Origin of the sequence: Psychrobacter sp. HII-4, from assembly GCF_904846595.1 — a bacterium.
Classification (GTDB): Bacteria; Pseudomonadota; Gammaproteobacteria; order Pseudomonadales; family Moraxellaceae; genus Psychrobacter; species Psychrobacter celer.
The window spans coordinates 173,015-230,685 of sequence record NZ_CAJHBJ010000002.1 but is presented as its reverse complement, the minus strand read 5'-3'; the positions used below and the strand labels follow the sequence as shown (position 1 = coordinate 230,685).

Sequence of the window (57,671 nt, the reverse complement as noted above, 5' to 3'; positions counted from 1 at the left end):
GTTAGGTTTTTAACAAATCTGTACTTTCTGGGAGGGGGATGCGTAACGTAAAGGGTAGTCAAGTGTTATGCAGTTGGGTAAACTAACAAGCTTATGAGGCGCGTATGAGCTATATAGCCGATGCACTCTAAAAAGCGCATAGCGCTACTGGGATGCTATTTTTAAACGTAGGTTGCGCAGCCTCTAGGAACGCAGCACGCAAGTAAAATTTATACCAGTAGCGCGTTTAAATTTATACAACAGTTTTATGTTCAACACGCCCAATATAGAGTAGAGCATCACTATTTTATAAAGTACCAGCGCGTACAAAATACAAATGAATAAAGTATAAGCTGTTACCTAATCATTCATCGTTATCAGCGGCATCGCTGCCAGCTCGTTAATACTACGTTGAGACCCATCTAAAAGTGTGAGTAAATTGCCCATGTGGAATAATAACCTACAGACCCTTCTAGTCGGTACAATAATGGCGACGGCTCTGTCATTGAGCGGCTGTGATAGCAACAAAAACGATCCTGAAACCTCAGATGCGGCCACCGATAGCAGTGCGCAGGCCGTCACTGAACCGCAAGTCCAAGACAATGCGGCCTCAGACTCAGACCTCGACGGCGCGGTGGCTGAGCAGGGCACGCCTGTCAAATACGATGTCTCGGCATGGAGTAATGAAAAGGTAGAGCCTCTAAAAGTCACCGAGCTGGACGGCATCAAAACCACATTTGGCAAGGTGCTCAGTACAGACGAAAACAGTCTCGACTATGCCAGCAATCCAGCATCCAAATATCGTTTTATGAAGACCGACGCGCCGTATCTAGATATTATCGACTCCGAAAAATATCTCGAGCTTGGCTGGTACTATGCCAATCCCACCGACTCAGATACAGAAAAAGAGCACAGTCAAAACCATGCCAAAAAAGCCTACAAGCTGGCACGGCAACTGATGGGCGACGATGGTGGTAAAGTCATCGCCGATATGCTGGCGGGTCAAGTCGTCAAAAACAAAGTCATCGGTGGTCAAAAAGTCGAGCTGGCCAAGTGTGAGTTTTATAGCTGTATGCTGATCATCAATAAATCAGCCGCCCAAACAGATGACGGCTAAGCGATTCGATGCTGCCATCTGATATAGCACTACCGCCTGCTAACGCCGCCTCCCTACCGAGCAATGCTTGGCACTGCCTACAATTGGCCGGCCAGCCCCTAGAGGCGCTAGACTTAGATGCTGCAAAACAACGATCAGCGGCATCTGCAGTCGCCTTAGACAATCGCGGATTGGCATACGCTGATGGTTTTTTTACCACCATGGGCGTCGTCGACGGGCAGATACTGTGGCAGCAACATCATCGACAGCGACTGCTTAGCCATGCAAAAGCGCTGCAGCTGGATATAGACTGCCCAGCACTCATGAGCCGCCTGTCCGTCTATGGCAAGCAGCTGCAACAAGGCATGCTAAAGCTGATCGTCACGCGTAGTACGCAGGCGGTACGCGGCTATGGCTATGCGTCTGATGCAGCTGGTCGCGCCTGCGATGTCTGGCTAAAAGTGGCCGCTATGCCTGTCAAGACAGCAGAGCAAATCACGCTACCTGATGGACGCATGATGCCTAGGCAGCGTAATTGCGCCGCCGTTTGTCTATCGGCGAAGATTGCTAGCCTACCACCGCCATTGGCTGGACTCAAAAGCCTCAATCGCTTAGACAATGTCCTCGCAAGCGGTGAGCTGCAACGGTACAAAGCGCAGTGGTTAAATGCTCAGCCGGTGCCAAACCCTCCACAGCCAGAGATCGGCGAAGGTCTGCTACGCGATATGAACGGACACTGGGTGGAGGGCACGATGAGCAATGTGTTTTATCAACTAGCAGAGTCGCCGCTACCTGTGTCAACCAGCAGCGATAATGACCAAACTCAGGCCAACTATCTGACCACTGGCCAATGGTATACGCCGTCTATGGCGCAGTCGGGTGTCGCTGGGGTCATGCGACAAGTAATCATCGATGCGCTTGCGAATACAGAACGACCAGTAGTTGAGCGTTCATTACATGATGAGGATTTGCCACGGATAATGCGGCTATTCTTTTGTAATGCGCTGCGCGGGGTGATGCCGATGAGCTCGCTTACTTTGCTATCGGGTGAAGTGGTTGAGTTGAATTAGTCGCTTACTTCACATCAAAAATATTAAATTTAGTCTCGATTAAATCATCATAATTCAACTCAATATCTTCGTTCCTATATCTCTCTTGTGCTTGCATAATCGCTGAAGAATCGTCTTCAGCCTTTATGTCTATAATAGCGCTCATCGTTTCAACTATTTCTATTTGATAAGTTTTTAAGCCTGTGTCATTTTTCATAATCATTCTCACTTTTGCTAGGGTTGCTGCTGCTGATCCTAGCAAAAAGACTTTAGAGAAGTGATCGTCTTTTGTTAACTAGACTTGTGCATTGAAGCCAATCGATCAATGCTAGTGTCTTTAACAGAGGATAATTGAAAATGAACTACGTCTACGAAGATGAACGTATACCTTTACAAATCCGTCGACTATTAATTTTCGATGAAATTTGCAAGCTAGCAAAAAAACAGCCTGATGAAATTATTCACTTAATGAGATTTACTGAATTATGTCTCGGTGTCATGTATTTAAAAGATTTTAAAAAGTTTATTGCATTTGGCGGTGTGTTTGAATACGCAGAAACGCGTGAAGAAGTTATCGAGCAACGTATTAGTGTTTTTCCTAACGACGAACCAGTAACACGTGCGCTGACCGTCAATTTAAAGCAGTTTACCAAACCTGCACGCACGCCTATCCAGCTGGTCTGGTATTGGAACAGCTATGTTAAAAATAGGATGCACGCTTATGTTGATTATCGTGAAGACGTGTTTTTTCGGATTAATGATGAAATTGACTCAGACTATCCACCGCATAAGTTTCATGACCGTCTCGTTGCAACGGCACGCCTACCTTTATGGGATGATAGAGAAGAGTTAATTGCAGACGTATATCGTGATAATAAGGGGCAACCAAGGCCTGAACGCTTCAATGAGAAACGTTTAATATAATTTAAATGACATAGAAGTTGATTGTACCTTATTAAATACTGTTTAACAGGAGATACAAATGCGTACTGCTTATGAAGAAAAACGTATTCCACTGCAAATCCGCCGATTGATGCTATTTAATGAAATATGTCGTAAAGCAAAAAAATATCCTGATGAAATCGTTCAATTAGCGGGTTATTCGAAAATAGCATTCACTGTTACTTATTCTAAGAAAGATAAAAAATACACAGCGTTTGGTGGGGTGTTTAAGTATGCGCATACCCGTCAAGAGGTGATAGAAAAAGGTCTAGATAAGCTACCTCACGATGAATTAGTCATGTGTGCACTTACAGTAAAAAGACAAGCTTTTACTAAGGCTTCTCGTACGCCATTAGGACTATTAATAGAATGGAACAAGCATGTGAAAAACAAGCCTTTCAAATGTATTAAAGACAATATAGACACTTTTTTTAAAGTAAACGATGAGTTGGAAACCGATTATCCTCCACACAGATTCTATGAACGGTTGGTTGCAAGCGCCTATTTACCACTTTGGGATGATAACCAAGCTTAGCTTAATTTTCGATACTGACCACGCCCCATAAACTCAATAATACCCTTATCTCGTAGCACTTGTAGTTGCTGGCGAATTTTATCTTTTACATGGTTGTTGTCAGGATGCTTGAGTTGTAATTCATCAGCAAAAGCATAAACCTGTTGCAGGCTAAATTTATCACCCAGTCTATCAATACACTGCCAAACATCTAGCGTCCAACCTCGTGATGTGATGGATTGCTGACGTAAAAACAACGTCTTTTGAAACTGCTGCGTGACACTGTCGCGCGGTATCACTTGCTGGTCTTTGACCAAAAACACCTTTCCTGTTTCTGGTACTCGGCGCAGGTCAATATTGCAGCCGACCCAACCTGCACGTCTGGCAGAGGCTGCCAATGGTTTGCGTTTGATAATAATATCGGGCTTAAAAAACTGCTTGGGAATAATCAGAAAATTATTAACGCGATACTCTTGGGAGTAGGTCAAAAAGAAGAAGCTTGGATTGTCGTCGCTATTGATACGCGCAAGCATAGTCTCATAAGCGCCATCATTGATAATATTGCTTAATTTTGATTGTTTGCTTTTTAGCTCATATTGCTCGGCACAAGCTGCACAATAAAAATCAGCCACAGGTTTATTATTGCCAAACTCAGCTAATGGTTGAATGCCGCAGTTGGGACAGTAACCGTTGTCTTTTACCCATGCTTCACTAAGCACACGAATAATCTGTGGTTTGGAGTTGTAATTTTTGGCCAGACTTTGATCAAAATATAAGTTCATGATGCGTTTTTATGCCCAGTAAGTAGGTGTAAGCGCTGCAGTAAAAGTAACAAGCTAAACAAATTCCATTGAAAATCACACGGTTCAGTGCTAAATTCTAGCAAACTTCTGCCCCGCGAGTTGTCATGAGCACACCAACCCCTGAGTCGCCGCCCGAACGTCCCAATGATACACTAGGAAACCAGCAAGACCATGCTGCATCGTCCAATGCTGACAAGCCGCGTACGGATGACACGCCTGTAGAGCCGTCAGCCACCAACGTAGCAGATACCCCTGCGACAGATATATCGCTCATCAGCGGCGAGGGCAAACCGCGCACTTACAAAGTCGACAATCCGTCGTTTTTTATGCAGCGGGGCTATCAGGTGTTACTGGTGCTGGGGCTGATCGCCGCGTTTTTTTTGGTGATGGTTTATCAGACGCTGTTTGGCCGTATCGAGCAGCCAGCGCAGATGGTGACGATTGAGCAGGGTCAGACTTACTATGGGCTATTGCCGCAGTGGCAACAGCAGATTCCGCTGTTTTCTGCCAGTGTGGCCAAGCTCTATATCAAGTCGCAAGTCGATGCGCCGCTGCACGCTGGTATCTATCAGCTGCCTGAAAATCCAACCATCGCCGAGGCACTACAGATACTAGAGCAAGGCGCAAAAGCTGCCATGGTCAAGATACAGATCATCGAAGGCAAGACTGCAAGCGACCTTTATCAGACTTTACGTGACAACCCAGGCATCAAAAAAGAAGTGTTGCTAGACAGTGAGGACAGTACCCGTCCCGCGAGTAATGCCAGCATCGCTCAGGGGCTTGACCTGGTCGGTATCTTGCCAGAGGCGGTAATCAGTAGCAACGACCCCATCGTCAATCACAACCTTGAGGGCTGGTTTGCGCCAGACACTTACTATTATGGTGAAGGCTCAACCGATAAGCAGGTACTAACGGATCTGTATAAGCGTCAGCAGCAAGCACTGTTTGATGCTTGGGAAAGCCGTGCGCCGAACCTGCCGTACCAAACGCCTTATCAGGCACTGGTCATGGCTTCTATTATCGAAAAAGAAACCAGCATTGCTGATGAGCGTCCGTTGGTATCGGCAGTGTTTAAAAACCGTTTGGATAAGGGCATGCGCCTGCAAACAGACCCAACCATCATCTATGGTATGGGCAGCCGTTATGATGGTAATATTCGCCGTAAAGACATCGATGAAAAAACGTCATATAACACCTATCAAATCGATGGGTTGCCGCCAACGCCCATCGCCCTGCCGTCAGCCGCTTCTATCGAGGCGACCTTGCATCCAGCAGATAGCGAGGCGCTATATTTTGTGGCAACTGGTAATGGCGGGCACAAATTTACCAATAGCTTGGCTGAGCACAATCAAGCGGTAAGAGATTACCTAAGCGTCATGCGCGAAAAGAAAGCACAAACACCGCCGCAGTAATACCCGTTAGCGATAATTTCCATTACGTGACGCTCTTTTTGAAACCATACACCTATTTATCGAGCGCTATGTCACCTCATAGCGCTTAATCATGACACAAGGTCATCTCATGTCTGTATCTATACCTGCCAATGCCGACACCAATCTGGTGCAAGACACTACTGACCATCAGATAATACAAGGTCGCTTTATCAGTTTTGAAGGCACTGAGGGCGTGGGTAAAACCACAGCGATCGAGCAGCTATGCACACGTTTAGATAGCCGTGGTATCGACTATCTGCGTACCCGCGAGCCTGGTGGTAGCCCATTTGCTGAGCATCTGCGCCAGATACTCCTAGACCCTGCGACCGACATAAATGACGACACTGAGCTACTGTTGATGTTTGCTGCGCGCTGCGATCATATGCAGCAAGTGATTTTGCCCGCGCTACAAGCTGGTAGGTGGGTGATATGTGATCGTTTTACTGACTCAACCGTGGCTTATCAAGGGTTTGGCCGCGCTCATGGTGATGAGGCAGTGCGCGCAAAGATTGATATGCTGATTGCTCAGTTTGTACCGCAGTTGCCTGAGCTGACGTTGTGGTTAGATTTACCAGTCGCTGAGGGGATGCGGCGTGCTGGCAAGCGCAGCGCCGCCGATCGCTTTGAGCAGCAAGCGGATGCGTTTTTTGCGCGGGTGTATGAGGGGTTTGACAAGCTTGCACGCCAGTATCCTGAGCGCATACAGCGGATTGAGGCGTCGGGCAGCGCCGAGGAGGTTGGTGCACGCATCTGGCAGGCGGTACAACAGAGGCTGGAGCTAATATAAAAACGGCGTCGTAGAAAAAACCCCCAACGTTTGGTTGGGGGTTTTTCTATGGTTGCTTGTCTGGTGATGCGTCAGTTATGGCTCAGTTATGCGTCAGGGTCTTTGCGGCTGTCCGTATCGGTTGCAGTATCTTGACCGGCATCAGGGAAGCGATTGGGATCCAGCGAGCCTTTTTTGGTCTTAGGCGCATGACCATTGCCATTGGTATTGCTGTTATTAGTTGCCTTGGTCTTGGCGGCTGTAGCTGAGCTGGCAGTATCAGCGTTGTCGTTTTTTACTTGAGCCGCTGAGCGGTCTGGCGTCGCGGTATCCAACGTCGCGGCGGCGTTTGCGGCTGTATCCAAGCTGCTGCTTGCGTCTTTTGGCATGTGCGTCGGCGCATTTTTCTCGGTATTTTGCTCGGCGGTTGTATCGCCAGCGACTTTGTCTGCGCCCGTTACGCTCACAGGCTCGGTAGCGTCAGTACTTTCTTCGTTCAGCTCTTTTTCTTTGCGTTTTTCAGGCGCTTTGGAGCTGGATTCAAAGTTGGCATCCGCCGCCATACGCGCTTGCTCTTGCTTTGGCGTTACATCGACTGGCTTTGGCTGCACCTCATCGTCCACCACCAAGGAGATAAGCTTGCGATCGCGCGGCACCGTCCCATCAAACTTGTCGGTGATGACGTGGAGCTTGCCTTCTTTGTCGACGGTATAGAGCGGCACAAATTGTTTATTATCGGCCTTATATTGCTCAAAGCTATAGCTGTCAGTGATGTTGGTGATTTTGATACGTGCCTTTTTGGACAGCATACTGGCGAGCTTGGTATAGGTGACGTCTTTGCCAAACAGCCACTGTGAATGGAAGTTTGACTGCTTATCGTCGCGCTCGCTTTTGACTTTTTCGTCACTAAACTTAAGACGATATAGCTTACGCTCACCAAACTCGTGACGATAATGAATCTCAGATAAAGTGTTCATCTCCTTATCCATACTCATGGCAAACAGACGGCCGATACCAATCAAATCCAGATGATGGTCGGCGTGGTCTGAGATGGGGTTGCCAAAGTAAGTACGTAGGCCACTCATACGGGCGCGAGCAATATTGGTGTAGTTGTTGTGAGCGACGATGACATCAAAACCTTGGTCCTTGAGCGAGGTGGCGATAAGAAGCGCGACAGGGTTTGAGCCGACCACCAATATGCCATTGGTTTCAGGCTCACGCACGCCCAGCAAGTTGCCGACCATTTTGGCACCCAAGCCTTGGATCAAGACCGTGCCGATGATGACCATAAACACCAGTGGCACTAGCAGCTCGACGCCTTGGATATCATACTCTTGTAAGCGAATGGCAAATAAAGATGAGATAGCAGCAGCGACGATACCACGTGGCCCAATCCAGCTGATCATCAGCTTTTCATTGGTCTTAAGGTTTGAGCCGATGGCCGATGCCCAGACAGACAAAGGCCGCGCCACAAACATGACGATAGCCAGCAGCACCAATCCTGCAAACCCAACACTTAGCAAGCTTGCCAGCTCAACACGGGCGGCAAGGATGATAAAGAGCACAGAGATGAGCAAGATGGTTAAGGATTCATTAAACTCCAAAATCGTCTCGCGTGGGAATTTGGGCCAGTTGGCCAGCGCCACGCCCAATACCGTCACCGTCAATAGACCAGACTCGTGCTCTAAATGGTTCGATACCGAAAACAGCACCAACACAAAGGCTAGGGTAAAGACATTGCGCAAAAACTCAGGAATCATATGACGACGCATGAGGAATGCAAGCAGCCAAGCGCCTGCCATCCCAAGCGCTGTCGCTAGTACCACAATCTTGGCAAACAATAAGATACTGCTGGCTTCGCCGCCTGAGATGATGTACTCATAGACCAATACCACGGCGATGGCACCGATCGGGTCGATGATGATGCCTTCCCATTTGAGGATATTGGAGATGGTCTTATTGGGACGTACACTACGCAGTAGCGGCATGATGACTGTCGGGCCTGTCACACAGACCAAGGCCCCGAATAGCAGGGCAATCAGTGGATCGACATCAAATAATAAATACGTCGATAACGCCACGATAGCAATGGTGATCAGTACGCCGACCGAGACCAGCATTTGTACGACGGTGCCGTGTTGCTTGATTTCATCAAACTCTAGCGTCAGCGAGCCTTCAAATAGAATAATCGCCACCCCCAAAGAGATGAAGGGGAACATCAGCTCACCGAGCACCAAATCAGGGTCAAAAATACCCAAGACTGGCCCGACGATGATACCTATCAATAATAAAAATAAAATGGACGGTTGCTTTAAATACCAAGCCAGCCATTGGGCGGCGATGCCAATCCCAACCACGCCAGATAGTAATAGGGCGGTATCCATACATTAATCCTTTTGTAATCTTGTCATATGTTATATCTATCCATTGCTTGGGCGACCGCGCTGCCTGCCATCGGCAGTGTGTATCGATGTCGCAAACGGTCGCAAGCTTTTTAGTAGCAAGGCCATCAGCAGATAGCCATCATGCATCCAAACATGAGCCAGATGTGATATATACTATAAAGTAATAAAGACAAAAGCATTCCTAGATAAAAACACCAAATCCAACAATCAATCCGTGTCATCAAACCTACGCCAATCATGGTACTCAGTTGGCGGGTTTATATGACTCATATGGCCTACTTAGTAGCTGATAGGCGGCTTTGAGTTATTGACAAGGTTGAGATAAGGTATAAACGCCTCTAGTCATGCAAAAGATGGAAAATAAGGGCGATACGAGCCAAGTTGATAAACGTAAGGTCAATCCAATCGATTTTTTAATTGACTTTTGTTTGTTTATAAAGTTATTTGGCTTGCTATCATAACATGATTTTATTTCATCGCTGCTAGTTGCCGTGTGACTGACTATTGCGTGATAACCGGCCATATTTGGCAGCGTTAGCGCCGCAGCAGATCATGATGTAGCGCTAAAAGATACTGGTCTTATGCAGATAATATAGGCCAGCGCTTTGATTTATCATACAGTAGCTGCCTTTTTGTCGCCATCTTTGTCGTACCGATGGCCTGTCGCTACTATAAAGATAATGATATAAAGATACTGACGGCCAATGGTATTGCAGCAAAAAAACCAGTAACCTATTGCATAACAAAAAGGGATTGAAATCAGGGGCAACAGTACGGATAAAACGATAAGACATGGCCCACTTTTGCATCAAGCGGCTATTTTGCATCACATGGCTGTGCTGTTACATTGTTTGTCTCGTCCTGCTCGAATAGGTTTTATTGCGTGCTATCAGGTGTCATACAGACTGTGCAAAACGTATTCCAGCAGCACTGTACCTAACTGTACATAGCATTGTCTTTGAGATGCAGCGATAGTATTCGCCACAGCACGGCCACTGACAATAATAATGATCACTCATATGGAGGACACGATGCCTATCAATATGTCTACAGCGCCCGCCAAACCTCGTATGCGCCATTGGCTACAACGCAGCACTTTAGCGCTTGCCATGAGCACAGCGATGCTGGCAGGGGTATATACCACGGCGATGCCAAGCGCGCATGCTGCCGTCACCACGGCGGATTTTTCGGATTTGGTACAGCAGGTCACCCCAGCGGTGGCGCGTGTCAATGTGACCAAAACCGTCAGTGAGGCGGAGCTTGCTAAGGCCCAAACGGCAGAGCTGCTCAGGCAGTTTTTTGGCGATCGTCTGCGTATTCCGGATCAAGCCGCGACCCCAGCGATTGAGCATGCCTACGGCACCGCGTTTTTTGTCACTACAAATGGCTATATGTTGACCAATCATCATGTGGTCGAAGGCGCGGACAAAATCACCGTCACGCTCAACGATAGGACAGAGCTGGATGCCACCTTGGTCGGTAGCGATGAGCGTTCGGATGTGGCAGTACTAAAGGTCAGTGGTAAGCAGTTTCCCGCGTTACCGATCGGTGACTCAAATGATTTAAAAGTTGGGGAGCCTGTACTGGCGATTGGCTCGCCCTTTGGTTTTGATTATTCGGCCTCGGCTGGTATCGTCAGCGCCAAATCGCGCAATTTTTCACGCGATACCAGTGTGCCGTTTATCCAAACCGACGTGGCACTAAACCCAGGAAACTCAGGTGGCCCACTGTTTAACCAGCGCGGCGAGGTCATCGGTATCAACTCGCGTATCTTTAGTGGTACAGGTGGTTATATGGGGCTGTCGTTTTCTATCCCGATTGATGCGGCGATGGATATCTATGAGCAGCTAAAAACCAATGGTGAAGTCGCCCGTGCTTATCTGGGTATCTATCCACAAGACATCGATCGCAACTTGGCAGAAGCGTATAACTTGGCGCGTCCGCAAGGGGCGTTGCTGACTCGCGTATCGCCAGATTCGCCCGCTCAAAAAGCAGGGCTAAAATCTGGCGATATTATTTTGCAGTATAATGATGTGCAAATCATGCGCGCCTCGGATTTGTTGAATTTACTCAACCGTGCCAAGCCCAACGACGCGTTTCATGTGCAGATTCAGCGCGATGGTAAACGGATGCTCGCGCGTGGCACGCTGGCCCATGCGCCCAATGATGTCCGAGCACAAAGCGGCGATCAGCAAGACAATGATATACAGCTTGGGCTGCGCTTACGTGACTTGACCGCCGATGAGCAAGCAGAGCTGGCAGTTGACAACAAAACCGGCATCTTAGTCACCACAGTCGATCCCACAGGGCTGGCGGCGCGCTCAGGCATCATGGCAGGCGATGTGATTACCAATTTTCACCAAAAGCCGATTAAAAAAGTCACTGATTTTTCCAGTGCCATCTCAACGTTACCCAAAAAAGGCGTGGTGACCATTGAGGTCATTCGTCAAGGTGTTCCGGGTATCATCGGTCTGCGTATCGAGTAGCCTTGCGTCATACAGGAGTCGTCACGCAATGCGAGCATCTGACTGGAGGAAGCTGGATAAATAGGGCAATGATTGACATAGGCTGTCAGTATAATGAGGCAGCCAGCAGAATGATGAGCGGGTCGATCAATCCTATGCTTCAATCCTATGGTTCATTAGAGACGTCTCGGCAAGTACCATCCGTACGGCACGCAAGATAGGTCAAATGAATACATGGGTTTACAATTGTGCTTGTCTATCATAGAGCTCGGCCTCTATAATGGCTGATTTTTTATCCAACTCGCCACATATCGTTTGGGCGATGCTGGCTGGTCGCACGTTTGGCTGTGGCAGGCGCTGTCTAATCGCTAGGGTTTGCCAGCTATTATTTTATGATCTGCGTCTTGTTAGCCCAGTTTATGAGGCGTTGTAGCCCTGCGAAATAAGCAATGATGGCTAAGTGCTGCTCAAAAGCCACTGCTCGATTGTTCCACCTTTATCCATAACCGCTAGGTAATTATGACTGACCACGCACTTTATACGCTAAGTATCTCTATAGCAGCCGCATTGCTTGCGTATATTCTATTATGGTCAGGATTACAGACGTTCAATGCCAATCCGACCAAACGGTTTTTGCGTATCTGGGGCAAGCTCATACTGTATTATGCCGCGTACACCATGCCTGTTTGGGCGCTGCTTCTACTGATAGACTGGATGGAAGGTCTATTTGCCCTAGCGTGGCCGGTGCTGCTCAGCGCGGTGGCGGCCATGCTGCTCTATTTTTATACCGTTATCATTCAGCCCAATTGTTTGCGCCTTGAACACCATGCTGTCGATTTGGATTTGTCGGCACCATTGACGGTCGCTGTATTGGCAGACCTGCGCATTGGGTTATATAGTGGCAAGCCGCGCCATATTCGTAAGCTGGTCGCGACCATCAATGACTTGGCAGTGGATGCGGTTTTGATTACCGGTGATTGGCTGTATTATCCTAGCGCCGATTTGGTCGGGCAGTTGATGCTGTTTAAAGGGGTCAACAAACCGGTCTATACAGTGATGAGTAGCTCAGACTTGCGTTATCAGTCGCTCAACACCACCAAGCAAGGCCAGCCATTATTAGAAGACACTTTGGCCTGCGCATTTGATGTGCTTGATATCAGCTACATTGGTCAGCAGTGTACCTCGTTGCCGCTCAGATGCGCCGCCATGCCGCCATCTGCCAGTCGTTTTGATAATACAAAAGAGCCCCAACGCTTAGCGGCGCACGCATCAGATGCGCCTGTAGCTGTGCTGTGTGGTTGGCAAGATGTCCCTGTACAATGTGGCGCAATCGATGAGCAAAACAGTGCTGACAAAGCCAAGCTTGGGACAAAAATCACCCACGCGCGTCAGCCGGTGATTATTTTGGCCTCACGGTTTGATAGTATCAGCGACTTGCCAAAGTCGCCACAACCACGGCCGTTATTGATCACAGGGGCAGCAAAAGCCACACAAAAAAACATATGGCAGGCGCAAAAGCAACAAGACATCCAGCGCAGAGGCGACAAAGGTATGCTTTGCAATAGTCGTATGGGTAAGCAGCGCGGCTTGTACCAGCATGCCAGTGCCCAGATATTTGTCAGTAGCGGTATTGGCACGCGTGGTATGCCGTTTCGCTTGTATCGGCCCACTATCGATGTGTTGACGATTCGTTAATATTTTGTAAAACACTTATCAGCGCTGCTGCATTGCGCTACACTAATCAGTTATTAATAAGCCACCAAATGGTGACTCATTAGTGACGGGTAGCACTTTTGATGCAGGTCATGGGTGAGCGGCGGTGAGCAGTTTATTGATTAGCGACGTAGATGTAATCTCAATTGATTGATAGCGGTCAAATCAAAATATGCTACACTAGCAGGCGTTTTTTATGATTATGTTTTAATGATTATGTTTTAGAATCAGACAGACGCATTTATATCGCAAGTGCTTGGTATACACCAGCATTTCCACAGTACGACAGTACGTAAGATAAAACATCGCACGTAATACCATGAGTGTCTATTTTTGCCTATATAACGATAGGTAGAGTAGAGGCGCACACTGGCATTTGCAAACGACCTATCATGTGATAGCTTTGATAAAAGCTAGGATAATACAGTAAGGCACGGTTATGAGCACAGCATACGACGAGATTAAAACCCGACTACAAGGCTCAATGGTAGCCTTGGTAACGCCCATGCATCCTGACGGCACGGTCGATTATAAACGTCTGGCAGACCTCATAGATTGGCAGATTGAGCAAGGCACGCATTGTCTGGTGGCCGTTGGTACCACCGGCGAGTCAGCAACGCTATCGATGCAAGAGCATAGCGATGTGATTCGTTATTTTGTGCAGCATGTCAAAGGTCGCGTACCAGTGATTGCGGGTACAGGCGCCAACAACACCATGGAAGCCATCAAGCTGACTCAAGATGCTGCCGACGCTGGTGCAGATTGCGCCTTGCTCGTTGCGCCTTATTATAATAAGCCGCCGCAAGAAGGGTTGTTTCAGCATTACAAGACCATCGCCGAGGCGGTCAACATTCCGCAGATGCTCTATAACGTGCCAGGACGCACCGTCGTCGATATCGCCCAAGAGACTGTCGAGCGCTTATGTGATATCGACAATATCGTCGCCATCAAAGACGCCACAGGCTCAGTGGGCCGCGGTGAGCAGCTAATCAAAGCTGTGGGGGATAAAATGGTGGTGCTATCTGGTGATGATGGCACCGCGCTTGATTTGATGAAAGTCGGCGGTAAGGGCAATATCTCCGTAACGGCCAACGTCGCACCAAAAGCCATGAGTGAGACCTTTGCCGCTGGTCTGCGTGGCGACTTTGCCGCTGCTGACAAAGCTCATGATGTGGTCAAGCATCTGCATCGTGATCTGTTTATCGAGTCAAGCCCGATTCCTGCCAAATATGCCCTGCACAAAATGGGTATGATCGACAAAGGGATTCGCTTGCCGTTGGTATGGCTGGCACAAAAGCATCATGCCACTATCGATGAAGCTTTGGTGCGTGCAAACTTACTATAGTAATATCGAGCAATAATTGCTAACTCAGAGAGATAACATGATGAAAACATCATCGACGATCACAAAGATAATCCCTGCGCTGCTAACCGTCGTTTTGGGCAGCACCTTCGTATTGAGCGGTTGCCAAAGTATCAAAAACGTACTTGGCAAACGCGACAATGGTAGTTTGGAATACCAACAAAGCAAAAAACTGGCACCGATTGAGTTGCCAGCGAATAAAGAGCCTGCACCTTTTGTCCCTTTATATCCTACGCCTAACGCTGGTACAAACACCCTAACACTAAAAAATGACTCAGGCAGTCAGTATCAACTGCCAAAGCCTCAGCGTACGGTTAGCACGCCTTCAAACTAATTTTATTTCTTTACTTATACCGCTGAGTTTTTGTCTTGCCGATTGTATGTGATCGATTGGGCCAAATCAAAGCGGTAACTGCGCGTTTTTACCACATAAGCTTGAACGAACAGGAACTCCCATAATGCAAAAGCAACAACTGCTGTACAAAGGTAAGGCCAAATCTGTATATGAAACAGAAGACAACGATCTTCTGATTTTGCACTTCCGTGATGATACCTCAGCGCTGGATGGTAAGCGTATCGAGCAATTGGCACGCAAGGGCGTCGTTAATAACCGCTTTAATGCGTTTATCATGCAAAAACTGGCAGACGCGGGTATCGAAACCCACTTTGAAAAGCAGCTGTCAGAAGACGAAGTGTTGGTCAAGCGTCTGGATATGATTCCGGTAGAGTGCGTGGTGCGTAACTTTGCCGCCGGCAGTTTGGTGCGCCGTTTGGGCTTAGAAGAAGGGCAAGCACTGACGCCGCCTACTTATGAGCTGTTTTATAAAGACGATGCGCTGGGTGATCCGATGGTCAATGAGTCACTGGCCGTGTCTCTTGGTTGGGCGACCCAAGAGCAGTTGGCAAAAATGCAAGAGCTGACCTATCAAGTCAATGACGTACTAAAAGCGCTGTTTGCCGCTGGTGATTTGATCTTGGTCGATTTTAAACTTGAGTTTGGCGTATTCCATGACCGTATCGTATTAGGTGATGAGTTCTCACCCGATGGCTGCCGTATTTGGGATAAAACCACCAAGAAAAAACTGGACAAAGACCGTTTCCGTCAGTCATTAGGTGATGTGATTGAAGCTTATGAAGAAGTGGCTGACCGCATTGGCGTCCCATTAAGCTAAGCGATTTTTTTAGACCGTTATAAAAGACTGAGCCGTGTGCTCAGTTTTTTTATGTCATTATATTTATAATGGTTCCCTAGTGAGGATTCGAAGCTTTGGTTGTGGGCTAATGGTAGCAACGTTTCAACTCGCTAAAATAGTCTGAGTGTACTTCGTTGTGTACTTGCCCTATATATTCTATCTGTGATCGGTGCGCTATATAGTAGACATCGAGCTGCTAGTATTTGCCATAATTATTCTTCTAGGAACAATGGTCGGTTTGGAGAGTTCTATACTGCCCATTTTAGATGGTGAAAAGGTAGTGATTTAACACCATTATTGGAACATGTTCAGTGCGTTATACAGACATCGAACTCCTAGCATTAGGTGTGAATTTAATGGCGACTAAATCAATAGCAGGGGTTATTATCATTAATTTTTCTTATTAAGATCTCCCATTTTGGTTTCTACAGGACTGTCTTGTGTAGCTCACATGATCCATGTATTACAAAAGCACAAAAAAAGGTGATAGAGAAATCATCATAGTAACTGTAACTGCCTTAGCTTTTAAAATAGCCAGCTACAAGCTACAGATCACTACTAGAGTTTCATCTACCACCTTCACTATCTTATGGTGACTGAGCGTTTAAGCCACCACAAGCGTTGCAGTCTAAAGGAGCTTATTTATGCCAAATACCTTTAATAGACTCCCAATACTCTGAGAAAATAGAGTCATTACGCTTCGTTTCTTCCTGACTATCTAGATGGGTAGGTGGCAAGATATGCTCATAATAGGTATCTTTTAATAGCTTACGTAATAAGCCTTCTCCAATAAATCCTTTGCCATCATTTAGCGTATTTGCCGCTCGTAATAGGTGACGAATGTCATATTGCGATGGATCTATATCAGGCACCTGTTTTTTGATATTCAGTAGGCTATATACCGCGACTCTAGCCGTACGAACAGAGCTTTCGACGGTGAATACCACATCATTTCTAGTTTCGACAAATTGTCCTACTAAGCCTAGATTAGTACAACCTTGCGGTACAATTTCAGGGCGGTCGCCTTGCGCACGTACCATAAACTGTGAGGTGATATATGGCATATAAGTAGATCTAACAATGGTATTGTCAACCACGCCGTCTAACTCATTGATAATACCAAGGTGGTGGCAGAGCTCTGCTAAAATCTCATTACCTGTACATTCTGGCATTGGTTTCTTAATATAATTGCCATCTTTATCCATCAGCAAACTATACACCCAAAGTACTAAGGTGTCCTTTGGTTGATCAGGGAAATGCGGCTGACGGTTACAAGTAAAGCTCATTACCCAGTTAGAATCGGTAAAGGTGACGATACCACCTGTCGCTGTTTTACCTGAGTATGGATCATTAACAGACAGCTCTTTAACCTTATCTACCAATGCAGAAGGCTTACAAGTCAGTGTGGCTGACATCCATGCAGACTCATTCACATTACCATTGAATTTTCCAGGATGACCAAAGACGCTGGACTTATGAGCAAGATTGTTCCAAAGCGTCCAACCTTTTGATTGCCCTTGATTGTCTAACATAGCATCTAGGTTTGGCGCAGAATCGTTATCACCATATCGTGTATCATCAGTCATTGTGCCTGTGGTTGCTACTACATAATCATTCTCTGTAATAGTAATACGGGTAGGCTTACCACCTACTTCTGCAATGATGGCTTTGACCGTTTTGGTTGGCTCATTAGCTGAACCCTTAACAGATTCATGGTCATCAGCTTGATTAAACTCAATATCTAAATCCGTCACCGAAGTATCGTATTGGAATTTAACCCCTTTTTCGATGAGATAGTTACGTAGCGGTACGATAAACCCATCATATTGATTGTATTTTGGAAATACTAGCATCGACATATTATGCAGACCATCTAAGTCATGCAAAAAGCGGTGCATATATAGTTTTAACTCAAGCAAGCTGTGCCATTTTTCAAAGGCAAACATGGTGCTCCAAAGTATCCAGAAGTTACTTTCAAAGAAGCTGTCGCTAAAGTAATCATTGACTCGCACATCATCTAATTCTTCTTTGCGTTTTAGTAGTAGACGTATCAATGCTAATTGGTCAGATTTTTTTAGAGTAACACCATTCGTTTCTTTGATTTTACCTTGCTGATGTACCAAACGAGCGATTGAATAGTTAGGATCATCATCGTTAATCAGTCTATATTCATCTAGTACGCTGTATGGCTCTGGCATCTCTACTGCAGGAATATCTTGGAAGACATCCCAAAAGTTCTCGTAGGTAAATTCCATCTCACGGCCACCACGTATGGTGTAGCCATTCTCAGCATTACCTGAGCCATCCATGGAGCCGCCTGACACCTCTAGTTGCTCTAAAAAGGTGATATTTTCTGCCGGTACTTTTCCATCACGAATGAAGTAGTAAGCACTAGATAAGCCGGCGATGCCGCTACCGATGATATAGACTTTACTGTCTTTATAAGCGTCGGTTGGTCTACCGATATTGCGTTGATAGTTGCCTATTTTGTCAGCGAACGGCAAGGTGTTTTGTGGGTAATGGTGTGGATAGGCTTTACTGGCATCTGGCTGATGTGGAAAGCTGTTGATAGTTTTTTGTTTTTCATTAGTCTTTTTCATTATGATCCCCTTAGTAGGTTAAAGAGTCTTAGGACTCAGTGTTGTTTTAAAATGAAGCCACTATTAATTTAAATATTTGTAGGTCAGTGACCAAATAAGAATGCAGTTATTGTTTACTGTTTAATACGTTATTAATTTCTTGAGAGACTAAATTGAATCTACTTCTTAGTTCATTAGAAATCTTATTTGGTAAGTCTTTTAGTTTTTTTAGTTTAAAAGCAAGGTATATACTGTAAAATCCACTGGTTATCAGGGCTAAGCCAGTCCATATAACAACTGTCATGCCACCAAGTACAGGGTTAGATAATAAGATAAAGGAGAAAACAATACCGATAACCGCTATTGCTGTTAAATACCCCCAGTTAGAAAAACCATATTCTTTTAACTCAAATGAATGGCTGACAGCACTAATGGAACGAAACAATACTAAAAAACCCACATAAAAAAGTAGGGTAGCTTGCGATATTGCCGGGTTAATAACCAAAAGAACACCAACAATTAACGTTAAAACCCCAAGAGCTAGAAACCAACCCCAGTTATTAAGTAACTTTTTATTTAATAAAGAAAATGTAATTTCAGAAATGCCTGAAATAATGAAAGATATACTGAACAAAATAGCGAGCGCAGCATAAGACTCAAGCGGTGAAACAAAGGTATATATCCCGGTGGCAATAAAAATAATGCCAACAACAAGTGGAATATACCAATAATTGATGGTTCTATTGATGGTGCCAAAGATGTTTCTGGTGATTGAACTCATTTTTAATCTCGATATCTATGTATGTTGCAAAATAACGGCTTGATATAATATTAATTGTCTTTAATGCAAAAAAGCTACGAGGTAGATCGTTGTGATCTATCTCATAGCTTTTTGGCGCAGGTCGTGAAAAGCGTTAAAACATAGTCTACATGCTGCTCAATAAATTCATCAGAAAAAGGGTCTTTCCCAGATAATCTTGCAAATTGAGGGGCAAAGGTATAAATAGACGTGGCTGCACCCAGTAATAAGTAGCGAATATGCATACTGTCTCCTTGAGGAGCCAATCCTAGTTTTTGTGCTCTTCGAATAATATCCAGCTCTTCATCATAAATAGTGCGTAAATAGTTTTCGACAAACCAGTCAAGTCTTTCCGAATCTCCTTGATTAGCCTGTATCAAAAAATGATGAATATCGGGGTAGTTGGCACAAAACTTTATAAAATCTTTTAACAGCACTTTCACTAAAGTACGAGCTTCAGCATCTTGCATGTTTCTGCGCTTCTCAAAATTGTGTTCACTGTAAATCTCAAAACATAATTTTGCCGTGGCTTTCCACAACGCTTCTTTGGAACCAAAATGATGGCTAATCAAGGTATGGTTCACCTCTGCTTTTTTAGCAATGGCGCGCGTTGAAACACCATCAAAACCTGTTGAAGCAAACTCGGTAAGGGCTGCTAATAATATCTTATTTTTAGTTTGTAATGAGCGCTCTTGCTCTGCACGTTTCACAGGCTTCCCTTATTTATGTTAAGCTTCTTAATCCTTATATTAACCAACTGTTCAATTATAGAATGTTAAGTTATATTATCTTTTTGTTTTATTGTATAATTATTATATGTAGTAGTAAGCGCACGGCAGTAGATTTGGTTTGCCAAGCATTAATTTAAAGGTTCGATGTTCAAGCGGTACAACTGTTTCGATAATATCCCTATAGAGAGCTTTTAGGTACGTTGAAGAATGATTTAGCGTATAGCAAGGCTATAAAAGAATTTCATGCCATTATCAATATTACTAAATATATTGAGCTTGAACACAGCTAGATTAAGATTCAAAAAGGTTTGGTCTATAAAATGCCAAGACAAATGTAGTTTGATCATTATCATCAGGCTGAGTAAATAAAACTTCTTAAGTTAATGTCTGCGGGATTGACAGCATAGGTCAATCAGCATCATATCGCTCACGAGTTTCACTGTGAGCGGCTCTAACCAGTAGCTCAGACTGGTTACAATGTATCTGTTGCTCACTAATATCGCGATTTATCCAATCGTCATAGCTTGATGGCTTAACATTTAGCACGCGGCACATAGTGGTGATGCTAAAGAAGTGCTGGTTGTCTTTGACAAAGGCGTACCTGATTAGCTTTGCTTTGCGAAGTACGCTGTCGCCTTTTTTAGGATCTCTCGTTTCTCTTCAGCTACTTTAAGCTGCCGCTTGAGCTGCTTTATTTCCTGAATAGCTGCCATAAGATTAGGATCATACTGCTCAGTTCCTGCAAGTATACCCCGAGGGAACTAGCAAAACAGACCTCTTAATCAATTAACAGACCACTTAAAATAGACTGCTATAATGGAACCACTTATAACAGACTATAATTCATATCCATTTATCAACCAATAACATCCTTTAGGCACGGGCTAGTAGTTTAGCTCGTATAAAAAATCAAACATAGCGCCAACACTGTACTCCATACCTTATCTTACTTTTATGCTAATTTGTTAGTACTTACTCATATCAATTAGACCATAAAAATAAGAAAAGGTTTCGCTAATGTCTACTGCTTCATCGACCATTTTGGAGCCTGACTGGTTTACGCGTCCCACCTGTGTGGTCGCCGCTGATTTGATAGGTAAGGTGCTGTGCAGGCGGCTGATAGATAGTGACGGTACAGAAAAAATCCTACGTATGCGCATCTCGGAGACCGAAGGCTATATTGGAGCAGCAGACCCAGCCTGCCACGCTCATGCTGGCACGCGCACTTCACGTACCAAGATTATGTATGAGCCAGGTGGCGTGTTTTATGTTTATCTGACTTATGGCATCCATCACATGCTCAACTTAGTCAGCGGCGCTGCCCAGTCGCCCGAGTCTGTGCTGATACGAGCAGGGTTTGTGACCGACGATAGTGACTGCCTCACAGACGAGCAGCAATGGCGTCCCCGTAAGCAGCGGACAGATCCCAAACAGTTTGCAGGCCCAGGTAAGCTCACCAAACTCTTGCAAATTAATCGTGATTTATATGGCAAGCCTATTGCCTCAGCATCTGATGTTTGGGTCGAAGACGATGGCTGTCAGCCGCCAGTGTCATTGCGCCCGCGTATCGGCATCGACTATGCAGGCGACGCCAAGGACTGGCTGCTACGCTATATATGGACTGACCATCCGTCGTTATCTAAAAAATAGTAAGTTTATAGCTATGGTAGTTTTTTTTAAATAAGCTCGAAGGAGGTAGTCTATGTATAAATTAACCGTTTTTATCCCTGATGAGGCGCTCGAGTCAGTAAAATCAGCGCTGTTTACCGCGGGCGGCGGTAAGATTGGCAATTATGAAGCGTGCTGCTGGCAAGTACAGGGTACAGGGCAGTTTAAGCCTTTGGCAGGGAGTCATCCGCATATCGGTGCGCAAGATAGACTAGAAAAAGTAACCGAGTGGCGCGTCGAGATGGTGGTAGCAAAAGAAAACATCGAGCAGGTCATTGGTGCGTTAAAGCAGGCGCACCCTTATGAGACGCCTGCTTATGATGTTATCGAAGTACTTGACTGGTAAGAGATGAAGCAGGAGGGCTAATAGTAGTTCAATCTTCTTTTATTTTAATCACCTGATAGCTTGGGTAATCAAGCTCGATCTTATAGTCTCCGCCGCCGCGTCTGGCTTTTACCTTTATTTTGTGGTCGCCTTTCTTGTATTTTACATCTTTGACACGGTACCCCATGCTGCTGACTTTATTGGCAGCGCGCTGCTCGATTGCAGGCTGATATAGCTCTTTATCGATATTTTTCAGCGTTTTTTTGTGCTTCTTATACAGCTTGGTGTCTTTATAAACGTCTTCATATAGATCGCCATAGGCATTGTAGCCAGGCGCGGTGACGCAGCCAGTCGTCAGTGCCAAGGCAGCAACCATAGCAGTCACTGCAGCGGGCTTTACAAAAGTAGTGATGTGCATAAAAACCTCTTATGGGGTCAAAATGTGATGAGTCGGTTTATAAAAAATGGCCAAACAAGCCAAGGGCTGGCTTATTTGACCAGAGGCATCAAGACCACAACGATGCCAAAACTTAATAAAAAGTCGCACGAATAATGCACGGACAAACAAGAATAATCGATAAGACGCGCACTATCTTATCAAAATTAGTCTTTTTCTATTTTGATAACGTTTAGGTTGGGATAGCCAAGCAATATTTCGTACTCTTGGGAGCCGCGTTTTGCCTCAATCTCAAACACTCCGCGATTATTTTTTTCTTCCAGCTCAATGTCTTTGACGCGGTAACCCATGGCGCCAATCTTTCTGATAGCCCGTTGTTTGATGGCAGGGTAGCGTGACTCTTGTTTGATACGGTCTTCGAGATCATCACCTTTATAGTGCTTATTGTACTTACCATGATTCTTATGTTTATCGTTCTTATAATAATCTTCGTCGTCCCAAATATTGGACCAAGATTTTTTGTTTGAGCTGATCAAGCGCAGTTCAGGATAGCTATATTTTAGCTCATAGGCTTGGTTATTTTTTTTGGCATAAGCAATGAGCGCACGGCGGCCTCGATGACTGTCCGCTCTAATATTCATTACTTGATAGCCTTTACGGCGCAAGTTATTGCGTAGCTGCTGACTGACGCGCTTATAACTGACACGGTCATAATCACCATCTCCGCCGTAGATGGGATAATCATAACCGTATCCAGGCGCAGCGACCGTGCAACCGACGGTAGAGGCACTCAGTAATGCGATAGCAAGACCAGAGGTGACCGCCGCTGATAAAGACGAAGGTTTTAACATTTTCACAATGTCTTCTCCTATAGGGGATATTTCTTCTTTTTGAAATATTTGCTTACATAACCATAGTAGGACGCTAATCTCATTACTGCGTGTCTTGGCTGTTAATAAGTTGTAAACTTTGCAAATATTTGCGTAAGCATCGGCTACTTTGGGTGACTAATGTGCAGGATGCAGAGAAGTTCATCGCCAATCTATTTTTATTGCCGTATGATTTTTTGAAGCAGGCGGTTGCTTTTATAAAATAAAATGGATAATTATCAATGACTTAGTCGGGTAAAAATGAGTGTATAAGTTTTGATGTAAGTATATGCTTACACGCAATGACGCTTACGCGACTTAACATCACATTATAGATTGGGCATTATAGTTACACGGCATTAGGGAATGTGACTCAAGGATTGAGTTGACCGCATTAAGGATAATGATTCAGTGATCAGCATCAGGATGATAATGAGAACTGAAGTAAGGACACATTTTCTTTGCTGACAACAGCAGTGATTGCTGGTAGTCGTAGAAAAAGGGCAGGATGCCCAGTATCACATTATGTTGAATAGCGTGCAAGGATGCACATGACGCAACCGTGATAGGTAACATGGATGGTTAACAATAAAACCGCATAACAATACATTGCTATGCGGTTTTATTGTATCTGCTCGTTCGATACAAAAAAAGACCGCACACTCTCATGCGGTCTTTTTTATTCTCTACTATTTATCATTTACTTAGCAGCAAGTACTCAAAAGCAAATAATTGAGCTGATCACTGCGAGTGAGTAAAGAAGACTTACTCAGTAAGTACAATTAGTAGTTACTGTTAGTAATTATTTTGGCGACGCCATTCGTCTACTTCGCGCTCTGCATGGTCTTTGGCATGGCCATAACGCTCTTGTACACGGCCTACTAGCTTGTCGCGGCTGCCTTCGATATGAGTGAGGTCATCATCGGTGAGCTCTGCCCATTTTTGTTTAACCGCACCTTTCATTTGGTTCCATTCACCTTTTAGCGTATGTTCATTCATTATTATATTCCTTTTATTATGATCGAATTTATTGTTGAGACTGAGTCTAAAAGCTAAGTTTTGTCTAAAGACTAAGCTTTTAGATATTAAGCCTTAAAATATTAAGTTATAAGACATGCGTCTTATCTGTCTTTTTATACCGTATCACTCAGTGGCTGCTGATTGTTACCAACAATCAACTTGCATTGGCAATCAAGCGTGAGCCAACTGGTGATATCTAATATAAGCGCTCACAATACCCTTGTCTGTATAGGCAGTGTTTAGAGTGTTGCACTATTATAGAAATCTACGTGCCTGTGTTAGGAGTGACATCTTTGTGTAATAAAAGGCAGGTTTTATGCAGTAGTCACACCGACAAAGTCAAAATCGACGGATGGAGTTTTGCCCTGTATTAACAGACTAATAGCTTTTGCCGAACCACAAGCGTGGGTCCAGCCAAGTGTACCATGCCCCGTATTTAGCCATAAATTATCAAAACTCGCCGCTGTATTGTGACTACCGTGACGGACATGGCCTTTGTGCGCGCGGCCTATCAGCGGTACGTTTGATGGGGTCATCGGCCGCAGCCCTGTCCAATATTGTACAGAGCTTGCAATGATGCCTTTTGGAAATAACTGCTGCACACGGCTAGTGATGGCCGCGCAGCGAGTGGGATTTAGATCCAGATTGTAGCCGTTGAATTCGGCGGTGCCCGCGACCCGTAGCTTGTCACCGAGGCGCGATGCCACCAGTTTAAACTCATCATCGATTAGGCTGACAAATGGCGCTAGATGCGGAGCGCGAGGATTGACTTGATAAGTGGCTGAGTAGCCTTTGGCAGGGAAGATAGGCAGCTGTACATCAAGCGGTTTCATTAGGGCGACGCTATGGCTACCAAGCGCCAGCACATAGCTATCGGCGCTAAAGGTCTGGGCATTTTCGTCTTTGGGCCGAAGGGTGACGCTATGCACGTGCGGCTGCGACTTTTGGGTATCGAGGTTGATGGCGAGGATATCAGTATCATATAAAAACTGTACGCCTGCTTTGAGGCAGCGCGCAGCCAAGCGCTGAGTAAATAGATGGGCGTTGCCCGACTCATCACGGCTAGTATAGGTTGCGCCTGTGAGCTTATGAGCGATGGGGTAGAGCGCAGGCTCTAAGCTGACCGCAGTACGAATATCGATGATATGGCGCTCACAGCCTAGCGCTTGCATACGCTCGGTCGGGGCAATGGCTGCCTCAAACTCTGCTTGGTCGGTATAAAAATGCATGATGCCGCGCGTTTGCTGCTCATACTCGATACCGATATCCGCGCGTAGCTGCTGCAAAGCCTCTCGTGAAAACAGCCCCAATCGGACCATCTGTACCAGATTGGCATCCGCTCTGTCCGCGCGGCACTCTTGCAAAAACTGCAGCGCCCATCTGAGCTGCGCCTTGTCCGCTCGCAGGCGATACAGCAGCGGTGCGTCTTCTCTACCTAGCCACTTTAGTGCTTTTTTTGGGGTTGCAGGATTGGCCCAAGGGGTGGCGTGCGAGACCGATATCTGCCCGCCATTGGCAAACGAGGTTTGCATCCCTGCTGCTGATTCACGCTCGATGACGGTCACATTATAGCCTGCTTGGCGAAGATACCATGCGGTGGTCACACCCACCACGCCTGCCCCGAGTACCGCGATATGTGTCATAGATTGCTCTGCTGCGTTTTTAAAAAAAGTGCTGTTATGGCTGTGAGATGTTTTGTGCTAGGGTTGGCGGGCTACATCTGCTTGCAGTGCTGGTGGCAATGCCAACACTGTCAGCTCGCTGTCGGCTAAATGTTCTGGACGGGCAACGACTAACGCCTCAAAGCCATTATTGCTAGCAATGGCGTTGACCACCTGAATTTTACCGAGTTTGTCGCCAGCTGCTGGCATCTCGCCTGTGCCACTGACGTAGTGCAAAAACGCCTTTGGCGCTGATTTAAAATAAATACGGGCGATGACCTCTTGACCCAAGTAGCAGCCTTTATCGTAGTCCATTCCGCCGCGCTGATGCAGGCGTAGCTCTTGCGGCTGAAACTGCCCTTGTGTCGCCGCGACGATCCAGTAGTTACCAGTGGCGATACTTTGCAGCGCCCATGCATTGGCCTCTTCTATCGTATGATGCTCGTCTTTGTGACTAAAAGTCGGCTCATCAGCGAGCACACAAGGATAGATGGCGGCTGGAGCGCTGGTCTCAAACTTCGAAAATGCGCCGTACTTTTTAAGATGGGCTTGTAAGCTGTCGGTACAATCAGCGCTGATGACGATATCAAAGTGATTTTCGGCTTGTTTTTTGATCCAAATGCCAAACTCGATGCGGCCCTTTAGGTTGCTAATGGCAGCAGCTTGATAGCTAAGCCCGAGTTTGGTGACATCAATGGTCAGCTGACTTTGCAAGAATTTTTCGGCATCCTCGCCTTGGAGCGTCACTTGAGAAAACTGCGGCAGAGTCGATATATCGGTAGATTGAGTCATTGTTATTATCCTTTTTTGAGCGCTGATTAGCAGGGTTTGCGCATAATAAGTAAGGGCTGGTATCAGACTCCTTTGACCAAATACGCGCCTATAAAAACCAGATGAGATTAAGAAGAGTACCACAAAAAGTACCGCCGTAAAAAAACAACAGTGCCTCGCCAATGGTTACGGTATAAGTTGGGTATAGCGACCATTTTTCAACCGTACAAATTGGTTAAAGATGGCGAGTTACGGTACAATGTTAGCTCTACAATACACTTAAATATTGCTGGCTGCCGAGGAAACGATGAGCTTACCAAATTGTCCAAAATGTGATGCTGAATATACGTACGAAGATGGTGCGTTGCTGGTATGTCCCATGTGTGCCCATGAATGGACAGCCGCGGAAACTGACGCCGCAGCAGCCGAAGCTCAAGGCGCTGTCATCCGCGATGCCGTCGGCAACGAGCTACAAGATGGCGACGCGGTGACCGTCATCAAAGACTTAAAAGTTAAAGGCTCCTCACTCATCATCAAGGTAGGCACCAAGGCCAAAAGCATTCGCTTGCTACCAGACGCGAGCGATGGTCATGATATCGACTGTAAGCTCGATGGCTATGGGCCGATGAAGCTAAAATCCTCGGTGGTAAAAAAGGCATAAAACGCCTGCAAGCCAACAGACTAAAGATGGCTTATGTCACCATTACCTTTACTACAATAATAGAGAATATTTATGAGTACTAAAAACGAACAACTATTTGCGCAAGCTCGCAAACATATCCCAGGCGGTGTCAACTCACCTGTCCGAGCCTTTGCTGGAGTGGGTGGTACGCCGATTTTTATGCATCGTGCCAGCGGCAGCAAAATCTATGATACTGAAGACAATGGCTATATCGATTATGTTGGCTCGTGGGGGCCGATGATTTTGGGTCATGCTCATCCAAAGGTGATCGATGCGGTCAAAAAAGCGGCGGATGATGGTCTGAGCTTTGGTACACCAACCCCATTTGAAACCACCGTTGCCGATAAGATCTGCGAGATCGTGCCAAGCGTTGAGATGATTCGCATGACCAACTCAGGCACGGAGGCGACCATGAGCGCCATCCGTTTGGCGCGTGGCTATACAGGACGTGACAAAATCGTTAAGTTCGAAGGCTGCTACCATGGCCATTCAGACAGCTTATTGGTCAAAGCAGGCTCAGGAATGCTCGATATCGGCGAGCCAACATCAAAAGGCGTGCCAGCGGATTTTGCCAAGCATACCATCACCATTCCTTATAACGATCCGCAAGCGATTAAGGATTGTTTTGAAAAGTGGGGTGATGAGATTGCTTGTGTCATTTTGGAGCCGATCGCTGGCAACATGAATATGGTCGTGCCCACCCAAGCGTTTCACGATACCTTGCGTGCTGAGTGTACTGCCAACGACGCCGTGCTGATTTTTGATGAAGTGATGACGGGTTTTCGTGTCGGTCTTGGCGGCGCGCAGGCACATTTCGGTATCGACCCTGATTTGACCTGCTTTGGCAAAATCATCGGCGCTGGCCTGCCCGTAGGCGCATTTGGTGGAAAAGAAAAAATCATGTCTTGTATCGCCCCACTAGGCGGTGTGTATCAAGCGGGTACGCTATCGGGCAACCCACTTGCCATGCGTGCAGGTATTGCGATGTTTGAGGACTTAACAGTCGCAGGTTTTTATGACGAGCTATCTGCCAAAGTAGATAAGCTAATCGGTGGCTTTCAGGCAGCGGCGGACAAACATGGTATCAATCTACGCACCAATAATGTCGGCGGCATGTTTGGCATGTTTTTTGTCAAAGACCGTGATACTACTGTACCGCAAAACTTCAATGACGTGACGCAGTGTGACATGGAAGCCTTTAACACCTTTTTCCATGGCATGTTAGATCGCGGTATTTATTTGGCACCGTCAGCATATGAAGCGGGCTTTATGTCTATCAAGCACAGCGATGCAGACATAGATGCCTCAATCAAAGCCGCTGACGAGATATTTGCTGAGATGGCGACAGCGTAATTGTGGTTTTTAGCATGGGTTTGAACGCTCTGAAAATGAGCGCTCTAAAAAGGTCAGTATCATAAATGGTGCTGACCTTTTTTTATGGATATAAATACGGTGTGCTGCCTTTATTTGATTTTATCAAACTTAGCATCTTTTAAGCTCAAATTGCCACGCAGTACGTCACTGTACATACGAAAGTCGCTGACAAAGCTTTTTAGTGGAAACTTAAACGACGCTGGTTTGTTTTTTTCAAAGAAAAAATGACCGACCCAGGCACAGGCATAACCTGCGGCGATACCTTTAAGCAGTGGGGCGGGCGAGCGCGACTTGACCGACTTTGCGAGGCCCAGTAAGCCAAAGCTACTACCCGCAAAGTGCAACCGGCGGCAGGCCATGTTTTGATGCTCATCTAAATAAAAATCATAAAAGCTCTGTTTGGTTGGGCTGACGGTTTTGATGGCGTCGTTTTTTGCCTGAGTATGAGAGTGATGGTCAGCGGCTTTGATCACATCGAGGGTGGCTGTTTGATTCATGGCGTTAGCTTCCTTGCTAATGAATGATAAAATGATGGCTGGCGGCCAGTAAGCTAAGTCGGCATGGGCCAGCAGATAGTGAGGCCTTTGATGCATTTTAATGTAACAAAGCCCCATGAGTAACACAAGTTTTAGATAATCTGCCGGCCACTGCTGCTGATTTGTGCGAATTGGTAGCCATGTATCTGATTTATCTGGATTCGACTATACTTGCCAGTGTTTGGCATAAATGCTTTAATGACGAAAATTGTGTCACTGCTGTCTGTTGGCCTCTCACATTGATGTTGATGGCCCGTTTTTGTCATGTGGTTTTTATAGTTTGGTTATTATAAGATGTTTGACAGCTTGGCTTTACTTGAGCCAGCCGTTTGACCCAGCGCCGCCCATGTCTGTACCTTTTATCTCACTAATATGGTAACGATTTCGCTTATGCCCATTGATTATTTTACAAACCCGCCAATCGCCGACGATGAAATGATGGCCGCCATTGATATCGGCTCCAATAGTTTTCACTTAGCCATCGCTCGTTTAGATCATGGGGAGGTGCGTAAAGTCGTCTCTATGTCAGAAAAAGTGCAGCTGGCCGCGGGGCTGGATGAGCACAACATCCTAAGCGCGGCGGCTGAAAAGCGCGGCCTTGAATGTCTTAGCCGCTTTGTGGCGCGTTTGGATTCGGTGCCGCCTGAGCGTATTCGGGTGGTCGCTACCAACGCCTTGCGCCAAGCCAAAAACGCCAATGATTTTATCAGCCGTGCCAATAAGATTTTGCCCAAGCCTATCGAGATTATCGCAGGACGAGAAGAGGCGCGTTTGATTTATTTGGGCGTCTCACATACCAATGCCAGTAGTGATAAGCGTTTGGTCATCGATATTGGTGGCGGCTCGACGGAGTTTATCATCGGCCAAGAGTTTGACCCGTTACTGACGGAGAGCTTGCAGATGGGCTGCGTGGCCTTTACCCAAAAGTACTTTGCTGATGGGCAGATTACCAAAGACGCGTTTACCAATGCCATCGCAGGCGCGCGTAAAGAAGTACTGGCGATCAATGGCCGTTACCAAAAAGTCGGCTGGAGCAGTGTGGTTGGCTCAAGCGGTACCATCAAAGCGGTGCGAAATGTCTTGGTGTCAAAGGGCTGGGCCGATGAGCAAGAGCGCATCACCTATAAAGGGGTGAAAAAACTCGAAAAACTGCTGCTAAAGATCGGCAACGTCGGCGATATCGATTTAGAAGGTGTCAAAGAGCACCGAAAGGCGGTGTTTCCAGCGGGGGTAGCGGTCCTGCGCGCGGTGATGAAAGTGCTGGGTATCGAAACCATCGCCTATTCTGACGGCGCGCTGCGCGAAGGTGTCATGTATGATATGTTAGGGCGTTTTGCGAGTGAGGACGTGCGTGACCGCAGTGTGCTGGCGTTGATCAAACGCTATTCAGGCGACAAAAAACAAGCCAAACAAGTGGTCAAAACCAGTCGGCATTTATTTGAACAAGTCAAAGACACGCTGGGTCTGAGTAGTGATGATGGCGATTTGCTCAGACGGGCGGCGTTTTTGCACGAGATAGGGCTGGCGATCAGTCACAGTAGCTACCATAAGCACAGTGCTTATTTGCTTGAGCACTCAGATATTCCAGGGTTTTCACAGGTCGACCAAAAGCGCATGGCGCAGCTGATGCTCAATCACCGCCGTAAGCTAAAAGCCGATATGTTGGAGCAGACCTGTACCATCGGCGGCAACCAGTTGGTCTATCTGTGCTTGCTCCTGCGCTTGGCAGTATTGGCGCATCACAGCCGCAGCGACCATGAGCTACCAGCATTACAGCTCGCTGTCGTCGATGAGCACTGCTGGCAGATCACGGTCGCCGATAGTAGTGAGCACTATGCGTTTTTGTTGCCAGATTTGCATACCGAGATTGAGCAGTTTGCCAAATGGGGTATCGAGCTTAGCGTGATAGAGGCCTGATGGCTTCGATAGCTAGCATCATTATTATGCCAGATGACGGACACCATCGACGTATCAATGCGCCTTACTGGTGGCATGTGCCCTATCGTTAGTAAGATGGTTTACAGATCTAGGTAAAAAAAGCCGCTTTGACAATAATGTCATGCCATTTAAGATGTGCTACTATAGCTTCTATTGAGTTTACAACTGTACTTTTATTATCAAAAACCGATAACATTATTGAGTATAATTATTAAAGGGAAGCATTTATGAGCACTGTCTGGGATAGTGTGCAGCTTGCACGGCACGCCAAGCGTCCATTGTTTATGGACTATGTCAATCAGCTGTTTACCGAGTTTGATGAATTACATGGCGACCGCGCGTTTGCCGATGACAAGGCCATCGTAGGTGGTCTGGCGCGTTTTGAGGGTCAGCCTGTGATGGTCATCGGTCAGCACCGTGGCCGTAGTACGCGTGAGCGTATCGCCCATAACTTTGGTATGGCCAACCCCGAAGGCTACCGTAAGGTCATTCGTTTGGTAAAAATGGCCGAGCGGTTTAATATTCCGGTGATGACCTTTGTCGATACCCAAGGCGCGTATCCAGGAGTGGGCGCAGAAGAGCGCGGCCAAGCACAAGCCATCGCGGAGAGTATCGCGGTCTTCTCTAGTCTACAAGTTCCTATCATCGTGACTATCATTGGTGAAGGCGGCTCAGGCGGTGCGCTGGCCATCGGCGTGGGTGACAGGGTCAATATGCTACAAAACAGTATCTACTCGGTCATCTCACCTGAAGGCTGCGCTTCTATCTTATGGAAGACTGCCGAAAAAGCTCAAGACGCCAGCGAAGCGTTAAAGCTAAATGCGGTAAACCTGCATCAAATGGGGCTGATTGATGCGGTCATTGAGGAAGGTGAGGGCGCGCACGTACAGCCGCAGCCTGTCATGGATGCGCTAAAGTCCTTGCTCACTGATCAATTAAAAGCGCTCAATGAGATGGATGTTGAAACCCGCTGCGCGCTGCGTTATGAAAAGCTCAAATCCTTTGACTCTGAAGTGATGCTGCCTTGCTGATTTGTTGATGAGTCATATCGCAAAATAAAAGTGTTAAAATAAAAACGTGTCATTGTATGGCGCGTTTTTTTATGCATAGGTGATTTATAAGAGGTGATTTATAAGATTTTGAGCCAATAAATTATCCAATCATCTAAGCGCTCAGACATTCTCCGCTACTTTTTAACTACTACGATTTAAACACTTTAAAAAAATAACTTTGCATTGAGCGACTTGATCGCCATGTATCTGATGTATTTGGATTTACTATAATTAGCAGCACAATTTCTATACGACGTACATATGTCAAGGCTCATGATATTTTGCTTGCTATCAACAAGGCTGATTATGACCAGTAGCGCAATTATTCCCTCTCCTATTAAGCCAATAGCGACGCGACCGATTGATGAAGGTTTAGCGCAGGCATTGCTGAGTAGTCTGACAGAATACAGCGCGCAGCTGCATGGCCGGCGCGTCTGGCTGGCCTGTAGTGGTGGGCGAGACTCTTTAGCGCTGGCGGCGCTGTGTGTCCAGCTATATCATCACGGCCGCTTGCCGTTTTTGCCGCAGTTACTGCATGTCGATCATGGTCTGCAAGCAGATAGCGGCGTCTGGGCGCAGCACGTCGCACGTTGGGCCACCGCGCAAAATCTGCCTTGTCAAATCTTGCGCGCACAGGTCAAAGGTCAAGACGAGCAGGCAGCACGGCACGCCCGCTATGAGGTGATGCGCGCCGTACTCAACACCGACGATGTACTGCTGCTTGCGCATCACGCTGATGACCAAGCCGAAACGATACTGATGCGGCTGATACAAGGCGCTGGGGTCAATGGGCTATCAGGGATACAGCCGTGGCGCACGCAGATACAAGGTGGACGGCGCAACGCACTGTGGCGGCCATGGTTGACCGCCAAACGTAGTACGATCAGCCGTTATGCGCAGCGTCTACAACTCCCCTATATTGATGACCCAACCAATGAGGCAGGGGACAACGTCCGTAGTGGTCTGCGCCGCGATGTCATGCCAGTTTTGGCCACGTACAACCCAAACGTCATTGATAATATCGCTCGTAGCACCCAGCTATTAAGTGACGCGCAATCCATCCTCAATGATCAGGCAGTAGCGGATCTGCAGCGGGTAGCAGTCAATAATTTGCAGCTCGCGTCCGCCCAGCGGGTACTAGATACAGCAGCGCTAAACACGCTGCCGCCATACCGTCAGCGCCAATTGCTGCATCATTGGCTTACTCAAGATGAGCCGTTGCCACCCACAAAGCAGCTGGTAGATGCGGTATTTGGTCTTAGCCGGCGTCAGGACTCTAACCACCAAACCGCGCTTTTTTGGCAAGCGGGTCTACAGTCTTACGTCATACGCCGTTATCGTCAGCGGCTGTATCGTATAAGTAGCGACTGGCTGGATTGGCTGACGTTACCGCTGGGTAAGGTGGAGCATGTAATCTCTGATCTGACAGCTGAGGTAGCTAGTACACCTGCTATCAGACCGCTGCCTATCTTGATGACATTACGCAGTGACACACATTTCGTTTGGCAAGCCAAGATTTGGCCTCATGCTTTGGCTACTCTATTGGGTGGTGATAGAAGCGGTAGTGCTGCGTTCAGTAAGGACATGTTAAGCAAAGACACGCTAAGAGGTAAGCTTGCCAACCATCAGGGTACAATGCGTCTCTCGTTTGCGCCGTTAGCGCGGCAGCAGCGCGTGCGCACGGTGTCCATGCCGCGGCCACAAGCGGGCAAAAAACTATATCAAACGCTGGGCATACCAGTATGGCTGCGGGAAAGCTTGGTGATAGTAAGCGTCGACTTTAGCCATTCAAAAGACGGGCAAGACGATCTGATCGAAAACGCAGCTGCCGTGCCTATCTTATTGTTGTCGCCTTTTGATTGTTGGATATTGCACACAGATATCATGCGCGTAGAGAGTAATCATCCGGCGGCGCTTAATGAGATAGCTGAGGGTATCATCAGTCAGATAATGATACAAAAAGCGCGCCAGACAACAAAGCCAGCAACACCAAAGCTGCGCCAAAATCCGTTCTGATAGAGGCGATCACTCTATCAGTCAATGAGGCGTCAAGCGGGCGAGTAAGCCACTGAATTTATCAAACGATGCCAGTAGCAGTATGGTAAACTGAGTGTCATTTTCCCTAGCAGTATGTTAGTTTGAATACTTTTGGATTTTTGCGTAGGAGATAAGTATGTCAGTATTAGATAATAAAAAAATCAGCTTTATCGGTGGCGGCAACATGGCGCAGGCTCTGATTAGTGGGCTTGTCAGCTGTGGTGTGGAGCCAAGCTTGATTACAGTCGCTGATCCTAGTAGCGAGGCGCGCGAGCAGCTATCTGCTAAAGGATTAAACACTGTCGACCCAACCGCCGATGCTACCGCTGCTGTTATCGGTGCTGACATCGTGGTATTGGCCGTCAAGCCGCAAGTGATGAAAGCAGTGGTGAGCGGCTTTGCCGATGCGCTAGAACAGCAGCTGGTGATTTCGGTCGCCGCAGGTCTGTCGACGGCTTTGTTGACAGACATGCTCGGCGGCTATAGCAATATCGTGCGCGCGATGCCAAACACACCGGCGATGATTCAGATGGGCGCGACTGGTCTATATGGTACAGACACTATCTCTGCAGAACAAAAGCAATTGGCAACGGCGGTGATGGAAGCCTCAGGGCTAGTCATGTGGGTCGATGATGAAGCACATATGCATGCGGTCACGGCCGTTTCAGGCTCAGCGCCTGCTTATATGTTTTACTTTATCGAGTCGATGGTTGATGGTGCGGTCGCGCTGGGGTTGGATAAAGAGCAAGCGTCAGCACTGGCCATGCAGACCATGCTAGGCGCGGCAAAAATGGCGATGAATAGTGATGACGCACCAGCCGAGCTGCGCCGTAAGGTCACCTCGCCAAATGGTACGACGCAAGCGGCTGTCGAGTCTATGCAAGCCAACGAGATTGGTCGTCAAATCATTGAAGCCATGCAAGCCTGCTACGATCGTAGCCAAGCGCTGAGCGAAGAGATGAGTAAATAATCGCTGACTACTGTCTCTCTATCTTGGGATATGTCAGGCATGATGGCATATCTCATTTATAATCAAAAAACGCCTGATAAAGACATTCGTCTTCTTAAAATCCGTTAATAACGTCACATTGAGTAGCGCTTCATGAACAACATGTTATTTCAAATCTTTGATTTGGTCACCACTTTCGCCATGATGTTGGTGTTTATTCGTTTTATGCTGCAGTTTGCTGGTATGGATGCTCGTAACCCCATGATTGCCCCTGCCTATAAAGCGACCCATATCGTCGATGTGTTTGGGCGTATTTTTCCGACCGTCGCGCAAGGCCGTATCAGCATCGCCGCCATTGTACTGATGTTTTTGATTCGTCTGATCGACATCTCTGGCAAAGCTGCCTTAATGCATAAAGGCATTGCGCCGGTGCCGTTGTTTTTTACGGGTACCACCAGCTTATTATTAGACTTTTTACGTATGTGTCGCTACTTGGTCATCGGCTCTATTATCGTCAGCTGGATTGTGGTGTTTACCCAGTCTCAGCATCCGATTATCGGTATTATCATCAGTCTGGCTGAGCCTATTTTGGCGCCGTTTCGCCGCATCACGCCAAACTTAGGCATGCTTGATTTGTCACCGATGGTGGCTTTTTTGGCGTTTTATTTACTCGAGATATTCATCGGTGGTTTGGCCGCCAGCTTTATGCCAATGTTGGGCTAACACTAGGACGCTGCGCTGTTAATTAGCCTGAGTAAAGGGCGCTCTATCGATATAGAGCGGCCTTTTTGTATATATTTATTGGATATGTGAATAATTGACAAAACGATTGGGTATCAATTGGGCGGCGTCATCGTCAGGGTGCGGGACATCAGCGGCGCGTAGCGTCTGAGTGATCCAGTCATCTGCCGCTTTGACGGCGTCAATCAGCGCATCGCCCATGGCTAAGCGGCCCGCGATAAAGCTGGCAAGTGAGCAGCCAGAGCCATGAAACTCGCCTTTTAGGCGTGGCAAGATACTCTGATGTACCATCTCACCATTGATATACAGATACTGCTCGATATCGCCGCTGTCGAAGTCATGGGAGGTTTTTACCAAGACGGCATGGGTGCCTTGCGCACACAGTTTTTTTGCAGCGACATGTAGGTCTTGCTCGCCGCTTAGCGCACGCAGCTCATGTGTATTGGGTGTGATTAAGGTCGCGTAGGGGAGCAGCTTGCGAAAGGCGGTGACCAAGGTCTGCTCATCGCCCAAGCTGCCGCCGCTATTGGCGACCAGCACAGGGTCTAAGACAAACGGCGTGTCAGCGTCGATGGTTTGCTTGGCAAACAGCTCTATGAGCATGGCGATATTGTCAGTGGTGCCAAGCATGCCAGATTTGATGGCACGGACCGGCAGATCTTCGAGCACGGCGACGGCTTGATCCTTGACCAAACTGGCCGCGCATGCCTCAAACCCAAACACCTGCTGCGAGCTTTGGATGGTGATGGCGGTACAAGCGATGGCGGCATGGGCGCCGGCCTGGCCGATGGCCTCGATATCCGCTTGTAGCCCAGCACCGCCTGAGGGGTCCAATCCTGAAAAACACAGTACCACGGGTCGCATAACATATCCTTTTATTTATAAGAGCGATCAGAAAACTGATAAATACTATAGCCAGCCAATAAGCAAAAAGCCAGTATCAGCATAGCGTTAACCTGTTTTAAATAAGCAGCGTTCTACAGACATAAAAAGTGCCAGTTTTGCGTTGTATGGATTGTGCTTATGGCAGGTGATTCATTCAAACAAACCAGCCTATTGTAGCCATAGGGATAGGGGGTATCTGATGTGTAGATTTGGGCAGTATTGTTGGTCACAATGAGCGATAACAGCATTTAAATCAATAATTATCATAAAAGCGAGATTAAATATGCCGACAAGGCTTGCAATTCGTTTTGGCTTTGTTATAATACTCGCCCACGACATAAGACGTATCGTTAGCATCGATACTGTATTTGTAAGGCTGTTATTGAACAGTATTATAAGTGTCTTACTTCGTTCGGTGAAGTGGGTGAGTGGCTGAAACCAGTTCCCTGCTAAGGAACCATACGTGTAAGCGTATCGAGGGTTCGAATCCCTCCTTCACCGCCATTTATTTTGTTGTTATAATAGTGCTAACGCAGTATATCGACGATAAATGATTTTTTAGCGATGACTTCAAAAAATAATTTGAAATTATCTTAATAAATCAGTTGACACAAGCGATATTATCTATATAATGACCAACCTAATTTACTGCAATTGTTATTAAACACTGTAGTGAATGATATGCAAAATACGCGCCTGTAGCTCAGTTGGATAGAGCACTTGGCTACGAACTAAGGGGTCGGGAGTTCGAATCTCTCCAGGCGCACCATTTGCATACTAGCTTATCTTTTTAAAGTTTAAGCAAAACCTAAAATAATCGCCTGTCTTATGACACTTTGGCGATTTTTTTGTGTCTGTCATTTTTATACCTATCATTTGCGCACAATACATACCAGTAGCAGGTGGCGCATACGTCTTTAATCATCAAAGGTACGATAAGCGTTTGAATTACGGTACAATAGCGCTACTATCCACTGCTTGCTATGAGCTTGTACCATGTCAAAGAGTTTATCCAAACGCCCGCCAAAAACTGCGCCTAAATCCTCTGCACCCGGCGCGCCTGTGCAGCAAGACCCAAATGAAGCCCCTAGCATTGCCAAACCCTTAACTCGGGTGGTGGCGATTTTGTATGATGGCATGCTGATTTTGGCGCTGTTGTTTTTGGTCGGTACGGTATTGACGGTGCTTGGGACTTTGCTGACCATGGAGACTGGCACCGAATCGTCGCAAGCGCAGTCGCTACCGACTTGGTATCAAAACCTTGTCATGACGCCGGCTTTTGTTTTGACCTTGGTGGCGTTTTATGGGATATTTTGGCGACGCGGCGGCCAGACCCTTGGCATGCAGACATGGCGGCTAAAGACCATCAACAATGCTGGGCATTTATTGACTTGGGGACAGTCATTTAAACGTATATTGGCGGCTTGTTTGATGCCGTTGCTGTTTGGTGTCATCGGCAGCCTGATCGGTGGTTCGCGCACGATTATGCTAACCAGTGCGTTCTTGGGTTTAATTTTTAATTACGTGTTTTGTTTGTTTAATCGCCGCGGTCTTGCCGTACAAGATATGCTCTCAAATTCCATTACTCTTAAGATGCCAAAAGTGGCGCATGAGGGACTATGGCGCGGTTTTAAAAACCGTAAGAAAAATCAATAACGGTGAGCTTGTATAGTCGATTCTAAATAAAACAGATACATTATATGGCAATGTGGAACGGGTATACATTTTCCTTGCATGCTGTGCCTGCGCTGCTCGATGCTGCATAAAATTTATCCCAGTCTCACTGTATCTTTTTTATACTGAACTCACTATATGATAAGCGTCATTTGTACCGCTTATCATACAGGGATGATAAAGCGCTGGCAGTTAGCACAGCTACCTCAATCTCATCTTATCTCTACATATTGACGGTTTGCATCAGCCACAGTGTGTAGCCGACAAAAAACAGCATCAACGCCGCACCTGAGCCTCGGCCAAAGGGGCGATGTCTGATAAAAGCAGCGCTACACAGCACGACAAGTAGCAGCGTAATCGCACTCATCGCCAGCACATCACGCGACAAAATAATCGGACTGGCGCTAATCGGAGCGATGACTGCTGCCAGACCCACCACACCTAAAGTGTTGAAAATATTAGAGCCGATGATGTTGCCCAGTGCCATATCGTGTTCGCCTTTGCGCGCCGCTGATAGGCTGGCCACCAGCTCAGGCAAAGACGTGCCGACGGCGACGATGGTCAGACCGATAATCAGCTCGCTCAATCCCCATAGTGTTGCCAACTCTACTGCGCCCCAGACGATGGCGCGCGAGCTGGCCACCAGCATGGTCAGTCCAAGGAACAACGCCCACAAACCACGCAGCAAGCTTGGCTCACTATCTGCTGCGCTCAGCGCGTCATCCACTGCGCGGTGCTCTACAATCTTATTATCATTGATATCATCAACCTTATGTGAGCTGCCTTCGCGCACGCTCAGCACGATTTGGATGCCCAAGACCACGACCAATAGTGCTAAGAGTACCAGTCCGTCAACGATACTCAGCTGCCCGTCACGCAGCTGCCACGCGGCCAAAGCAGTAATGATGAGTAATATTGGCAGATCGCGTTTTATGATGCCTTTATGGATGATTATGGGGCTTATTAGGGCAGTTGCGCCCAGTACCAAGGCGATATTGATGATATTTGAGCCATAGGCATTACCCAGTGCCAGCTCTGGACTGCCTTCTAAGGCGGCCAGTACCGACACCACCATTTCGGGTGCAGAAGTGCCAAGACCCAAAATAATAACTCCAATCAAAAAACTGGGTACATTGAGTTTTTTTGCCAGCGCCGTGGCACCATCAATAAAAACGTCTGCACTCCATACCAAAATTGCCAAGCCGATCAATACAGCAATAACTGCCAACCACATCAGTGTCTTTCCTTATCAATGAATCATAACATCAAACTCAAAAAACACGCTAAGCTCTGTCAAGGCGTTAAAACTTGTCGAACCGTTAAAACTAGGTTTATTTACAAAGTAGCTGGCAGGTATTGCCCAGCGCCGCCCGTCTTTAAGTTTGGATACAAATATAAATGTGCCAGATAAAAATGGCACAAAAAAAGCTGAATCCTCTGTAGAGTCAGCTTTTATGTACGATAATCATATATATGCCCTGACGGCTGACAGCGGTGATGCCTGATATGAGTCAGCGGCGCTTGGAGCGTCAGGCGCTTAAGCCACTTGCACAGGGATGATATTGGCGGTGTCTTTTACCGTGTTGTCTTCGTTGCAGTAGACCAGTTTTGGCTGGTAGGTCGCAGCTTCTGCTTCATCAAAGTGCGCATAAGCACAGATAATAACGATATCGCCTAAGTCTGCCATATGAGCAGCCGCACCATTTAATGAGATGATACCAGAGCCTGCTTCGGCACGAATCGCATAAGTGCGAAAACGCTTGCCATTGGTGACATTATAGATGTCGATTGATTCGTTTTCGTGCAGACCGGCGAGGTCCAATAAATCACCATCGATACCGCATGAGCCTTCATAGTGCAGCTCGGCATGAGTGACGCGGGCACGGTGAAGTTTGCATTTGAGCATATTAAGTAGCATAAGGTGCTTCCTTAGTGAAACGAATATTAAAAACAGATTAAATGAGCGAAATCAAAAGGTTAATGGGGATGATTTTGCAAAAATAAAAGGCTGGCGCAATTTTATAGCATTATTCTGGTAATTTAAAGCTATTGATTTGTGAACGGGCTTTTTCGATATCGCCGCCCAACAGCAATGGCAACGCATCAAACGCGGCGCTCAGAGCACTGTCGATGGCAATTTGCTCATCAGGTGAGGCCTTTGAGAGGACATGTCCACTGACCTTCGATTTGTGACCTGGATGCCCGATACCGATACGCAGTCGATGAAAGTCGTTGCCGATATGCGGGGTGATATCGCGCAGACCGTTATGGCCGCCATGGCCGCCATTGGTTTTGAGCTTGATACTACCCGCTGGAATATCCAGCTCGTCGTGCGCGATCAACAGCTCATCGTTGTCGATGCCATAAAAGTTGACCATCGGAACCACTGATTGACCCGACTTGTTCATAAAGGTTGATGGCATCAGCAAGCGTACATCAGCGCCATGAATCTGTCCGCGTCCCGTTATCCCATGAAACTTTTTGTCAGGAGAAAGGGGGATGTTGAACTGCTGCGCCAAATGGTAGACAAACCAAAATCCTGCATTATGACGCGTAAACATATACTGCTGACCGGGATTACCAAGACCGACAATAAGCTTTATGGCCATAAAAACATCCTGCTTAAATGTGATAAATGAGCGTAAGGTTGGTCGTGCTGTCGTTTATGTCTGACAGCACTGTGATGCTTAAACCCTACTTACAAAAACAGCAGGAGATATACATCACCTGCTGTTTTTTTTGACGAAACGAACCTATCAGCAGGTCGACGGCATAGTGCCACGACCTAGCGGTCGTTTATTATTCGCCGTCTTCGTTTTCAGCGCCTTGCTCGGTCGCAGGTACATCAGCTGCATCAACTTCGTCAGCATCTTCGTCAACTTCTTCAACCGTTGGTGGCTGCATGTTAACGATAGTACGGTCGTGTGCATCTTCCATATCAAGTTCGAAGATGACAACGCCTTCTGGTAGTTTGATGTCTGATAGACGGAATAGATCGCCGATTTCCATGCCTGATACGTCAACTTCTAGGTATTCAGGTAGTTGTGATGGTAGGCAAACAATTTCGATGTCAGAGACTAGGGTAGACAAGATACCGCCAGCTTTTGTACCTGGTGCTTCTTCACGGCCAGTGAAATGCACAGGAACATTCATGTTGATCTTATGACCTTTTACAATGCGCTGGAAATCAGCATGCATTGGGAAGCCTTTAGCTGGATGGCGTTGTAGGTCTTTGATAACGACCTGATGCGCTTCGCCATCGACATTTAGCGTCAAGATGTGTGAGAAAAACGCTTCAAATTCAAGAGACTTAACCAGCTCATTGATTTTGATAGAAACCGCAGTTGGCTCTTCGTCACCACCATAGATGATAGCAGGTACTAGGTTCTGCTTACGTAGGCGGCGGCTCGCACCTTTACCTTGCTGTTCTGCAGAACGGGCAACTGCACTTAGTTCGAAATGATTAATACTCATGGATACAATCCTATAAAAAGATAAATGAAGTGTCTGGTCATAAAAAAGTGGATTTGCGACCAATCCACTAATACGTGATGAAAGCTCGATGACCGGTCATCAGTGATGCTGACAACCAAAAAACCGAGCAATATGTTTGCCGTCATCGTTTACTGACAAATATCAGCAAAAACCTATCTGGCAAACGTGATCAGCACTTTTAAAGATGCCAACCATCAAAGATCACACAAACGGTCGGCACAGGCGCGCATTATACGTGGTTTTGTAGCAATAATAAAGACCTACGCAAAATGCGAACATAAAAAACAGCGCCATATCATCAAATATGGCGCTGTTTTTTTTATATCAGGTGTCCGTGTAGCTGTATGTGCAAACCGCCACTGATACACAAGTCGTTAGGCGTCAAACATGGCGCTGATAGACTCTTCGTTATTGATGCGGCGTAAGCTCTCAGCGAGCATCGGTGCGATACTGACTTGGCGGATTTTGCTACAAGATTGAGCAGCAGGAGACAATGGAATGGTATCAGTCACGACCACTTCATCTAGGGCTGACTCAGAGATGTTTTTTAGCGCATTACCCGATAGTACAGGGTGGGTGATGTAAGCCAATACGCGGCGCGCGCCGTTTTCTTTTAATGCTTCAGCGGCTTTGCATAGGGTGCCTGCGGTATCGACCATATCATCAACGATGACGCAGTCACGATCACGCACATCACCGATGATGTGCATCACTTGCGACTCATTGGCACGGGCACGGCGTTTATCGATAATCGCCATGTCGGTGTCGCCCAATTGTTTGGCCATCGCACGAGCACGTACCACACCACCAACGTCAGGTGATACCACCATGATGTTGTCGTAGTCTTGTTTTTGTAGGTCATTTAACAGGACAGGGGTGCCGTAGATGTTGTCGACAGGGATGTCAAAGAAACCCTGAATCTGATCTGAGTGCAAATCTACGGTCATGACGCGGTCGATACTGACGATATTTAGCATATCGGCGACGACTTTGGCTGAGATAGGGACGCGAGCTGAGCGTGGACGACGGTCTTGACGGGCATAACCAAAGTACGGCATCACTGCTGTGATACGGCCCGCACTAGAGCGACGGAGCGCATCCGCCATCATCATAATTTCCATCAAATTGTCGTTGGTCGGTGCACAAGTCGGCTGCATGATAAATACGTCTTTACCGCGCACGTGCTCTTTGATTTCCACGGCAATTTCGCCATCAGAAAAACGCGTGATGTCAGCTTTACCAAGAGGAATGTGTAGGTGGTCGGCGACGGTTTTCGCAAGTTCTGGATGGGCGTTGCCCGTAAAAATTGCCAAATAAGGCATGACTGAAGTCCTATTTATTGACTCAAGCAGCGACCACTAAGCAGTGTCTAACTGCCCAAATAAAGAAAAGAGTGGTGAAAGTAATTATAGACTATTAAGATAGTAAAAAATGGCAGGGGTAGCTGGACTCGAACCAACGGATGTCAGGATCAAAACCTGATGCCTTACCAACTTGGCTATACCCCTGTAATGTCTAGGCAGGAAGAGCGCTGAATGCTAACAAAGTATTAGCTAGGCGTCGCTACCTATCAACCGTCTAAAACGGTGTTCCCTAGCGGTGTTCATTGCGAACTATACCGAAATTGGGAAGGTGTTGTCAATTGCTATCACTAGCAATCCAAACTAAAAATGGCAGGGGTAGCTGGACTCGAACCAACGGATGTCAGGATCAAAACCTGATGCCTTACCAACTTGGCTATACCCCTATTGTGGCGACCTATTATAAGTAAATTTTTAGATTTTGCAAGTCATTTGCGCCTTTTTCTGGTATTTATTCAAAGTTTTTGCACTCGATTTTTTTATATAGTCGATTCCAAATAACACAGATACATTATATTTCAACGTGAAGCGGGTATAAATTTTTCTGACGTGCTGTTGTGATACTTTTTTTAAATACAGTTACGTAGTCTCCATCGGCGTAGCGCGAAAGGAGCATCTATATCAGCCGCCCTAGTGTGTATAGGAAAGCCGCCGCTTTTGGGACGCAGTCTGTACTCTGATATAGTCGATACACTCTAAAAATGTCATAGCGCTACTGGGATGAATTTTGCGCAGCCTCTGGGAACGCAGCACGCAAGTAAAATTTATACCAGTAGCGCGTTTAAATCCATAACAGTTTTACATTCAGCTAACTATAGCGCCATTATAAGTTATCTACCAAGTAAGCAGGACAAGGCGCCTCTTCAACCCATTTTGCCAATAGATTTTTATCATTGGCAATACTGACATCCAATGGCAAAAACACCGCACTACCAGAGCCGGTCATTCGTGCTATGCCCAGTGCTTGCGATTCTAACCCTTTTAAGTAATCTAAAGCCTCTGCAACCGCAGGAGCGAGGCTGGTGACTACTGGCGTAAAGACATTGTAATAAGGCGTATTCAAATTTTGAACATAATCATTGGATTGATTTTTAATCGTATCAATCGACAGAGAATTGATATCTCGCCGTAGTTTGGGGTGGGCGAATAGTTTGGCAGTATTGACATGCGCCTCAGGCGTTAAGACTAAATACTGCTGGTCAGGCAAATTGATGGCAGTTAATTTTTCACCAATACCCATCGCAATCGCATCTTGACCAAAAATAAAGATGGGTACGTCTGCGCCTACTGTCGCACCGATGCCTATCATCTCATCTTGGGAGAAACCAAACGCCCATATCTCATTAAGTGCCAGCAGTGTCGTTGCGGCATTAGAGGAGCCACCGCCCAGCCCTGCGCCCATGGGTAAGTGTTTGTCCAGCTCAATCGTCACTGGCGTAAGCTGCTTGGGTAGCTTGTTTGACGCTATGGCCGCGGCCAATAAAGCGCGCGCCGCTTTAAAAATTAAGTTGTCTTCTATATTAGTCGTGATTGTCTCTGCACCCTCTAATACCAATAGCTGATGACAGAGGGTATCGGCATCTGCTTCGCCATCAGCCGTTGGTATCACAGCACCATCCATGAGTGAAAAATGCAAATAATCGCCCCAATCGAGCAAGCGAAATACGGTTTGCAAATCATGATAGCCATCAGTACGCTTGCCTGTAATGTGCAAAAATAGATTGATTTTTGCAGGTGAGAGACGAGTCATCGTAGAAGCAGATGATGCTGCTATATTTTCAATCATATGTCTTCAGTCATGTTTTTTCATCATAAGGTACAGTCATAAAAAACTATCTTAATGAGCCATGATAGCTTTTAAAAGGCGATCCGTTGTTGATACCTGATGGATTAATGATTAATCGTCATGACAACCTTGTTGCCTTGTGGCTGCACTGCGCTGATTTTGGAAGGTCGTTTGTCTGAGCCTTTATAGGTAAAGCTAGCTGTCCACTCACCATTGACCGAGCTTATCAGGCGGTTCTGAGCATCCATTTGTGGAGCGCTATCTGAGGGCGCTGGGCTACCAGAGATCCAATAAGGCATTTGCGAGATAGGCGCTTGCCAGCCAGTGGCTTTTTGTAATAGTTCCTCAGGATCATCGGCGGTCAAAGTACCGGTTTTTTCGCTGACCAAGGTGGCCGTCTGACCATCGTATTCGATATTGGTTTTGCCAATACCGAGCGCGCCGATGAGTTCAATAGCAAAACGATCGTTTTCTTGTCCCCACGCATAAAACGCACTACCGCCTTGGGTACCAGACGAGTCGTTAGCAGGTGTTGTCACGCCAATCTTACCTGTGATGTTAAAGCTCTCTAGCTTTTTGGGCTGATCTGCGTTTTGAGCTTGTATCATGGTACCTGATTGATGGCTAGTATTGGCAGTCTTTAGAGACTGACAGCCAGAGGTGATGGCAAGGGTAGCCGCCATCGCTGTCAGCAGGGTCAGCTTTTGCGATTTAGCTTTAGACTGAAACTTAGATTCGCACTTGGATTTAGATTTAAACTTGGCAGAGAGCTGAAAAAAAAGGGTGGCAACTGGCATAAAACATCCTCAAAACAAACAAATTTGCAAAAATAATAATTTTGATCAAAGGCTAGCTTAAGCGCTATTTGTTACTCGCTTATACGCGGCTGTTAGCTTCTTATAAGTGCCTTGTAACCGGTACCCGCACCCCGCTTTTGCACACACCCTAATACAGTTGTATGCGGTCGCTGATATTATGCTGACCAAATGAAAAGCGCTTCTGCAAGTCGGCAAGCAAAGCCTCGACTTTGGCGTTATCGCCCAGGCCTTGATAGGCACGTAGCAACAGCGTGCCTGAGCGTAAGGTCGGAAAGACATCATAAGGCGTCTGTAGATAGTCGATGACTTGCTGATAGCGTTGGTTGGTCAAGGCGTTACTTGCCAATATGTTGAGCGCTTGCAAGTGCAGCTCGTTGTCGTAGCGCGGATCATCATAACGAATTTGGATGATGTCGGTCGCCAAGGCCAAGCCTTGCTCAGAGTTTGGCTCATTGGCCAAGAGCAGCTGGGCATAACTTAGCCGATAGGCCAGATTGCTCGGATCGAGCGCGCGTAGATGATTGAGCAAGGTGCGTTTGACGATATAGTCGTTTTTATCATCGAGGAGCTGAGCGCGAGCAAACAATAGCATCTCATTGTCAGGGTATTTACGCGCTGCCCGAGTCAACAGCCGTAGCGCTTCATCCGGCTCGTTTTGTTGCCATAAAATATCGGCCTGCATGACATAAGTGTCAGGGGCAAAGACGCTAAATTGTTTGCGTAGTTTTTCTAAGGTGCTGATGGCGGCAGCGACATCGTCATCAAGTAGCTCAAACGCCACTACCTTTCGACGTGCCTCCAATACCAAGTCCTCTTGCATCACTGCATTGAGATAGTGTTTGGCTTGCTCAAAGCGCTGCTGACGCTCAGCACTGATGCCCAGATAATAATAGGCCCGATCGAGATAGGCCGGAGATTTGGCGAGTATATTTAGCAGCTCATCAGCGCTGCGGTACTCTTCGACATCCAGACTGACCAAGGCGGCAAGCAAGGTAATCTCCGCATCCTCACGAAAACGCTCGTGCGCTTGTAGTAATAATTGCCACGCCTCTTGGCTTTGTTTTAAGTCCAGTAAATAGCGAATCTCGTATAGGTACAGACTCTTGCTATCAGGGTTGCGCAAGCGCGCTTGGCTAAGGTAATTGACCACGGTTTCGGCGGTGACGATTTTGCGTAAGATATCTGCCTTTAGGGTAATAAATGGCACATAGTCAGGCTGGCGTGCCAGCGCACGGTTGATATGTACAATAGCAATCTCAGGCTCATTAAATTGATAGAGCAGGCCTGCTTTTAGTACCGATAATGACGCATTTTGCGTGCTATCGAGCGGCTGAAGCGCGGCGAGTAGATCGCGTTTGTCAGCATCGGTATTGGGATAGATACCGATTAATATCTCGCTTAAGTCGGCGCGTGGATCGTAGCGTAAGATGCGGTTTAGTGTCTCGCCTGCCAAGACGTAATCGTGTGCGCGCAGTGCCAAATGTGCGACATAAAACCAAGCAGGCACGTGATCGGGGTTTTGCTCTTGCCACGTTTTGGCAAACTGTAACGAGTCGCCCACACTCTCATTTTGTAAAGACAGGCTCAGCGCCCGCTCAAAGACAGCGGTGGCATCTTTTTTGAATGACTGCTGTTTATAGATGGCGACGGCGCGTTGTTTGTCATCGCGATCAGCGGCAAACTCTGCTGCCAAAAGCGCGTACAAGCTTGGCTCGCTTAGCTCAGGCTGCCAGATACTAGCAGGAGCCAAGCGCTGCACATCGACAGTCTCTGGCAGTCTTTCACCGGCGCTGGGTGTCGCTGCGCTCGTAAGCGTGCTGGCGCTGTTTTGCCGGTTTTCTGCCTTCGCTGGGGTATCGATAGCACTGGCGTGCACAGGGGCAGATAGGCACAGACAAACAGCCAACGATAGCGTTAGTCGATAGCGTTGGCACAAGCGCTCTATAATGAGGTTTAATAAAGCGCGTAGGCTCAATCGCTCATCAAGTGCTGGCGGTGCCCGAAATAATGACCCAAAAAAAATCATAAATAGCTGTGTTCGCCCGATAGTGACTGCCTAATCCATAGGTAGCGTTTAATAAGGAGTGGTTCGTCAGGTTAAGGTGCGTTTTCAATGATAATGGCTGAGATGAAAACTTAGGGTAACACTCAGATGAAAGCGCCTGTCAAACATTATAAGAGTAGAATGACAAGATAAACAATAGCAGCCGTGTTACTCATATCTGAGCAATCATCATTCTATTGATAGGCTATGACTGATACTTGTTTTAAGCATAAGTTATTTTGCTAGAACTTTTATACAAATAGCTATGCTGACCAGAATACTGTGGAAATATAACAAGTTAGGCGACACTAAGCGAATGATTTATGGTGATCTTAGCGACTATTTGCCAAAACACATCCATTGATTTTATCAATCATATCGGTAGTTGATTTGTTACATTTGCGACCAGATACAGAGATATCGCTATCATAGATGGGTGAGTGTTAATTAACGCCAGCAATAATGATATAATAAGCGGTTTTTAGGGTCTTCCTTTCAGCGCTGTCGTCAAAAACTGTCTTTTAAAAATAATAAGATAGCGTGAGTGGGCAGCTAGGCGTCATGTTTATGGTCTATCGATAATGAGATTAGTGGTCATTGGGGTCAATCACAAAACCGCACCAGTCGCTCTACGAGAGCGCTTGGCGCTTGTTGGTGACGATGTGAATGTCGCACTCGAGCAGTTACAGGCCTTTACCGATGGCAGCGTGATCGTCTCGACCTGTAACCGTACCGAGATTTATGCACTGGTACCGCAGCCTGTAGAAAGCGAGCCTGCCCAGTCTGCAACCAACGCCACCACGACCACCAGCACCACTCTATCGGCCGCCGCCATCAGCGCTCATATCATTAAGATAAAAACATGGCTAGCTGAGTTTAAGCAGCTGCCACTGGCCGAGATTGAGCCTCATCTATACGTGCACCGTGATACCCATGCTCTGACGCATTGGCTGCGAGTGGCCGCAGGTTTGGACTCGATGATCTTGGGTGAGCCGCAAATCCTTGGTCAAATCAAGCGCGCCGTCCATTTGGCACAAGAACAAAAAGCCTTGAGTAATCAGCTCGGCTGGATTGTCGATCAAGTCTTTGCCGCGGCCAAACGCGTGCGAAATGAGACCAAAGTAGGCGCGCAAGCGGTATCGCTTAGCTTTGCTGCGGCCAAACTGGTCACGCAGATATTTGATGATTTGCCCAGTCGGACGCTATTGGTCGTTGCCGCAGGAGAGATGAACCGCTTGGTGGCGACGCATATCGCAGGGCTGGGTGTGGGGCGAGTGATTATCTGTAATCGCAATCCTGAGCGCGCCGAAGCCTTGGCGGCCGAATTGCGTCATCCCAATCGCCGCGTCGAGGTCAGAGCACTTGCAGAGCTGCCGCAAGTGCTGGGCGAGGCCGATATTGTCAGTAGCTGTAGTGGCAGTATGGATGTACTCATCGATAAAACCATGACGCTACAGGCACTCAAGCGCCGTCGTTATCAGCCGATGCTGATGATCGACTTGGCAGTACCGCGCGACATCGACTCGACCATCAGCCGTATCGATGATGTATATCTGTACTCGGTCGATGATTTGCAGCATGTGATCGCAGGCAATATCGAGCAGCGCAGGCAGGCAGCTGTCGATGCCGAGTTGCTGGTCAGTCAGCTGGTCGTTGAGATGGATCGCCGTTTTCAGGTCCGTCAAGTTGGCAAAGACATCCAGCAGTATCGTGCCCGTACTCATGATCAGGTGGACAAGCTGCTACAGGCTTCTATCGCCAAGCTACAGCAAGACAATGCCGATCCCGAAGATATCCTCACCGAGCTGTCACGTCGCCTTACCCAAACGCTGACCCACGCACCATCCAAGCTCATGCGCAAAGCCGCCCGCCAAGGCGACAGTGAGCTGCTAGATTTTGTGGTCTCTGGACTCCAAGACGCCCACCGCCGCCGCTAAATGTCTTACTCGCCCGTTCACTAAACACGGGTTGGTTTTTTGGTAGATTACCCCCTATAATCAATGGGGCGAAAAACACAGGTTATACCCATCCAAAAATCCGACAACGAGCAAGGAGCATCCCATGACTGCCTTACGTCAAGATATTGATCCAAATGGCCTACTAGAATACTCCGTGGTTTATACTGACCGCGCCCTAAACCATATGTCAGAAGTCTTTCAGCAAGTCATGAACGACTTATCGAGCGACCTAAAATCTGTCTATAACGCCGATGCGGTCGCCATCGTTCCTGGCTCGGGTACTTATGGCATGGAAGCGGTAGCCAATCAGCTGGCCAAAGATCAAGACTGCTTGATCATTCGTAACGGTATGTTTAGTTATCGCTGGACGCAAATTTTAGAAAAAGGCAATCTTGCCAAATCCTCTACGGTATTAAACGCCCAGCGCGAAGATAGCGACGCGCCAAAGCCGTTTGCTCCTGTCGCGATCGAAGATGCAGTCGCTAAAATTAAAGAGACCAAGCCTGCCATGGTATTTGCCCCGCACGTTGAAACCTCAGCCGGTATGATTCTGCCTAATGACTATATCAAAGCTTTGAGCGAGGCCACTCATAGCGTTGGCGGCTTATTGGTCATTGACTGTATCGCCTCAGGTTGTGTCTGGCTCGATATGAAAGACTTGGGCATCGACGTGTTGATCAGTGCGCCGCAAAAAGGCTGGAGTAGTACCCCTTGCGCAGGGCTTGTGATGATGAGCGATGCGGCCGTCCAGCGCGTAGAAAATACAGAATCTAATAGCTTTAGTCTGGACTTAAAGAAGTGGTTAGAGATTATGCGCGCTTATGAGAATGGCGGTCACGCTTATCATGCGACAATGCCAACCGATAGCTTGCGCCAGTTCCGCGACACCGTCAATGAAGCCAAAAAGATCGGTTTTGATAAACTATGCGATGCGCAGTGGCAGCTGGGTAAGCGCATTCGTCAAGTGCTCGAAGCCAAAGGGATTGCGAGCGTGGCAGCAGAAGGCTACCAAGCACCAGGCGTGGTGGTATGCTACACCGACCGTGATGATATGCATAAAGGCGCGGCGTTTGCGGCGGCTGGCGTACAGATTGCCGCTGGCGTGCCTTTGAAAGTAGGCGAGCCTGATAGCTTCAAAACGTTCCGCGTAGGACTATTTGGTCTCGATAAGTTAACCGATATCGACGGTGCGGTTCAGCGTTTTGAAAGCGCTCTTGAGCAAGTATTAGCAGAGCAGTCTGCTTAATAGCTACTTTGGCGCTTACAGGCTTCATATTGGAGAATATAACCGTCAATAACTCAAGCACTTAAAAATACTGAGCCTGTTAATGCAGTCGCTCAGTATTTTTTTAGCTATTTATTATATTTTAATATATAATGTTTTTATATAAAACAAAGTAGCTTTTGGATCTCTCATTATGGGTATACAAATAGATTGGCTGGCCTTTACGCCGATATCCTTGGTCGGCGGTCTCATATTAGGCGTAGCGACGGTTATCTTACTCTTAGGTATTGGCCGTATAGCTGGTATTAGCGGTATTACTTCAAGCCTGCTAAAGCCAAAGCGCGTCGAGATGTGGCAAGTACTGTTTATTGCAGGTTTAGTTCTCTCGCCTTTACTTTATAGTGTGTTCAGACCTTTACCTGATATAGAGGTTACGACCTCTTTACCGCTGCTGATTGCAGCAGGGTTGTTAGTCGGCTTTGGTACGCGCTTAGGCTCAGGTTGCACGAGTGGTCACGGCATCTGCGGTAATGCGCGCTTGTCGCCGCGCTCAATGGTAGCCACAGCGACTTTTATGGCGTTCGGCATCATCACCGTGTTTATCGGCCGGCAAGTATTGGGCTTGATTTAAATGGCTGCTATGGCTAGAGGTTTTGAGAAAAAGAAAATAAATAGTGAGAATGAACTATGCTAAAAAATATCATCGGCTTACAAACAGGACTGCTGTTTGGCTTAGGACTGCTGATATCAGGTATGACCGATCCGGTTAAGGTGCAAGGGTTTTTGGACGTATTTGGCGCGTGGGATATCTCACTGGCCTTAGTGATGGGCGGCGGCCTTGCTGTCGCTATCGTTGGGGTGCAATGGGCTCGGCGGCAGCGCAAGAGTTGGGTAGGCGATGAGATTGAGATGCCGACCAAAACTAAGGTTACCAGCAAGCTTGTCATCGGCGCGATGCTGTTTGGTATCGGTTGGGGCCTTGTCGGTATCTGTCCTGGGCCTGGTGTCGTACTATTAGGCACGGGGCAATGGCAGGCCTATGTGTTTATTCCTGCGATGCTAGTTGGGATGCTGGTATTTCAGTGGCTTGAGCCAAAGATGAATTGATAGTTGCGCTTGGTAATATCGCAATCTGTTGATAATAAAAAGCTCAGCCTAAGACAATTAGGGCGTGTCCCTAATTCAAGCGTTTATGACTAAATGGGCTAAAAATTGCTAAATCTTTGGCAAACGATGTCAAATAGCTGGTCAATATCTTGATATTACCTGCGCTATTTTCCTTGTTTGCCTGCGATTTATCTCATTTTTATCACCATTTTTAAAATAGGGACACGCCCTGGGCTGAGCTTTATTATTTAGTGTTAATAAGTACTTATCACTAATAAATACTTAGCATCAATAAGTATTCTGCATAGCGCTACTCGGAAGCCGTGACTTTTGGTGTCTCATGGGCTAATGACTTGGCCGCTTGGCGCAGCTCAAACTTTTGTACTTTGCCGGTACTGGTCTTAGGTATTTCAGCAAAGATAATATACTTGGGTACTTTAAAGCCTGCTAAATGCTGCTTGCAGTGTGCCATGACAGTGTCGCGCTGTAAGGTGCTGCCCTCGTGGATCTCGATAAAGGCCACGGGCACTTCGCCCCATTTGTCGTGCGGTGCGGCGACGACGGCGCAGCTTTGGACGGCAGGTAGTTTGTATAAGACGTTTTCGACCTCGATACTTGAGATATTCTCGCCGCCTGAGATGATGATGTCTTTTAGCCTATCCATAATCTTGATATAGCCATCAGGGTATTTGACCCCCAAGTCACCGGTGCGAAACCAGCCGTCTTTTAGCGCTTCATCAGTGGCTTTACGGCTTTTTAGATAGCCTTTCATTACCATGTTACCACGCAGTGCCAGCTCGCCCATCTCCTCGCCATCAGCGGCAACCGGCTGAGTCGTGCCTTGTTTAAAGACCTCAAAGCCTGTCATTAAGTGTGAAACCACGCCTTGACGCGATTTTTTTTGCGCGCGTTCAGCGACGTCCAAGTCTTGCCATTCAGGCTGCTCAGCGCAGACGGTGACGGGTCCATAGACTTCGGTCAAGCCATAAACATGGGTGATATCAAAATCCATCGCCTCCATTGCCGTCAGCGTCGTCTCTGATGGCGGCGCGCCAGCGACCCAGCCTTTGACCTTATGATCAATCGCGTCTTTGTACTCTTGTTTACCGCCCGCTATCATATTATGCACCACAGGCGCCGCGCAGTAATGAGTGACCTTGTGCTTAGCGATTAATTGCAAAATCAGCTCGGCATCAATCTGGCGTAAGCAGACATTGACGCCTGCGCGCTCGGCGATCGTCCACGGAAAGCACCAGCCGTTGCAGTGAAATAGGGGCAGTGTCCATAGATACATCGGGTGCTTGGGCATGTCCCAATCTAGAATATTGGATACGGCGTTTAGCGTGGCACCGCGATGATGGTAGACCACGCCCTTTGGTTTACCAGTTGTGCCAGAAGTATAGTTGAGCGCGATAGCTTCCCATTCATCCTCGGGTTTTTCCCAATTATCCAAATCATCTGAGCTGGCAATCAATTCCTCGTAAGTCATTTTGCCAAAATCTTCTACCTCAATGGCTGCATCTGTGGCATGAATGACGATCAGATTAGGAAAAGTCTCGTCGATGATCTCGGCATGTTCAGCAAACTCACTGTCCAAGATCAATACTTTGGCTTCTGAATGCTGCAAACAAAAGCTAAGCGCATTGATATCGAGCCGAGTATTCAACGTACAAAGCACACCGCCCGACATCGGCACCCCAAAAGCAGCCTCAACCATAGCAGGGGTATTAGGCAGCATGACGGCTACGGTGTCGTTTTTATCGATACCCAGTTTGCGCAGGCCATCTGATAACTGACGGCAACGTTCAAAAGTTTTGCTCCAACTCTGGATGAGATTATTATGCTGAAGATCATCGTAGATAATGGCGGCTTTGTCAGGATATACTTGCGCGCTACGAATAATAAAGTCGATAGGGGTAAGTGGTTGATAGTTAGCAGGATTTTTACCAAGGCCAGTATGGAAATCAGTCATAGTGATAGTCCTTTATCTTATTTCGGGTTTTACTATAATTTAAATACACTTTGATGATGGTTTTGCTTTACCAATTCAGCAAATGTTTCAATTAAAAGCGTATTCATTATAGCCAAAGACAGCGCAAAAGTCGGTTAGATTTGTAAGAGTCGTTTAAGAGAAACGCTGAATAGAATTGAATATAAATGATAAATAACTTGTGTTCACTCATCAGTCGTTTGTCTGCATAGCTGACGACAAAGCGGTTGTGTTACGATAGCAGCCATATAAGGTTTAGCTATTTTGCACTATGAACCTCTCATCAACCTGAATTTACAAGGATCGTCACATGAGCGCTAGCAGCACTGAGAATCGCAAAGCCAGCAGCAATAACACCATCAATACTGCTCAAAGCAATGAGCACTACCCGCATCTTTTTGAGCCGCTAGACTTAGGCTTTACCACACTCAAAAACCGCTTAGTCATGGGCTCTATGCATACCGGTTTAGAAGATCGCTTTTACAATTATGGCAAGCTTGCTGCTTATTTTGAAGAGCGTGCAAAGGGCGGCGTGGCGATGATGATCACAGGTGGTATCTCGCCCAATCGTGAAGGCTGGCTGCTCCCTGCTGGCGGTACCATGAATACTAAAATGGACGTTATCAACCATCAACGCGTCACCCGCGCCGTACACAAACACGATAGCAAAATCATCATGCAAATCTTGCATAGTGGTCGCTATGGCTACCATCCGTTTATCGTCTCCTCCAGCCCAATCAAATCACCCATCACGCCGTTTAAACCGCGCAAAATGACTATCAAAAACATTGAGCAGACGGTCGAGGACTACGCACGCTCTGCCAAACTGGCCAAGCAAGCGGGTTATGATGGCGTTGAGATCATGGGCTCTGAGGGCTACTTACTCAATCAGTTTTTATCACGCCATGTCAATCAGCGCAGCGATCAATATGGCGGCGATATCAATGGCCGGATGAAGTTTGCCGTCGATGTGGTCAAAGCCGTACGTAAAGCGGTGGGCGCAGACTTTATCATTCTGTTCCGTTTGTCAGTGATTGACTTGGTCAAAGACGGCAACGTCATGGACGAGGTCATCACTGTCGCCAAAGCGCTAGAAGAAGCTGGCGTCACCATTATGAATACTGGCATTGGCTGGCATGAAGCACGCGTCCCGACGATTGTCACCAGCGTGCCACGCGCCGCTTTTGTCGACTTTACCGCTGAGATCAAAAAACATATCAGTATCCCGATGATGGCGGCCAACCGTATCAACATGCCAGAGACGGCAGAGGATATCGTCGCCAGTGGTCAAGCGGATATGATTCAGATGGCGCGTCCGTTCCTCGCTGACGCGCACTGGGTCAACAAAGCCAAAAATGGTCAAGCCGATCGCATCAATACCTGTATCGCCTGTAACCAAGCCTGTCTCGACCATACGTTCGAGAATAAACGCTCGACTTGCCTTGTTAATCCGCAAGCCTGCTACGAGACGGAATTGGTCTACAAAAAAACCAAAAACCCACAAAAAGTCGCGGTCGTCGGTGGCGGCGTCGCTGGTATGTCAGCGGCTCATGTCGCGGCATTGCGTGGGCATGATGTGACATTGTTTGAAGCCAAAGACGTCTTAGGCGGTCAGTTTAACTATGCCAAAGTCATCCCAGGTAAAGAAGAGTTCTTTGAAACCATTCGCTACTATATTAATGAGCTTGAGCACTTAGGCGTTGAGATTAAACTCAATACCAAAGTCGATAAAGCGATGCTTGAAGATGGTAAATTCCAGCATGTGGTTGTCGCCACGGGCGTCGTACCAAGAAGCCTTGAGGGCAAATTAGAAGGCGCGGATCTACCGCAAGTCATCAGCTACGCAGAATTACTCTCTGGTGAAAAATCAGTCGGCGATACGGTGGCAGTCATCGGTGCTGGCGGTATTGGCTTCGATGTCAGCGAATATCTGACGGCCAATCATGGTCAGCCATTGGATGAGCTCGGCCCTGAGACCTTAAAAGACCCAAGCTACCGCCCTGAGCCGCAGTCTATTAGCGAGTGGCGCGCAGAGTGGGGCGTCACTGACGATCCTAACTATCAAAGCGATGGCGGTTTAATCCGTCCTGAAGGCATCAAGCCGATTCGCCAAGTGTATCTGATGCAGCGCACCAAAGGCCGCTTAGGCGCAGGCCTCAATAAAACCTCTGGCTGGGTGCATCGTGCCCATATCAAGTCGCACGGCGTCATTCAAGTGGCAGGCGTTCAGTACGAAAAAATCACTAACGAGGGCATTTGGGTCACCAATCCGCAAGGCCAAAGCCAGCTGCTACGTGTCGATAGCGTGGTCGTCTGTGCCGGTCAAGAGTCAGTGGTTGAGCTGATGCCAAACGTTGGCGATGCGCCAGACGCGCAGTATCATCTGATTGGCGGGGCGAAACTCGCTGCTGAGCTGGACGCCAAACGCGCCATTCGTGATGGCGCTGAGGTTGCGGCGAGTATTTAAAGGTTTAATTTTTGAATTAAAGTTTTAAATTAAAAGAACGGTAGGGGAGGGATCTCCTGCCGTTTTTTACTTCGTAAACTGTGACCCTTTTTAATTCTATAGGGGTTCTTCGATATCACCTAATGTGAGTCCAGTTTCTTGTGTGCTATAAATAATGATACCTTTATCGTCGATTTTACCATTCATAACCAATCTACCGATGCGATTACTAGCTTGTTGATTGCCTTGATCGGCTGCCTTTTGATACCACTCAAAAGCTTTATCATAATCTTGCGGCACACCATAACCGTATTCGTAAAAATTACCAATATTATTTTGAGCGTCAAAAGATCCATTGTTAGCTGCTAATAGATACCACTGCATTGCTTTTTGATAATCTTGCTCAATACCAATACCCTAATGATACATAATCCCGAGATTGAATTGAGCATCAGTGTATCCTTGGTTAGCAGCTTGTTGAAGCCATTCAAGTTTTTTTATCTCATCTTGTTCAACAGCAATACCTTCATGATACATAACTCCAAGATCGAATTGAGCATTGGCATATCCTTGGTTGGCGGCTTGTTCAATCCACTCAAATGCTTTTTGATAGTTTTGCTCTACGCCCAAACCTTCATAATACATAATACCTAGATAATGTTTAGCAGGTGCGTAGCCTTGATCGGCAGCTTTTTGAAATAATTCAAAAGCTTTGTCATCATCTTCAGGGACTGAGTCACCCTCATAATTGGCAAGACCAAGCTCGTATATTTCAGCAGGGGTGCTTTGATTAGATAATATAGGTGTATTTGATGATTCTGCTGAGCAAGCAGCAGTTATCAAACTACTGGATAGCACTGTCGCTAGCAATATAGATTGAGTTAAGGTATAGAATTTTTTTTGATACATTTAATTTTTCTTGTCACTCAGGTGTATAAGGATAGTCAAATTTTCTTTGAAAACTTATAAAGTGTTCTTCCTTGTCATCCAAGCCTCCGATTGAAACTACTAATAATTGCTTATCTAACTTGG

The 57,671-nt window shown here is 46.9% G+C and carries 50 protein-coding genes, 4 tRNA genes and 2 pseudogenes (2 of these 56 running past the window's edge); 29 read left to right on the top strand and 27 right to left on the bottom strand.

What is annotated here, in order from left to right:
• The 3 genes from JMX98_RS14205 to JMX98_RS02745 all read left to right on the top strand — a co-directional run.
• A protein-coding gene (locus JMX98_RS14205; RefSeq protein ID WP_265089346.1) for a hypothetical protein crosses the window boundary here: on the top strand, positions 1-13 show its end. The gene continues 113 nt to the left of window position 1, outside the view; 13 of the gene's 126 nt are visible here — the last part of the coding sequence; its start codon lies beyond the left edge, outside the window; its stop codon occupies positions 11-13.
• Positions 14-424: 411 nt separating this feature from the next.
• Positions 425-1,096, top strand: a complete 672-nt coding sequence (locus tag JMX98_RS02750) for a hypothetical protein (RefSeq protein ID WP_201584503.1) — start codon at positions 425-427, stop codon at positions 1,094-1,096.
• 8 nt (positions 1,097-1,104) lie between these two features.
• Positions 1,105-2,145 (top strand): aminotransferase class IV, encoded by a 1,041-nt coding sequence (locus JMX98_RS02745; RefSeq protein WP_201584501.1) that lies wholly within the window; start codon positions 1,105-1,107, stop codon positions 2,143-2,145.
• 4 nt (positions 2,146-2,149) lie between these two features.
• Here the strand turns inward: JMX98_RS02745 and JMX98_RS02740 are convergent, their stop codons facing one another.
• Positions 2,150-2,341, bottom strand: a complete 192-nt coding sequence (locus tag JMX98_RS02740) for a DpnD/PcfM family protein (RefSeq protein ID WP_100748958.1) — start codon at positions 2,339-2,341, stop codon at positions 2,150-2,152.
• A gap of 140 nt (positions 2,342-2,481) precedes the next feature.
• On the opposite strand from JMX98_RS02740, the gene JMX98_RS02735 reads away from it, so the two are divergent.
• Positions 2,482-3,048 (top strand): hypothetical protein, encoded by a 567-nt coding sequence (locus JMX98_RS02735; RefSeq protein WP_192995777.1) that lies wholly within the window; start codon positions 2,482-2,484, stop codon positions 3,046-3,048.
• Between the two features lie 58 nt (positions 3,049-3,106).
• Complete coding sequence (locus JMX98_RS02730; RefSeq protein ID WP_201584499.1) at positions 3,107-3,601, top strand: hypothetical protein; 495 nt, start codon at positions 3,107-3,109, stop codon at positions 3,599-3,601.
• Here JMX98_RS02730 and JMX98_RS02725 read toward each other — a convergent pair.
• A complete protein-coding gene (locus tag JMX98_RS02725; RefSeq protein WP_201584496.1) occupies positions 3,598-4,362 on the bottom strand; it encodes a DpnI domain-containing protein in 765 nt (254 codons plus the stop codon). The two genes, JMX98_RS02730 and JMX98_RS02725, sit on opposite strands and share 4 nt — an antisense overlap.
• Before the next feature lie 125 nt (positions 4,363-4,487).
• On the opposite strand from JMX98_RS02725, the gene mltG reads away from it, so the two are divergent.
• On the top strand, positions 4,488-5,795 hold the full coding sequence (gene mltG, locus JMX98_RS02720; RefSeq protein ID WP_201584493.1) for an endolytic transglycosylase MltG: 1,308 nt from the start codon (positions 4,488-4,490) through the stop codon (positions 5,793-5,795).
• A gap of 175 nt (positions 5,796-5,970) precedes the next feature.
• On the top strand, positions 5,971-6,603 hold the full coding sequence (gene tmk / locus JMX98_RS02715; protein WP_227679995.1) for a dTMP kinase: 633 nt from the start codon (positions 5,971-5,973) through the stop codon (positions 6,601-6,603).
• Positions 6,604-6,689: 86 nt separating this feature from the next.
• On the opposite strand, the gene JMX98_RS02710 is transcribed toward tmk, so the two are convergent.
• On the bottom strand, positions 6,690-8,966 hold the full coding sequence (locus JMX98_RS02710) for a cation:proton antiporter (protein WP_201584488.1): 2,277 nt from the start codon (positions 8,964-8,966) through the stop codon (positions 6,690-6,692).
• A 1,091-nt stretch (positions 8,967-10,057) separates the two neighbouring features.
• Between JMX98_RS02710 and JMX98_RS02705 the strand changes: the two genes are divergently transcribed.
• The 5 genes from JMX98_RS02705 to purC all read left to right on the top strand — a co-directional run bounded on the left by JMX98_RS02705 (position 10,058) and on the right by purC (position 15,700).
• Complete coding sequence (locus tag JMX98_RS02705) at positions 10,058-11,473, top strand: Do family serine endopeptidase (RefSeq protein WP_413786503.1); 1,416 nt, start codon at positions 10,058-10,060, stop codon at positions 11,471-11,473.
• A gap of 498 nt (positions 11,474-11,971) precedes the next feature.
• Complete coding sequence (locus tag JMX98_RS02700; protein ID WP_201584484.1) at positions 11,972-13,147, top strand: hypothetical protein; 1,176 nt, start codon at positions 11,972-11,974, stop codon at positions 13,145-13,147.
• Positions 13,148-13,604: 457 nt separating this feature from the next.
• A complete protein-coding gene (gene dapA, locus JMX98_RS02695; protein ID WP_105244623.1) occupies positions 13,605-14,510 on the top strand; it encodes a 4-hydroxy-tetrahydrodipicolinate synthase in 906 nt (301 codons plus the stop codon).
• A gap of 37 nt (positions 14,511-14,547) precedes the next feature.
• The gene (locus JMX98_RS02690; protein WP_227679979.1) at positions 14,548-14,862 is read left to right on the top strand and encodes a hypothetical protein; all 315 of its coding nucleotides are present in this window, start codon (positions 14,548-14,550) and stop codon (positions 14,860-14,862) included.
• A gap of 124 nt (positions 14,863-14,986) precedes the next feature.
• Entirely contained in the window at positions 14,987-15,700 is a 714-nt protein-coding gene (gene purC, locus JMX98_RS02685) for a phosphoribosylaminoimidazolesuccinocarboxamide synthase (protein WP_201584482.1), read from the top strand.
• 659 nt (positions 15,701-16,359) lie between these two features.
• Here the strand turns inward: purC and JMX98_RS02680 are convergent.
• The 4 genes and pseudogenes from JMX98_RS02680 to JMX98_RS02665 all read right to left on the bottom strand — a co-directional run.
• A complete protein-coding gene (locus JMX98_RS02680) occupies positions 16,360-18,321 on the bottom strand; it encodes an oleate hydratase (protein ID WP_201541479.1) in 1,962 nt (653 codons plus the stop codon).
• Positions 18,322-18,427: 106 nt separating this feature from the next.
• Entirely contained in the window at positions 18,428-19,081 is a 654-nt protein-coding gene (locus JMX98_RS02675) for an HdeD family acid-resistance protein (RefSeq protein WP_226949475.1), read from the bottom strand.
• Between the two features lie 101 nt (positions 19,082-19,182).
• Positions 19,183-19,809, bottom strand: a complete 627-nt coding sequence (locus JMX98_RS02670; RefSeq protein WP_058023641.1) for a TetR/AcrR family transcriptional regulator — start codon at positions 19,807-19,809, stop codon at positions 19,183-19,185.
• Positions 19,810-20,241: 432 nt separating this feature from the next.
• A pseudogene (locus tag JMX98_RS02665) lies at positions 20,242-20,585 on the bottom strand (IS3 family transposase); the annotation flags it as partial.
• A 262-nt stretch (positions 20,586-20,847) separates the two neighbouring features.
• Here JMX98_RS02665 and JMX98_RS02660 point away from each other — a divergent pair.
• Positions 20,848-21,480: a DNA-3-methyladenine glycosylase gene (locus tag JMX98_RS02660; protein WP_201584480.1), complete on the top strand. Its 633-nt coding sequence runs from the start codon at positions 20,848-20,850 to the stop codon at positions 21,478-21,480.
• Between the two features lie 52 nt (positions 21,481-21,532).
• Positions 21,533-21,844 (top strand): YqfO family protein, encoded by a 312-nt coding sequence (locus JMX98_RS02655; protein ID WP_201584478.1) that lies wholly within the window; start codon positions 21,533-21,535, stop codon positions 21,842-21,844.
• Positions 21,845-21,872: 28 nt separating this feature from the next.
• On the opposite strand, the gene JMX98_RS02650 is transcribed toward JMX98_RS02655, so the two are convergent.
• The 5 genes from JMX98_RS02650 to JMX98_RS02630 form a co-directional block, all read right to left on the bottom strand.
• Complete coding sequence (locus tag JMX98_RS02650) at positions 21,873-22,241, bottom strand: hypothetical protein (protein ID WP_201584475.1); 369 nt, start codon at positions 22,239-22,241, stop codon at positions 21,873-21,875.
• 185 nt (positions 22,242-22,426) lie between these two features.
• A complete protein-coding gene (locus JMX98_RS02645; RefSeq protein WP_227679993.1) occupies positions 22,427-23,071 on the bottom strand; it encodes a hypothetical protein in 645 nt (214 codons plus the stop codon).
• A gap of 813 nt (positions 23,072-23,884) precedes the next feature.
• Positions 23,885-24,088 (bottom strand): CsbD family protein, encoded by a 204-nt coding sequence (locus JMX98_RS02640; RefSeq protein ID WP_192995850.1) that lies wholly within the window; start codon positions 24,086-24,088, stop codon positions 23,885-23,887.
• 335 nt (positions 24,089-24,423) lie between these two features.
• Positions 24,424-25,752 (bottom strand): D-amino acid dehydrogenase, encoded by a 1,329-nt coding sequence (locus JMX98_RS02635; protein WP_201584469.1) that lies wholly within the window; start codon positions 25,750-25,752, stop codon positions 24,424-24,426.
• A 57-nt stretch (positions 25,753-25,809) separates the two neighbouring features.
• Positions 25,810-26,562: a YgfZ/GcvT domain-containing protein gene (locus tag JMX98_RS02630; RefSeq protein WP_201584466.1), complete on the bottom strand. Its 753-nt coding sequence runs from the start codon at positions 26,560-26,562 to the stop codon at positions 25,810-25,812.
• A gap of 286 nt (positions 26,563-26,848) precedes the next feature.
• On the opposite strand from JMX98_RS02630, the gene JMX98_RS02625 reads away from it, so the two are divergent.
• Together JMX98_RS02625 and hemL are read left to right on the top strand one after the other, a co-directional pair.
• Positions 26,849-27,202: a zinc ribbon domain-containing protein YjdM gene (locus JMX98_RS02625; protein ID WP_105244633.1), complete on the top strand. Its 354-nt coding sequence runs from the start codon at positions 26,849-26,851 to the stop codon at positions 27,200-27,202.
• A gap of 72 nt (positions 27,203-27,274) precedes the next feature.
• Positions 27,275-28,576, top strand: coding sequence for a glutamate-1-semialdehyde 2,1-aminomutase (hemL, locus tag JMX98_RS02620; protein ID WP_201584463.1), 1,302 nt, complete (start codon positions 27,275-27,277; stop codon positions 28,574-28,576).
• Between the two features lie 110 nt (positions 28,577-28,686).
• Here the strand turns inward: hemL and JMX98_RS02615 are convergent, their stop codons facing one another.
• Positions 28,687-29,094, bottom strand: a complete 408-nt coding sequence (locus JMX98_RS02615) for a DUF962 domain-containing protein (protein ID WP_201584460.1) — start codon at positions 29,092-29,094, stop codon at positions 28,687-28,689.
• Between the two features lie 429 nt (positions 29,095-29,523).
• On the opposite strand from JMX98_RS02615, the gene ppx reads away from it, so the two are divergent.
• The 5 genes from ppx to JMX98_RS02590 all read left to right on the top strand — a co-directional run bounded on the left by ppx (position 29,524) and on the right by JMX98_RS02590 (position 35,832).
• The gene (ppx, locus tag JMX98_RS02610; protein ID WP_201584457.1) at positions 29,524-31,050 is read left to right on the top strand and encodes an exopolyphosphatase; all 1,527 of its coding nucleotides are present in this window, start codon (positions 29,524-29,526) and stop codon (positions 31,048-31,050) included.
• Positions 31,051-31,298: 248 nt separating this feature from the next.
• Positions 31,299-32,102, top strand: coding sequence for an acetyl-CoA carboxylase carboxyltransferase subunit alpha (locus JMX98_RS02605; protein WP_201584455.1), 804 nt, complete (start codon positions 31,299-31,301; stop codon positions 32,100-32,102).
• 327 nt (positions 32,103-32,429) lie between these two features.
• The gene (tilS, locus tag JMX98_RS02600; RefSeq protein WP_201584453.1) at positions 32,430-34,139 is read left to right on the top strand and encodes a tRNA lysidine(34) synthetase TilS; all 1,710 of its coding nucleotides are present in this window, start codon (positions 32,430-32,432) and stop codon (positions 34,137-34,139) included.
• Between the two features lie 157 nt (positions 34,140-34,296).
• Complete coding sequence (proC, locus tag JMX98_RS02595; RefSeq protein ID WP_201584451.1) at positions 34,297-35,130, top strand: pyrroline-5-carboxylate reductase; 834 nt, start codon at positions 34,297-34,299, stop codon at positions 35,128-35,130.
• A 132-nt stretch (positions 35,131-35,262) separates the two neighbouring features.
• Positions 35,263-35,832: a YggT family protein gene (locus JMX98_RS02590; protein ID WP_105244639.1), complete on the top strand. Its 570-nt coding sequence runs from the start codon at positions 35,263-35,265 to the stop codon at positions 35,830-35,832.
• A gap of 75 nt (positions 35,833-35,907) precedes the next feature.
• Here JMX98_RS02590 and JMX98_RS02585 read toward each other — a convergent pair whose 3' ends face one another.
• Complete coding sequence (locus tag JMX98_RS02585; protein ID WP_201584449.1) at positions 35,908-36,714, bottom strand: hydroxymethylpyrimidine/phosphomethylpyrimidine kinase; 807 nt, start codon at positions 36,712-36,714, stop codon at positions 35,908-35,910.
• 435 nt (positions 36,715-37,149) lie between these two features.
• On the opposite strand from JMX98_RS02585, the gene JMX98_RS02580 reads away from it, so the two are divergent.
• The 3 genes from JMX98_RS02580 to JMX98_RS02570 all read left to right on the top strand — a co-directional run bounded on the left by JMX98_RS02580 (position 37,150) and on the right by JMX98_RS02570 (position 38,391).
• Positions 37,150-37,239, top strand: a tRNA-Ser gene (locus JMX98_RS02580).
• Positions 37,240-37,427: 188 nt separating this feature from the next.
• A tRNA-Arg gene (locus JMX98_RS02575) sits at positions 37,428-37,504 on the top strand.
• Positions 37,505-37,731: 227 nt separating this feature from the next.
• Complete coding sequence (locus tag JMX98_RS02570) at positions 37,732-38,391, top strand: RDD family protein (protein WP_201584447.1); 660 nt, start codon at positions 37,732-37,734, stop codon at positions 38,389-38,391.
• Between the two features lie 241 nt (positions 38,392-38,632).
• On the opposite strand, the gene JMX98_RS02565 is transcribed toward JMX98_RS02570, so the two are convergent.
• From JMX98_RS02565 to JMX98_RS02520, 10 genes are all read right to left on the bottom strand, one after another.
• Positions 38,633-39,643, bottom strand: coding sequence for a calcium/sodium antiporter (locus JMX98_RS02565; protein ID WP_201584444.1), 1,011 nt, complete (start codon positions 39,641-39,643; stop codon positions 38,633-38,635).
• A 303-nt stretch (positions 39,644-39,946) separates the two neighbouring features.
• Complete coding sequence (panD, locus tag JMX98_RS02560; RefSeq protein WP_201584429.1) at positions 39,947-40,327, bottom strand: aspartate 1-decarboxylase; 381 nt, start codon at positions 40,325-40,327, stop codon at positions 39,947-39,949.
• Positions 40,328-40,436: 109 nt separating this feature from the next.
• Positions 40,437-41,018 (bottom strand): aminoacyl-tRNA hydrolase, encoded by a 582-nt coding sequence (gene pth / locus JMX98_RS02555; protein WP_201584426.1) that lies wholly within the window; start codon positions 41,016-41,018, stop codon positions 40,437-40,439.
• A 190-nt stretch (positions 41,019-41,208) separates the two neighbouring features.
• Positions 41,209-41,883, bottom strand: a complete 675-nt coding sequence (locus tag JMX98_RS02550; protein ID WP_201584423.1) for a 50S ribosomal protein L25/general stress protein Ctc — start codon at positions 41,881-41,883, stop codon at positions 41,209-41,211.
• A gap of 395 nt (positions 41,884-42,278) precedes the next feature.
• The gene (locus JMX98_RS02545) at positions 42,279-43,226 is read right to left on the bottom strand and encodes a ribose-phosphate pyrophosphokinase (protein ID WP_058367921.1); all 948 of its coding nucleotides are present in this window, start codon (positions 43,224-43,226) and stop codon (positions 42,279-42,281) included.
• 110 nt (positions 43,227-43,336) lie between these two features.
• Positions 43,337-43,412 (bottom strand) — tRNA-Gln (locus JMX98_RS02540).
• Between the two features lie 163 nt (positions 43,413-43,575).
• Positions 43,576-43,651: transfer RNA gene (locus JMX98_RS02535), tRNA-Gln, on the bottom strand.
• Between the two features lie 437 nt (positions 43,652-44,088).
• A complete protein-coding gene (gene ispE / locus JMX98_RS02530; protein ID WP_201584420.1) occupies positions 44,089-45,051 on the bottom strand; it encodes a 4-(cytidine 5'-diphospho)-2-C-methyl-D-erythritol kinase in 963 nt (320 codons plus the stop codon).
• A 104-nt stretch (positions 45,052-45,155) separates the two neighbouring features.
• Positions 45,156-45,848: a lipoprotein insertase outer membrane protein LolB gene (gene lolB / locus JMX98_RS02525; protein ID WP_201584417.1), complete on the bottom strand. Its 693-nt coding sequence runs from the start codon at positions 45,846-45,848 to the stop codon at positions 45,156-45,158.
• A 148-nt stretch (positions 45,849-45,996) separates the two neighbouring features.
• Entirely contained in the window at positions 45,997-47,895 is a 1,899-nt protein-coding gene (locus tag JMX98_RS02520) for a tetratricopeptide repeat protein (protein ID WP_201584414.1), read from the bottom strand.
• Between the two features lie 599 nt (positions 47,896-48,494).
• On the opposite strand from JMX98_RS02520, the gene hemA reads away from it, so the two are divergent.
• The 4 genes from hemA (at position 48,495) to JMX98_RS02500 (ending at position 52,203) form a co-directional block, all read left to right on the top strand.
• On the top strand, positions 48,495-49,850 hold the full coding sequence (hemA, locus tag JMX98_RS02515) for a glutamyl-tRNA reductase (protein WP_201584411.1): 1,356 nt from the start codon (positions 48,495-48,497) through the stop codon (positions 49,848-49,850).
• 124 nt (positions 49,851-49,974) lie between these two features.
• Positions 49,975-51,117, top strand: a complete 1,143-nt coding sequence (locus JMX98_RS02510) for an aminotransferase class V-fold PLP-dependent enzyme (protein WP_201584408.1) — start codon at positions 49,975-49,977, stop codon at positions 51,115-51,117.
• A 172-nt stretch (positions 51,118-51,289) separates the two neighbouring features.
• The gene (locus JMX98_RS02505) at positions 51,290-51,727 is read left to right on the top strand and encodes a YeeE/YedE family protein (RefSeq protein ID WP_201584405.1); all 438 of its coding nucleotides are present in this window, start codon (positions 51,290-51,292) and stop codon (positions 51,725-51,727) included.
• Positions 51,728-51,783: 56 nt separating this feature from the next.
• Entirely contained in the window at positions 51,784-52,203 is a 420-nt protein-coding gene (locus JMX98_RS02500; protein ID WP_201584402.1) for a DUF6691 family protein, read from the top strand.
• Positions 52,204-52,513: 310 nt separating this feature from the next.
• Here JMX98_RS02500 and JMX98_RS02495 read toward each other — a convergent pair whose 3' ends face one another.
• Positions 52,514-54,175 carry an AMP-binding protein gene (locus JMX98_RS02495; RefSeq protein WP_201584399.1) on the bottom strand — a complete coding sequence of 554 codons (1,662 nt, stop codon included), beginning with the start codon at positions 54,173-54,175 and terminating at the stop codon, positions 52,514-52,516.
• 328 nt (positions 54,176-54,503) lie between these two features.
• Here JMX98_RS02495 and JMX98_RS02490 point away from each other — a divergent pair, with 328 nt between their 5' ends.
• Positions 54,504-56,660: an NADPH-dependent 2,4-dienoyl-CoA reductase gene (locus JMX98_RS02490; protein WP_227679976.1), complete on the top strand. Its 2,157-nt coding sequence runs from the start codon at positions 54,504-54,506 to the stop codon at positions 56,658-56,660.
• Positions 56,661-56,756: 96 nt separating this feature from the next.
• On the opposite strand, the pseudogene JMX98_RS02480 reads toward JMX98_RS02490, so the two are convergent.
• Both JMX98_RS02480 and JMX98_RS02475 read right to left on the bottom strand, forming a co-directional pair.
• A pseudogene (locus JMX98_RS02480) lies at positions 56,757-57,548 on the bottom strand (tetratricopeptide repeat protein).
• A gap of 13 nt (positions 57,549-57,561) precedes the next feature.
• Positions 57,562-57,671: the 3' portion of a hypothetical protein gene (locus JMX98_RS02475; RefSeq protein ID WP_201584393.1), read on the bottom strand. It continues 214 nt past the right edge of the window; 110 of the gene's 324 nt are visible here — the last part of the coding sequence; its start codon lies off the right edge, out of view; the stop codon is at positions 57,562-57,564.

Excerpts from the sequence above, each read along its gene's own strand:
- mltG (WP_201584493.1), top strand. The coding sequence starts at position 4,488 with ATGAGCACACCAACCCCTGAGTCGCCGCCCGAACGTCCCAATGATACA.
- dapA (WP_105244623.1), top strand. The coding sequence starts at position 13,605 with ATGAGCACAGCATACGACGAGATTAAAACCCGACTACAAGGCTCAATG.
- proC (WP_201584451.1), top strand. The coding sequence starts at position 34,297 with ATGTCAGTATTAGATAATAAAAAAATCAGCTTTATCGGTGGCGGCAAC.
- JMX98_RS02635 (WP_201584469.1), bottom strand. The coding sequence starts at position 25,752 with ATGACACATATCGCGGTACTCGGGGCAGGCGTGGTGGGTGTGACCACC.
- hemA (WP_201584411.1), top strand. The coding sequence starts at position 48,495 with ATGAGATTAGTGGTCATTGGGGTCAATCACAAAACCGCACCAGTCGCT.
- JMX98_RS02645 (WP_227679993.1), bottom strand. The coding sequence starts at position 23,071 with ATGTTAAAACCTTCGTCTTTATCAGCGGCGGTCACCTCTGGTCTTGCT.
- JMX98_RS02550 (WP_201584423.1), bottom strand. The coding sequence starts at position 41,883 with ATGAGTATTAATCATTTCGAACTAAGTGCAGTTGCCCGTTCTGCAGAA.
- JMX98_RS02605 (WP_201584455.1), top strand. The coding sequence starts at position 31,299 with ATGAGCACTGTCTGGGATAGTGTGCAGCTTGCACGGCACGCCAAGCGT.
- JMX98_RS02700 (WP_201584484.1), top strand. The coding sequence starts at position 11,972 with ATGACTGACCACGCACTTTATACGCTAAGTATCTCTATAGCAGCCGCA.
- JMX98_RS02500 (WP_201584402.1), top strand. The coding sequence starts at position 51,784 with ATGCTAAAAAATATCATCGGCTTACAAACAGGACTGCTGTTTGGCTTA.
- JMX98_RS02625 (WP_105244633.1), top strand. The coding sequence starts at position 26,849 with ATGAGCTTACCAAATTGTCCAAAATGTGATGCTGAATATACGTACGAA.
- JMX98_RS02570 (WP_201584447.1), top strand. The coding sequence starts at position 37,732 with ATGTCAAAGAGTTTATCCAAACGCCCGCCAAAAACTGCGCCTAAATCC.
- JMX98_RS02725 (WP_201584496.1), bottom strand. The coding sequence starts at position 4,362 with ATGAACTTATATTTTGATCAAAGTCTGGCCAAAAATTACAACTCCAAA.
- JMX98_RS02655 (WP_201584478.1), top strand. The coding sequence starts at position 21,533 with ATGTATAAATTAACCGTTTTTATCCCTGATGAGGCGCTCGAGTCAGTA.
- JMX98_RS02650 (WP_201584475.1), bottom strand. The coding sequence starts at position 22,241 with ATGCACATCACTACTTTTGTAAAGCCCGCTGCAGTGACTGCTATGGTT.
- panD (WP_201584429.1), bottom strand. The coding sequence starts at position 40,327 with ATGCTACTTAATATGCTCAAATGCAAACTTCACCGTGCCCGCGTCACT.
- JMX98_RS02750 (WP_201584503.1), top strand. The coding sequence starts at position 425 with ATGTGGAATAATAACCTACAGACCCTTCTAGTCGGTACAATAATGGCG.
- JMX98_RS02585 (WP_201584449.1), bottom strand. The coding sequence starts at position 36,714 with ATGCGACCCGTGGTACTGTGTTTTTCAGGATTGGACCCCTCAGGCGGT.
- JMX98_RS02505 (WP_201584405.1), top strand. The coding sequence starts at position 51,290 with ATGGGTATACAAATAGATTGGCTGGCCTTTACGCCGATATCCTTGGTC.
- JMX98_RS02730 (WP_201584499.1), top strand. The coding sequence starts at position 3,107 with ATGCGTACTGCTTATGAAGAAAAACGTATTCCACTGCAAATCCGCCGA.
- JMX98_RS02520 (WP_201584414.1), bottom strand. The coding sequence starts at position 47,895 with ATGATTTTTTTTGGGTCATTATTTCGGGCACCGCCAGCACTTGATGAG.
- hemL (WP_201584463.1), top strand. The coding sequence starts at position 27,275 with ATGAGTACTAAAAACGAACAACTATTTGCGCAAGCTCGCAAACATATC.
- JMX98_RS02705 (WP_413786503.1), top strand. The coding sequence starts at position 10,058 with ATGCGCCATTGGCTACAACGCAGCACTTTAGCGCTTGCCATGAGCACA.
- pth (WP_201584426.1), bottom strand. The coding sequence starts at position 41,018 with ATGGCCATAAAGCTTATTGTCGGTCTTGGTAATCCCGGTCAGCAGTAT.
- JMX98_RS02660 (WP_201584480.1), top strand. The coding sequence starts at position 20,848 with ATGTCTACTGCTTCATCGACCATTTTGGAGCCTGACTGGTTTACGCGT.
- JMX98_RS02735 (WP_192995777.1), top strand. The coding sequence starts at position 2,482 with ATGAACTACGTCTACGAAGATGAACGTATACCTTTACAAATCCGTCGA.
- JMX98_RS02690 (WP_227679979.1), top strand. The coding sequence starts at position 14,548 with ATGATGAAAACATCATCGACGATCACAAAGATAATCCCTGCGCTGCTA.
- JMX98_RS02675 (WP_226949475.1), bottom strand. The coding sequence starts at position 19,081 with ATGAGTTCAATCACCAGAAACATCTTTGGCACCATCAATAGAACCATC.
- lolB (WP_201584417.1), bottom strand. The coding sequence starts at position 45,848 with ATGCCAGTTGCCACCCTTTTTTTTCAGCTCTCTGCCAAGTTTAAATCT.
- tilS (WP_201584453.1), top strand. The coding sequence starts at position 32,430 with ATGACCAGTAGCGCAATTATTCCCTCTCCTATTAAGCCAATAGCGACG.
- JMX98_RS02490 (WP_227679976.1), top strand. The coding sequence starts at position 54,504 with ATGAGCGCTAGCAGCACTGAGAATCGCAAAGCCAGCAGCAATAACACC.
- JMX98_RS02590 (WP_105244639.1), top strand. The coding sequence starts at position 35,263 with ATGAACAACATGTTATTTCAAATCTTTGATTTGGTCACCACTTTCGCC.
- JMX98_RS02615 (WP_201584460.1), bottom strand. The coding sequence starts at position 29,094 with ATGAATCAAACAGCCACCCTCGATGTGATCAAAGCCGCTGACCATCAC.
- JMX98_RS02745 (WP_201584501.1), top strand. The coding sequence starts at position 1,105 with ATGCTGCCATCTGATATAGCACTACCGCCTGCTAACGCCGCCTCCCTA.
- ppx (WP_201584457.1), top strand. The coding sequence starts at position 29,524 with ATGCCCATTGATTATTTTACAAACCCGCCAATCGCCGACGATGAAATG.
- JMX98_RS02565 (WP_201584444.1), bottom strand. The coding sequence starts at position 39,643 with ATGTGGTTGGCAGTTATTGCTGTATTGATCGGCTTGGCAATTTTGGTA.
- JMX98_RS02510 (WP_201584408.1), top strand. The coding sequence starts at position 49,975 with ATGACTGCCTTACGTCAAGATATTGATCCAAATGGCCTACTAGAATAC.
- JMX98_RS02710 (WP_201584488.1), bottom strand. The coding sequence starts at position 8,966 with ATGGATACCGCCCTATTACTATCTGGCGTGGTTGGGATTGGCATCGCC.
- JMX98_RS02495 (WP_201584399.1), bottom strand. The coding sequence starts at position 54,175 with ATGACTGATTTCCATACTGGCCTTGGTAAAAATCCTGCTAACTATCAA.
- JMX98_RS02545 (WP_058367921.1), bottom strand. The coding sequence starts at position 43,226 with ATGCCTTATTTGGCAATTTTTACGGGCAACGCCCATCCAGAACTTGCG.
- JMX98_RS02630 (WP_201584466.1), bottom strand. The coding sequence starts at position 26,562 with ATGACTCAATCTACCGATATATCGACTCTGCCGCAGTTTTCTCAAGTG.
- JMX98_RS02680 (WP_201541479.1), bottom strand. The coding sequence starts at position 18,321 with ATGAAAAAGACTAATGAAAAACAAAAAACTATCAACAGCTTTCCACAT.
- purC (WP_201584482.1), top strand. The coding sequence starts at position 14,987 with ATGCAAAAGCAACAACTGCTGTACAAAGGTAAGGCCAAATCTGTATAT.
- ispE (WP_201584420.1), bottom strand. The coding sequence starts at position 45,051 with ATGATTGAAAATATAGCAGCATCATCTGCTTCTACGATGACTCGTCTC.
- JMX98_RS02740 (WP_100748958.1), bottom strand. The coding sequence starts at position 2,341 with ATGAAAAATGACACAGGCTTAAAAACTTATCAAATAGAAATAGTTGAA.
- JMX98_RS02640 (WP_192995850.1), bottom strand. The coding sequence starts at position 24,088 with ATGAATGAACATACGCTAAAAGGTGAATGGAACCAAATGAAAGGTGCG.